Below are 56212 nucleotides of genomic sequence, written 5' to 3'. Positions count from 1 at the left end.
AACGTCAATGGCGGCGCCATCGCCATGGGCCATCCGCTCGGCGCCACCGGCGCGATGATCCTCGGCACGGTGCTGGACGAACTGGAGCGCCGTGACCTCAACACCGCGCTGGTGACGCTCTGCATCGGCGCCGGCATGGGCACCGCAACCATCATCGAACGCGTCTGATTTCGGCCGGAAGGAGAGAGACATGACCTACACAAACTTCACGGTCGACACCGACGCCGACGGCATTGCGCTGGTCACCTGGAACATGCCGGACCGTTCGATGAACGTCTTCACCGAAGAGGTGATGAACGAACTCGACAAGATCATCGACCAGGTCGTGGCCGACGCCGCCATCAAGGGCGCGGTCATCACCTCGGGCAAGGATAGCTTCTCCGGCGGCGCCGATCTGACCATGCTGCAGAAGATGCTGGCAGTCTTCGCCAAGGAGAAGAACAAGGATCCGGAGAAAGCGGCCAAGTTGCTGTTCGACAATGCCGGCCGCATGGGCGCGCTCTGGCGCAAGCTCGAGACGTCGGGCAAGCCCTGGGTTTCTGCCATCAACGGCACCTGCATGGGCGGCGCCTTCGAACTGTCGCTGGCCTGCCACGGCCGCGTGGCCGCTGACTCCGACAAGGTCAAGATGGCCTTGCCGGAAGTCAAGGTCGGCATCTTCCCCGGCGCCGGCGGCACCCAGCGCGTGCCGCGCCTGACCGACCAGCAGCAGGCGTTGCAGATGCTGACCACCGGCCAGAACCTGTCGGCGCAGAAGGCGAAAGCCATGGGCCTGATTCACGAGGTCGCCGAACCGGGTAAACTGATCGAAACCGCCAAGGCGATGATCAAGAACGGCCTGAAAGCCGTCCAGCCCTGGGACGAGAAGGGCTTCAAGCTGCCCGGCGGCCAGATCTATTCGCCCGCCGGCTTCAATCTGTGGCCGCCGGCCATCGCCATCCTGCGCCGCGAGACCTATGGCAATTATCCTGCTGCCGCTGCGATCCTGAAATGCGTCTATGAGGGCCTGCTGGTGCCGTTCGACACGGGCTTGAGGATCGAGCAGCGCTATTTCACCGAAATCATGCAGTCCAAGGAAGCAGCGGCCATGATCCGCTCGCTGTTCGTCTCGCTGCAGGAGTTGAACAAGGGCGCCCGTCGTCCGGCCGGCGTGCCGGAAACCAAGTTCAAGAAGATCGGCATTCTCGGCGCCGGCTTCATGGGCGCCGGCATCGCCTTCGTCACCGCCAAGGCCGGCATCCCGGTCGTACTGCTCGACCGCGACCTGCCGTCGGCCGAAAAGGGCAAGGCGCATTCCGACAGCCTGATCTCCGATCAGGTGAAGAAGGGCCGCGCCAAGCCCGAGGAGAAGGACAAGCTGCTGTCGCTGATCACGCCGACGGCAGACTATGCCGATCTCGCCGGCTGCGATCTGGTGGTCGAGGCGGTGTTCGAGGATTCAGCCGTCAAGAAGGCTGCGACCGAACAGGCCGAAGCCGTGCTGAAGTCGTCGGCGATCTTTGCCTCCAACACCTCGACCATCCCGATCACCGCGCTGGCCAAGAATTCGGCGCGGCCGAAGAATTTCGTCGGCATCCACTTCTTCTCGCCGGTCGACAGGATGATGCTGGTCGAGATCATTCTGGGCAAGAAGACCGGCGACAAGGCGCTTGCCACCGCGATCGACTTCGTGCGCGCCATCAAGAAGACACCGATCGTGGTCAACGACACGCGCGGCTTCTACGTCAACCGATGCGTGCTGCGCTACATGTCGGAAGCCTACAAGATGCTGATCGAGGGTGTTCCGGCGCCGATGATCGAGAACGCCGCCAAGGCCGCCGGCATGCCGGTCGGTCCGCTGGCGCTGACCGACGAGACGGCAATCGACCTAGCGCAGAAGATCATGAAGCAGACCATCAGGGACCTCGGCGACAAGGCGGTCGACCCCAAGCAGATGGCGCTGATCAACACGCTCGTCGACACCCATGGCCGCTTCGGTCGCAAGAATGGCAAGGGTTTTTACGACTATCCGGCCAAGCCCGCCAAGAAGAAGCTGTGGCCGGGCCTCAAGGATCTCTATCCGCAGCTGAAGGCCGAGAAGGTCGACTATGAGGAACTGCAGCAGCGCCTCCTGGTCACCATTGCGCTGGAAGCGGCGCGGGTGATGGAAGAGGGCATCGTCACCGACCCGCGCGAGGCCGATGTCGGCTCGATCCTCGCCTTCGGCTTCGCGCCCTTCACCGGCGGCGCACTGTCCTATATCGACGGCATCGGCGCCAAGGAGTTCGTCAGAATCGCCAAGGGCCTGCAGAAGAAATACGGCGCCGAGTTCAAGGCGCCCAAGCTGCTGCTCGACCTGGCAGAGAAGGGCGAGACGTTCTACCAGCGCTTCGATCCCTATGCGAAGGGCGAGGTGAAGAAGGCCGCCTGATCTAGCGCCCCATGTACGTCTGGGGGCGCCTGGCGCGCATGGTGGCCACGGCGTCGCGTCGTGGTCCCTATATGGTTGGCAGCGAAAGCCGCCTGGCTTTCCGCTGCCTGCCGACTGACATCGACTTCAACAGCCATCTCAACAATGCCCGCTATATGATGCTGGCCGATCTCGGCCGCATCGACATCTTCCTGCGCGTCGGCCTTATCGCGCTGGCGCGCAAGAAAGGCTGGGCGCCGATGATCGGCGGTTTGGAGTCGGTCTATGTGCGCGAGATCAGGCTGTGGCGTCGCTTCGAGGTGGCGTCCTCGATCGAAACCTGGGAGGGCACGCAGGTCATCGGCAAGCACCGCTTTGTCCTCGATAATGGCGAGACGGCCGCATTGATCATGACGACGGGTGGTGTCTACGATCGTCCCGGCCGCCGCTTTGTCGACATAGACGAGGTTGTGGCAGCACTTGGCCGTTCCGTTCAACCGCGGCCGCCGACAGAGGCCGAGCGGACTTTCATGACTTCTCACCAGGGATTGCGCAGCCTGGCCAAGGGGGTTTGAGGCCCTCATATCGTCTTCACCGCACACAGCTTTGTAGGCGATCGGCCTGCGCGTCGGTGGACAATCGGGTGGCCGCGCGTTAGAAGGAAAAGGTATTTTTTCCTGTTTTGAGGAGAGCGACTTGCTCTCGCATGACCGCGTTTGGGCCGCCATCGACGCTCTCGCCGAGCGTTATTCGCTGTCGGCCTCGGGCCTGGCCCGGCGCGCCGGCCTTGATTCGACTGCGTTCAACAAATCGAAGCGGCTGTCCTCGGATGGACGGCCGCGCTGGCCCTCGACCGAATCGCTGGCCAAGATCATCGAGGCGACGGGCGCCTCGCTCGACGAATTCACCGGGTTGGTCGAAGGCCGCGCCAATACTGGCGCCGCGACCGCACAGCGTTCAGCGGTGCCGCTGCTTGGCTTTGCCCAGGCCGGCGCCGGCGGCTTCTTCGACGATGCCGGCTATCCTTCCGGCCAGGGCTGGGATCTGGTCGAGCTTCCGGCGCGGGCGACGGAAACCTCCTATGCGCTGAAAGTGCAGGGCGATTCCATGCTGCCGCTCTACCGCAATGGCGATGTGCTGATCGTCGAGCCGGGCGCCACCACCCGCAAGGGCGACCGCGTCGTCGTCAAGACCAATGCCGGCGAGGTCATGGCCAAGGTGCTCGACCGTCAGACGACGAAATCGATCGTGCTGATCTCGCTCAATCCCGACCATCCGGACCGCGACATCGCCATGCGCGATGTCGAATGGGTGGCGCGGATCGTCTGGGCAAGCCAGTAGTGCGGCTCTTACAACTGGTTCTGGCCGTGCTGGCGGTCCCAGTCATGGTCGCTCTGATCGTCCTTGGCGGTCGCGTCCTGCAGCCCGAGCAGAGCAGCGTCGTCGTCGACCAGATCGACCAGGGCACTGACGCCGTGCCCGAGGAGCCGGCAACATCGGCCATCCCCCAGATACAACCCGCCGAGCCTCCGGTGCATTCGCCTCCGGTGCATTCGAGAGCGATCGATCCCGAGGCCATCGCGCCGCCGCCGCTTGCGCCAGACGAGCTCGAACGGGTCGAGCCGCGCGCCCCGCTGAGCGATCTGGCGCTGGCCGGACCGCCCAAACCGCGCCGGCCGAAAGCGGTCGACGACTGGGGCGGGACAAAACTGTTCCAGCCGGTCGCATCCGCCGCCGGCCTGATCGAGGCCAATGGTTATTCCGTGGCGGTCTCCGGCATCGACATCGTCAAGGAGGACGAGACCTGCACCGAGGACGGCAAGTCCTGGGCTTGCGGCGCTCGCGCGCGCACCGCGTTCCGGTCTTTCCTGCGCGGCCGGGCCGTGGCGTGCAAGGTGCCGTCAGAGGCAGACCGCGACCTGATCGCCGCCGAATGCCGCATCGGCAAGCAGGATGTCGGCCAGTGGCTGGTCGAAAACGGCTGGGCGCGCGCGGTCGCAGGCGGTCCCTATGTGGAAGCGGGCGAGAAGGCGCGCGACGCCAAAAAAGGTATCTTCGGCGCCGCGCCCGATCTCGGCGGCCTGCCACCGGCGCCAACGCCGGTTGCGGCACCGACAGCGTCGCAGCCGATCCTCGATGCTCCGGCGACAGACACGCCGCCGGCTGGGATGGAAGCTACGCCGCCAGCTGACCAGCCAGCGCCCGCTCAATGAGGGCGCGCGTCTCGGCAATGCCGTAAAGCGCCGCGAACGAGCCGAAGCGCGGGCCGCGTTCCTGGCCGATCAGCACCTGGTAGATCATCTGGAAGAAAGCGCCCGACACGCCGGGGCCGCCGTCCGGACTCTGCTTGGAATGATCCTGATAGCGTTCAATCTTGCGCGCGACGTTGAGCGAAGCGTTCTGGATCGCTTCGCCATCGGCTCCCACGGGCAGGGCGCCAAGCGCGTTGGCAAGAGCTTCCAGCGCGACGCGTTCGACGTCGTCGGCCGGCCGGAACGTCTTCGTCGGCTTCACGAAATCGTCGAAGTAGCGGATTGCAAAGCCGACCAGCTGGTCGAGTTCGGGATGCGTCGCTGGCGTCACGCCCGATGCATGGCGCGAGATGAAGCCCCACAGCACATCCTTGTTCTGCGCGTTGGAGGCGCTGACCAGGTTGAGCAGCAGCGAGAACGGCACCGGCAGGTCGATCGCCGGCGGCTTGCCGTCATGCATGTGCCAGACCGGATTGCCCAGCCTTTCCTTCCAGTCCTGGCGCGGATAGGCGCCGAGGAAGGTGTAGTACTCGTCGACGGCCCGCGGGATGACGTCGAAATAGAGTTTTTTCGCCTGCCTGGGGCGCTGATACATGTAAAGGCCGAGGCTTTCGGTCGGCGCATAGCGCAGCCACTCGTCGATGGTCAGTCCATTGCCCTTCGACTTCGAGATCTTCTGGCCGTTCTCGTCGAGGAACAGCTCGTAGACGAAATGCTCCGGCGCGCGTCCGCCGAGGATGTTGCAGATGCGGTCGTAGACCACCGCATTGGTCTGGTGGTCCTTGCCGAACATTTCGAAATCAACGCCGAGCGCTGCCCAGCGCATGCCGAAATCCGGCTTCCACTGCAGTTTCACCTTGCCGCCGGTCACCGAAAGCGTTGTCTCGGCGCCGTCATCGTCGAAGGTGATGGTGCCGGCCTTGGCGTCGACATGCTTCATCGGCACGTAGAGCACGCGGCCGCTCTTCGGCGAGATCGGCAGGAACGGGCTGTAGGTCGCCTGGCGCTCCGGCCCGAGCGTCGGCAGCATCACTTTCATGATCTGGTCGTAGCGTTCGGCGGCGCGCAGCAGCATCGCATCGAAGCGGCCGGCCTTGTAGTACTGCGTCGCGCTTGCGAACTCGTAATCGAAGCCGAACGTGTCGAGGAAGCGGCACAGCATCGCATTGTTGTGGTCGGCAAAGCTCGCATAGTCGCCGCCGAACGGATTGGGCACCGACGACAGCGGCATGTGCAGATAGGGCTCGAGCGCTGCGCGATCCGGCACATTGTCGGGGATCTTGCGCATGCCGTCCATGTCGTCGGAGAAGCACAGAAGCTTGGTCTTGACCTTGTTTTCGGTCAGCACGTGGAAGGCGTGGCGCACCATGGAGGTGCGCGCCACCTCGCCGAACGTGCCGATATGCGGCAAGCCCGACGGCCCGTAGCCGGTCTCGAACAGGACGGTCTCGGGAAAGTCGGCGCCTTTGTAGCGCTCGATGATCTTTTTGGCTTCCTCGAACGGCCACGCCTTGCTTTCGCCGGCTGCGGCAAGCATTTCGGGGTTGAGATCGGCGATGTTTGATCCCGTCATGTCAAAGTTCCAGTCATGGGCCGGCTGTGCGGCTGGTAAGATTTTTCAACCGGTCTCTAGAGCAATTCCAGGAAAAGTGTGAGCGGTTTTTCCGCGGGAATTGCGTCAAAAACCAAAGCGTGAGAGGCCGGAGCGTCAACGATAACAGCCGGTTTTCCTTGCAGCGACATCGTGGCGTCCCTACCTTCGACCCTCACCATCAAGGAGTTTTGAATGCCGTTGCCGTCCACGCATGAAGCCCTGATCTACCTGATGGTCATCACCTCGGCTTCCGACCGCGACATGACCGATATCGAACTGGCGCGCATCGGCGACGTCGTCCGCAGCTGGCCGGTGTTTGAGGATTTCAAGCAGGACAGGCTGATTGCCATAGCGCAGGACTGCCAGAAAATGCTGCACGAAAAGGATGGGCTGGAAGGCGTTCTCGAGCGTGTTGGCAAGGCATTGCCCGAGCGGTTGCACGACACTGCCTATGCCGCCGCCTTTGAGGTTGCCGCCGTCGATCTCGAAATGCGCATGGAGGAATTGCGGGTGCTGCAGCTCATCCGGCGCGAGCTCGATCTCGACACGCTGACCGCCGCAGCCATCGCGCGGGGCGCGAAAGCGCGGCTGCGGACATTGACCTGAAAGTCTCGCCGGTAGCCGCTAGAAAAAGCTGACCAGGACCGGATCAGAAAAAACTGACCGGGAAATAGCGCAGATAAAATTCGGCGAAGGTGCCCTTCACCGAGATCTCCTGCAGCGCGTAGTCCATGGCCGCTGCCAGCGCCGGATCGCCGGCCCTTGTGGCAATGGTCATGCCGGATCCCAGATATTCCGGGGCCAGGTACGGGCCACCGGCAAAGCGGCAGCAGCCTGCCGCGTCCGTGCCGCCCAGCCAGAAGGAAAAGCGCATACCGTCACCGAAGGCGGCATCGATCTTGCTGCTTTTCAAATCGCTGTAGAGGTCTTCCTGCCTGTCGAAGGGGACGATCTGCACGTTGCCGAAATAATCGCGCAGCATCTTTTCATGCGCCGAGCCGGCCAGCACGCCGACCCGCTTGCTGCGCAATTTGTCGAGGATAGGCTCGGTGAAAGCCTTGGCCTTCGGCATGATGAAGCGCGCCGGAAACTGCAGGTAGGAGCGCGAAAAACTGTATTTCGCCCGCGTTTCCGGCGTAGCCGCGATGCCGGCGATGATCGCCTCGCCTTCGCCCTTCTGCAACGCGTCGTCGAGTTCGGCCCAGGGCAGCGCCTGGATCTGGCATTTGTCGGCGATGTCGAGTTCGGCGCAAATCGCCCGCGCCAGGTCGATATGAAAGCCCGACAGCCGCCCGGCGCCATCGAGAAAGTTGAAAGGCGGAAAATCGGTTGTGGTGAGGAAACGAAGCCTCGGCAGTGCCGAGAGATCCGGTTTAGGCAGCCGTTCCTTGGCGTCCCAAAGCACCGGCACCTGCGGCTCCGCCGCCCGTGCAACGCCGGCAAAAGGCTGCGCTCCGACCAGCAGCGACAGCAAGGCGATGGCTATCCAGCGAGATGTCACGAAAGAACTCCGCCCGTCTTGGCCGTTGGCTTTTGATACGAAAACGGCGCAGGCACAATTGTTTTTGATTTCAAAGAGCAAATTTCGGGTTATGCTTTAGTGAGTTTGCAAATAGCCGCGCAGAGTCGGTCCGTGGTTGGCGGTCGCTGCGTTAGAAAAAATAAGCATGCGGCTTTGCAATCCGGGGTTGATGGTGAAGTGCGGGCCAGGCACGTAGCATCGGTCTCAAGAGCGGTAGGCAACATAGGGTAGATGTTGCGATGGGTCATTTCGATCGCACACTGGAATATATTGATCAGGTGCAGCGAGCCGGCACCGCGGCTGCGGTGTGCGAGCGCCTGCTCAGTGTCACCTCGAATTTCGGATTGACGGCTCTGATAGCGGCGACGGTGCCGCAGCCCGGCACGCCAAGCAGCCAGACGAAGGACCACGTGCTGCTCTGCGACTGGCCTGTTGATTGGCTGGAGCGTTACCTGGCGCGCAACTATGTCGACCACGATCCGGTCGTCAGCCATTTGAAGCAATTGCGGGCGCCATTCCAATGGCGCGAGGCCGTCAAGAGCATACCCGCCGACAAAAGCAGCGATGAGGTGATGCAAGACGCCCGCGCATTCAAGCTGCGTGACGGCCTCGCCTTCCCGCTGGTCACGCTTGAAGGCCAGATCGCGCTGGTTTCGCTGGGCGGTGAGGCGGTCGAGCTGTCCGACACCGAATTTGCAATGGTCTCGCTGGCGTCCACCTATGCCATCGGCCGCGCCATGCAGCTTCAAACGAGCAGCAAGGTTATCGATCATATCGAATTGACGCCGCGCGAGCGCGAGTGCCTGCAATGGGCGGCGGTCGGCAAATCCGAGTGGGAGATTTCGCAGATACTCGGCATCTCGGAGCATACCTCGGAGAAACACCTTCTCAACGCCAAGAGCAAACTGGGCGCCGCCAATCGCGTGCAGGCAGTCGCCGAGGCAATCCGACACGGCTATATCAGCTAATGCATGTCGCGCAAAAGTGACCTCGGTTTTGCGATAACGACATGCATCAAACAAAGACCCAAAGCGCGTCGTGCGACGCGCTTTAGGCCGGTTCTGGCGGCCCGCGCAATATCTTCAAAAAAGACCGCCCCTGTCGTCCTCGTGAGACGGCTAATGCTTTCTTAACGCCAAAAGCAGACTCGGCGTCGCCAACAGGGTGTACGCATCGCGGAGGCGATTAGGCGCGGCTATATTAGCCATGTCGGCTGTGGCAGCCTGGAAATCCTTGCCAACACCTTCGCGCAATTTTTTCGGGAAAGCCCGGCCGTATCTTCCTCTTAAGCCCAGGAGACGGCTATGTTATTTTCCCTTACCACTCAACAACTGATGGAGCGTCCCGACCTATGGGAGGCGGTCCATCGCCTGCGTTACAAGGTCTTCGTCGATGAGATGCGGTGGACCGATCTCGATCGCCCGGACGGCCTCGAAATCGATCAATTCGACCATGATGAGGCCGAACACCACCTTGTCATCCGCAATGGCGAGCTTGCCGGCTATCATCGGATGCTGCCGACCACACGGCCCCATCTCCTTAGCGATGTGATGCCGGAACTCTGCGAGGGAAAGCGCCCCTCGGGACCGAATGTCTGGGAACTCACCCGCTACGCGGTGGCGCCAGGCTTTCGCGATGGCAAGCGCGGCGTGTCTACGGTCGGCACCGAACTGATCGCCGGCTTCGTCGAATGGGGCCTTGCTCGCAATATCAATCAGGTCATTATCGAGGTCGAGCCGGTGTGGGTGCTGCGGACGCTGCAGTTGCACTTCCTGGCGACGCCGCTCGGTTACCAGCGCACCTACGGCAATCAGCAGGTCGTCGCCACGCTGCTGACCTTCAACGAGCATACGCTCGATGTCGTGCGTTCGCGCCGCAACCATCACGCCCCGGTGTTGGTCAGGGGCACCCCCGACATGCTCGGCATGCGGCAGGCGTCGTGAGACTGTCTTCACCCGACGCGCTTTAGACAATGGCCACAGAGCCCACCTCCGGTGGGCTCTGTATTTTCAAGCCTCTATTTCTCCGGGCCAGCCTTTACTTCTCGAGGAATGAAGGCCCTTCGCCGATGATCTTCTTGTCTTGCTTGCCGATGGCGTCGAGATCGCGCCCGTCATAGGGCAGAGACAACAGGATGCGCCGCATGACGGCCAGGCGCGCGCGCCGCTTGTCGTTCGCCCGCACGATGATCCAGGGCGCAAATTCCTTGTGCGTGCGCTCGACCATCTGGTCGCGGGCCTTGGTGTAATCGTCCCATTTGCTGATGCCGGCAATGTCGATCGGCGAGAACTTCCAGTTCTTCAGCGGAGACCAGCGGCGGTCGTGAAACCGCTCGAGCTGGGTTTCGCGGCCGATGTTGAGCCAGAATTTGAAGAAATAGATACCCTCGTTGGAGATCATCCGCTCGAAATGCGGCGTCTCGTCGAGGAACTTCTCGTGCTGTTCCGGCGTGCAGAAGCCCATCACCGGCTCGACGCCGCCGCGATTGTACCAGGAGCGGTCGAAGGTCACGAATTCGCCCGATGTCGGGAAATGGTCGACATAGCGCTGGTAGTACCATTGCCCGACTTCGGTCGGCGTCGGCTTGGTCAGCGCGACGTTGCGCGCGGTTCGAGGGTTGAGATACTGGCGCAGCACGAAGATGGTGCCGCCCTTGCCGGCGGCATCGCGTCCTTCGAACAGCGACACCACCCGCTTGCCGGTCGCCTGCAGCCATGCCTGCGCCTTGACCAGCTCGATCTGCAGCCGTTCAAGCGTCTCGTCATACTCCTCGCCCTTCATTTTCTTGTCGTAAGGATAGTCGCCGGCGGTCAGCTTGTGGTCCTCGATCCAATCCGGAAGCTCGGGATTTTCGATGTCGAACTCCCGCTCCTTGCCGCCGATCCTGATCTTCAGCGGACCTTTTGCCGGCTCTGCGGCAGGATTTTCCTTGGGTTTTTTCATCGAGACGAACCTTTCCAGCTTGCGGACTCATGCTATGGGGAGGCCACTACAGCGCCGCGCGTCCCGTTTGGACGCGCAAACGACGCTGTAGCATTTTTGATTTGCGCATGATCCTTTCCGAAAATCGATTCCGATTTTCGGGGTCATGCGGCAACCCGGTCCAGTGGAAGTTTCGGTCGACCGGTGCAGGGGCACGAGACGCGCGAATGGCCGACATCGGCGCAGAGCGGATAACCACGACGCAGGCTGTAGCCGCCCGGCTGTGGAACAGCCGCTGGCTGCTCGCTGCCGGCATCGTGGCGGTTGCGGCCGTCTATGGCTATGCCGGCATGTCCGTCTATGTCGCCCTGCTCGCCTGCGCTGTGTTGTTGGCCGCAGCCATGCTGCCGACCGGCGGCGCCAGCCGGTCCACCGAAAGCATTGCCGCGATCGAGGCGAGCGGGCTGCAGCGGCTTTCCGGCGAATATCTTGCGGCGGCCGTTGCCGATCCGCTGATCATCTTCGACCGCACCGCCACCATCGTTCATGCCAACGCCGCCGCTTTTGCCGCCTTTGGCGGGATAGCGCCCGGCCTGTCGCTGTCGTTGAAATTCCGCGCCCCTGAGATGCAGGCACTGCTGGACAGCGTGCTGTCGGGAACGGTCGCCTCGGATGCCGTCGACTACATCGAGAAACTGCCGGTCGAACGGGCCTACCGGGTCAGCGCGTCCTCGGTCGGCCACGCCACCGATCTCTTTGTGGTGGTGTTCAAGGACCAGAGCGAGACGCGCCGCATCGATCGCATGCGCGCCGACTTTATCGCCAATGCCAGCCATGAGTTGCGCACCCCTCTTGCCTCGATCTCGGGCTTCATCGAGACGTTGCGCGGCCCGGCCCGCAACGATCCGGCGGCGCGCGAGCAGTTTCTGCAGATCATGCAGAACCAGACCGGCCGCATGGCGCGCCTGATCGACGACCTGCTGTCGCTGTCGCGGCTGGAAATGAAGCCCTATCTGAAGCCTGGAACCGAGGTCGATCTGCGCCAGACCATCGACAGCGTCATCGACTCGCTCGGGCCACTCGCCAGGGAGAACAGCGTCGTCATCGAGCGCGACTATGCCGAAGGACCGCTCGAAGTGCCCGGAGACCGTGACGAGCTGTTCCAGGTGTTCGAGAACCTGTTGGAAAATGCCTGCAAATACGGTCAGCCGGGCGGACGCGTCACAGTGTCGATCGCCCGCAGCGAGGCCGGTCCCGAACCGGGCATCGACGTCACCATCAGGGACTACGGTCCAGGCATTCCCGAAGAGCACATTCCGCGCATCACCGAGCGCTTCTACCGCATCGATGTCGAGAGCAGCCGCACCCAGAAAGGCACCGGGCTTGGTCTGTCTATCGTCAAGCACATCTTGACGCGTCACAACGCCAGACTTTCGATCAAGTCGGAAGGTGGCATGGGCGCGGCGTTCACCGTCCATTTGCCGGCGGGCTGAGGCAGTACTATTTGATAACGGCCGGTTTCGTCTTTCTGTCATCCGGCTGGCGTATCAGCACAGGGTTCGAGGAAACGACTCACAAGGCCAAAGAGTCCAGGAAGGCATTTCGTCCATGCAGTCCGTACACATCGTCAGCGCCTACGACGAAGAGCTGAAATATCTGTCGAAGCGCATCGCTGCGATGGGCGGCCACGCCGAGCGCATGGTCGAGCAGGCGATTCAGGCGCTGGTCAATGCCGACCCCGGCCTCGCCCAGAAGGTCATCCATGACGACATCGTGCTCGACGAGGGCCAGCGCGAAATCGACGACAAGGCCATCGTCATCATCGCCAAGCGCCAGCCGATGGCGACGGATTTGCGCGAAATCGTCGGCGCGATCCGTATTTCCGCCGACCTCGAACGAATCGGCGACCTCGGCAAGAATGTCGCCAAGCGAGTGGTGAGCGTCATCGACGGCCGCCAGCCGACCAGCCTGTTTCGCGGTCTCGAGGCTCTCGCCGAGCTGGCGCTGATTCAACTCAAGGAAGTGCTCGACGTCTATGCCTCGCGCTCGGTCGACAGGATAGGCTTCGTGCGCGATCGCGACGACCAGATCGACGCCATGTACACCTCGCTGTTTCGCGAGCTGCTGACCTACATGATGGAAGATCCGCGCAACATCACGCCGTGCACGCATCTCTTGTTCTGCGCCAAGAACATCGAGCGTATCGGCGACCATGCCACCAACATCGCCGAGACCATCTATTACATCGTCACCGGCGACCAGATGCCGGCCGAGCGGCCGAAAGGCGACAAGACCGACAAGGTTGCCCTTCCGGCGCCGCTGCCGGTGAAGTGATCGCGCGCCCCTCGAACGCTTAATCATATTGCGCTAAACTATCGCAGCGTTAAGCTTCTCAGGTTCTGCTTCCGGAGGCTGCGATGGAATATGTCCGAGAGTTCAAGCCGGCGCCGGCATCGTCCGGCATCATCGCGTCGAGCGTCTACACCGCCGGCAAGCGCATTGCCGACATCCCGATCGAAGAGGCCGGCGAATGGGCGAGGAAATCGGGCCATGTCGTCTGGATAGGGCTGCTCGAACCCGACCGCGAGCTGTTGCTGCGCGTCAAGGCGCAGTTCCATCTGCATGAACTGGCGATCGAAGACGCAGAGCATCCGCACCAGCGGCCAAAGATCGAGCAATATGGCGATGCCCTGTTCATCGTCGCCCGCACCGCCCAGCTGATCGACGGCCGCGTCACCTTCGGCGAGACCCATCTGTTCGTCGGCTCAGGCTATATCGTCAGCGTCAGGCATGGTCCGTCGACCTCCTATGCCGCCGTGCGCCAGCACTGGGAAAGCTGCCCGCATTCGCTGGCCAAGGGGGAGGATTTCGTCCTCTATGCCATTCTCGACTTCATCGTCGACAATTACATGCCGGTGCTGGAACAGATCGAGGACGAGGTCGAGGCGATCGAAGACAAGATACTGCTGAAGCCGATGACCGGTCCCGACATAGAGCGGCTCTACATGCTGCGCCGCGATTTGTTGCGCCTGCGCAATGCCGCACTTCCCTTGGTCGAGGTCTGCCGCCGACTGACCAGCGCCGACCTGCCGCAGATCCATACCGCCATGCATCCGCTGTTTCGCGATGTCACCGACCACATCCGCACCGTCCAGGAAAAAATCGACAGTCTGCGCGAGGTTCTGGCCTTCGCCTTCGAAGCCAGTCTGCTGGTTGGCCAGAGCCAGGAAACGGCGAATACCAAGAAGCTGGCGTCATGGGCCGCCATACTGGCGGTGCCGACGGCGCTCGCCGGCATATACGGCATGAATTTCGATGACATGCCGGAACTGAAGATGGAATACGGCTACCCGGTAGTGCTGACCGCGATCGCCTGCATCTGCTTGTTTTTATACTGGCGGTTTCGCAAGAATGGATGGCTGTAGGGCAGTAGGCTAACAAGGGCAGTTCAGAGCACGTTACCCTGCTGCCTAATTCCTACTGCCTAGTCCCCAATCACCGGCTCCTGCGCCGCTCCGAAGCCGGCTGGAACGCAACCCTTGCGTGGTACTTGCAGTAAGGTCCGGTTTCGGCCGCCTCGTTGCCGCAGAAGTTGAAGTCTTCCGACAGCGGATCGCCATTCGGCCATTTGCAGGTGCGCTCGGTGAGGTCGGTGAGCTGCAGGTGCCGCGAGATCGGCACGACAACGTTCTCGACCGGGCGGATGTAGTGGCGAGCCACCGGCTCGGCGTCGAACTGCGCCTGCAGCGCGGTTGCCCCGATCGAGGTGGTGACGTGGCGCTGCGTGGTCGCGGCGCGCGACACCGACTTCTGGATCGAAGATCCCTGCGCCGTCTTCTTCTGGCGCGCCGGCGTTGCGGTCGAGCGTCCGCGGCCCGACAGCTTCAGCCGATGCACCTTGCCGATGACGGCGTTGCGGCTGACCCCGCCAAGTTGGGCGGCGATCTGGCTTGCGCTCAAGCCCTCCGACCACAGTTTTCTGAGAAGTTCGACCCGCTCGTCAGTCCAGTTCATGAGACCGCGCTCCTGCTAAGCGTGCGGCAGCCGGAATCCATTCCCGACCCGGCAACCTTTGCCGGGGCAGACACCACATATATTAGGTGATTAGGTCCGCCGCACGAAATCTAGTTATTTCCCGACTACAATTACCTCATGTGTTGACTCGGTGACAAGAGTCCCTGGTGCAACACGAATCGGTTTTTTCGGTTTTCCCCAACTTGCCCGGTCGCTTATGAGCCGGCGTCTCGTCGGGAGCTTGCCGCGCGCCTTTGCACGACGTTTTCGTTGACTTCATGGCCGAAAAACACGATAAGCCGCACAAGGCCGCCGCTTTGGCGGCTTTTTTGATTTTCCGGTACCGGAGAAGCATATAATGAGCGGTTCGGCGCTTTACGAGACCTTTGCTCGCGCACCCCTGGCCTTCGACCATGGCGAAGGCACCTGGCTGGTTACCGACAAGGGCGAGCGATATCTCGATTTTGCTGGCGGCATCGCGGTCAATTCGTTGGGCCACAGCCATCCGCATCTGGTCGCGGCGCTGACCGAACAGGCGGCCAAGCTCTGGCACGTCTCCAATCTTTACGAGATCCCGGCTCAGACCCGGTTGGGCCAGCGGCTGGTCGAGGCCACCTTCGCCGACAAGGTGTTCTTCACCAATTCCGGCGCCGAGGCGCTGGAATGCGCGATCAAGACGGCGCGGCGCTACCAGTTCGTCAAGGGCCATCCCGAGCGCTTCCACGTCATCACCTTCGAAGGCGCCTTCCATGGCCGCACGCTGGCGACCATCGCCGCCGGCGGCCAGTACAAATATCTCGAAGGTTTTGGGCCCAAGGTCGAAGGTTTCGACCAGGTCGGCTTTGACGACATCGACGCCGCCGAGAAGGCGATCACATCTGAGACCGCCGCGATCCTCATCGAGCCGGTGCAGGGCGAGGGCGGCATCCGCCCGGTGCCGACGCAATCGCTGAAGCGGCTGCGGCAGCTCTGCGACCAGCACGGGCTGCTGTTGATCTTCGACGAGGTCCAGTGCGGCATCGGCCGTACCGGCAAGTTGTTCGCGCATGAATGGACCGGCGTGACGCCCGACATCATGGCGATCGCCAAGGGCATTGGCGGCGGCTTCCCGATGGGCGCGTGCCTGGCCACCGACGAGGCTGTCGTCGGCATGACGGCAGGCGTGCATGGCACCACCTTCGGCGGCAATCCGCTGGCGATGGCCGTCGGCAATGCCGTACTCGACGTGGTGCTGGAAGACGGCTTCCTCGAAGACGTCCAGCGCAAGGCATTGCTGATGAAGCAGGGGCTGGCAGGGGTCGCGGACGAATTTCCCGATGTCATCGAAGGCATCCGGGGCACCGGCCTGATGCTCGGCCTGAAATGCGCCATGCCCAACACCAAGGTCAACATGGCGCTGCGCGACCAGCATCTGCTTGCGGTGCCGGCCGGCGATAACGTTATTCGCCTGCTGCCGCCGCTTACCGTCACCGACGCCGAGATCGGCGAGGCGCTCGATCGCATCCGTGCCGGCGCCAAAGGCCTGGCCGACGCCATCACCGCGGCCGCCGCGAAGTAACCCCGGAACCATTCCTGATGTCACTTCGCCATTTCACCGATCTTTCCGCCGTTTCCGAAGGCGATCTGCGGTTCATGCTGGACGATGCGGTGGTGCGCAAGGCGCGCCTCAAGGCCGGCGAGCGCACCAGGCCGCTCGAGGGCAAGGTGCTGGCGATGATCTTCGACAAGCCGTCGACGCGCACGCGCGTGTCCTTCGATGTCGGCATGCGCCAGCTCGGCGGCGAGACCATCATGCTTACCGGCACCGAAATGCAGCTCGGCCGCTCCGAGACCATCGCCGACACCGCCAAGGTGCTGTCGCGCTATGTCGACGCCATCATGATCCGCACGACCTCGCATGAACGGCTGCTCGAACTGACCGAGAACGCCACCATCCCGGTCATCAACGGGCTGACCGATGACACCCATCCCTGCCAGCTGATGGCCGACATCATGACCTTCGAGGAGCATCGCGGTCCGGTTGCCGGCAAGACCATCGCCTGGACCGGCGACGGCAACAATGTGCTGCATTCGCTGCTCGAAGCCTCGGCACGGTTCCGCTTCAACCTCAATGTCGCGGTGCCGGAAGGCAGCGAGCCGGCGCAGAAGCATATCGACTGGTCGAAGACCAATGGCGGCAAGCTGAGCTTTACCCGCTCGCCCGAGGAAGCCGTCGACCAGGCCGATTGCGTCGTCACCGATTGCTGGGTGTCGATGGGCCAGGAGCACCGCGCCCGCGGCCACAATGTCTTCTCGCCCTATCAGGTCAATGCGGCGCTGATGGCAAGGGCCAAGCCCGACGCCCTGTTCATGCACTGCCTGCCGGCGCATCGCGGCGAGGAGGTGACCGACGAGGTCATCGACGGCCCGCATTCGGTGGTCTTCGACGAGGCCGAGAACCGGCTCCACGCCCAGAAGGCCGTGCTCGCCTGGTGTCTTGGGGCTTGAAGTGTCTTGGTGCCTGACGTGCTTGGGCGCTTGATCTGGGGCGGCGTGATGCCTATCTGCGCCGCATCACGCAAATCAAGCGCGTTTGGACGCATGCACCCCTCCGGGCCGCATGGCCGCGCCCTGGAGCTTTGTCATGTTGGAAACGCATCAAGTGACTGAACATCACCCCAAACTCGGCGAGTTCGGCTATGCCGGCGACGATCACGTCGTGCCGTTCGAGGTCGGCCCGCTCGACGTGCGCGGCCGCACCGTGCAGCTCGGGCCGATGCTCGACGCCATCCTCAGCCGCCACGACTATCCCGAGCCGGTTGCCCGGCTGCTGGCGGAAGCCTGCGTGCTGACGGTGCTGCTCGGCACCTCGTTGAAGTTCGAGGGCAAGTTCATCCTGCAGACCCGCACCGACGGGCCGGTCGACATGCTGGTCGCGGATTTCTCCACGCCCTCGGCATTGCGAGCCTATGCCCGCTTCGACGCCGATCGGCTGGAAGCCCTGGTGGCCGCCGACGAGACCTCGCAGCAGACGCTGCTGGGTAGCGGTGTTTTGGCGCTGACCATCGACCAGGGCGCGCACACGCAGCGCTATCAGGGCATCGTCCAGCTTGACGGCGAGACGCTGGAAGACGCTGCGCGCACCTATTTCCGCCAGTCGGAACAGATCCCGACCGACCTCAGGCTTTCGGTGGCCAAGCTTCTGACGCCGGGTCCCGGCGGCGCGCGCGAACAGTGGCGCGCCGGCGGCATCCTGGCGCAGTTCCTGCCGCAGTCGCCCGAGCGCATGCGCGTGCCCGACATTTCGGGCGGCGACGGCGATCCGCGCGACGTCACGCAAGAGCCGGCCGACAATTCGTGGCGTGAGCTGGTGGCGCTGCTCGGCACCATCGAGCCGACCGAACTGATCGACCCGACCATCGGCGCCGAGCGGTTGCTCTACCGGTTGTTCCACGAACATGGCGTGCGCGTCTTCGGCGGCGTGCCGGTCACCGATCAGTGCTCGTGCTCGCGCGACAAGATCCGCGGCATCCTCGAAGGCTTCTCCGCGCAGGAGATCAAGGACTCGACCGAGGATGGCGGCATCCACGTCGCCTGCGAGTTCTGCTCGAAGCAGTATGACTTCGACCCGGCGGAGTTTGCGGCACAGTAAGGGTCAAACTCCGATTCCTCGCCCCACGAAGTGGGGAGAGGTGGCCCGGCGAAGCCGGGACGGAGAGGGGTCTTTGCTGCAGACGGGGATTCGCTGACGTTGCAGGTCTTGCGCCTGACCCTTACCGGATTCTGGCTTCGCGACGGTCGTCCCCCTCTCCGTCCCGGCTTCGCCGGGCCACCTCTCCCCCGCCTTGCGGGGGCGAGGAACCAAGCCCTCTCAATTCACCGTTCGCCGCGTCCCCGGCAGATCCAGCGAAAACGCGGGAATAGCGATGTCGAACGTCTCGCCCCTTTTGTTGCGCATCGTGTAGTGTCCGACCATGAAGCCCGACGGCGTCGAGAGCGGGCAGCCTGACGTGTATTGATAGCTGTCGCCGGGATTGAGTTCGGGCTGGTCGCCGACGACGCCGGCGCCGCGCACTTCCTCGACCCGGCCGCTGCCGTCGGTGATGTGCCAGTAGCGCGACATAAGCTGCACGAACTCGTCCGACTGGTTGTCGATCGTCACCTGATAGCCCCAGACATAACGGTTCTCCGACGGATCCGAGCGATCCTCCAGGTAGAACGGTCTGACCTGCACTTCGATGTTGCGCGTGACGGCGCGGTACATAGGCTGCTCCAAACGACACCAACGGACCTGTCGGCGCTCTTGCCGTACACCCGCATTAGGCCTCATGCGCAGGTGCCGAACAACAATGTCATTTAAGTGACACATGACAATGATGGTGTGCATGAACCGTGTCGGGCGACTCAGCGCTCTGTCGAACTGTTGAAAACGGCCATTCCTGGCCGCTTTTTTCCGGAGTGACCAGATCTGGATGGAACTGACAGTCATAGCAGCACTGCTTTCGACACTCCTGCTTCTCTCCAATCTCGCCGGCATTGTGCTCGCCTCGCTCAGCCTGAGGCGGCCGCGCCCGATTGCGCCGCCGGCCAGAAAGGCGCCGCCGGTTTCGATCGTGGTGCCATCGCGCGGGGTGGAGCCATTTACGCAGGAGACGCTGCAGCGCGCCTTCTCGCTCGGCTGGCCGCGCTACGAGCTGATCTTCTGCGTCGCTCATGCTGAAGACCCCGTGGTCAAGCTCATCAACGCCGCGATCGCCGGCCATCCCGAGATCCCGGCGCAGCTCCTCATCGGCGATGACCGGGTCAGCGCCAACCCGAAGCTCAACAACTGCGTCAAGGGCTGGCAGGCGGCGCAGCACAATTGGGTCATCCTGGCCGATTCCAACGTGCTGATGCCTGTCGACTACGTCCAGCATCTGATGGCGGCCTGGCGGCCGGACACCGGGCTTGTCTGCTCGACCCCGATCGACTCGCGGCCGGATGGTTTCTGGGCCGAGGTCGAATGCGCTTTCCTCAACACGCTGCAGGCGCGCTGGCAATATGCCGGCGAGGCGCTGGGCCTCGGCTTTGCCCAGGGCAAGAGCATGCTGTGGAACAAGCCAATGCTCGACGCCAATGGCGGCATCGAGGCGCTTGCTGCCGAGATCGCCGAGGATGCCGCCGCGACCAAGCTGGTCAATGGGCTCGGCCTGCGCGTCAATCTCGTTGCTTCGCCTTTCGAACAGCCGCTCGGCCAGCGCACGTTCGCCGAGATATGGTCGCGCCAGACGCGCTGGTCGCGGCTGCGCCGCGTCACCTTCCCGCTGTTCTACACGCCCGAAATCCTGACCGGCGTGGCGGTGCCGCTGCTGCTGGCGCTGGTGGCGGCGGCAAGCGCCGGCGTCAGCCTGCCCACCACGGCTTTGGGCGTCCTGGCCTTTGCCTATGCGCCGGAATGCCTGCTTGCCTGGGCCAAGGGCTGGTATCTGTCGCCGCGCATCGTCACCGCAATGATCGTGCGCGATGTGATGCTTCCCGCCATCTGGTCGCGCGGTTGGCTCGGCGGTGCGGTCGAATGGCGCGGCAATGCCATGACCATCCGCACCAAGGCGATGACGGAACTGGAAGAGGCCTCGTCGGGCGCCTGATCAACGCCCGGGCCTTTACCTTGCTTCCGAAGCAGGCCGCTACTTCGCCGCCTTCAGCGCCTGCGCAACGTCCTCAAGCAGATCGTCCGTATCCTCCAGACCAACCGACAGTCGGAGCGTTCCCGGTCCGATGCCGAGCTCGGCGCGTGCCTCGTCGCTGAGGTTCTTGTGCGTCGTCGTCGCCGGATGGGTGATCAGGCTCTTGGCGTCGCCGAGATTGTTGGAGATCAGCACGATGTCGAGCGCGTTCTGCAGGGCGAAGGCCGCCTGCTTGCCGCCCTTGACGTCGAGGCAGATCAGCGTCGAGCCGCCGGTCATCTGCTTCTTGACGATGTCGGCCTGCGGGTGGTCGGCGCGGCCGGGATAGATGACGCGCACGATCTGCGGCTGCCCGGCCAGGAAGTCGGCGATCTTGCCGGCACTTTCCGTCTGCTGGCGCACCCGCACCGGCAGCGTCTCCAGGCCCTTCAGCAGCGTCCAGGCGTTGAACGGCGACAGGCTCGGGCCGGTGTGGCGGAAATAGTCGTGCAGATTCTCGTCGATCCACTTCTTGTCCGACAGGATGATGCCGCCGAGACACCGTCCCTGGCCGTCAATGTGTTTGGTCGCGGAGTAGACGACGATGTGGGCGCCGAGCTGCAACGGTTTCTGCTGCAAAGGCGTGGCAAAGACATTGTCGACGATCAGCCTGGCGCCGATCGAGGTGGCGAGCGAGGCAACGGCGGCGATGTCGACCACTTCAAGCGTCGGGTTGGTCGGGCTTTCCAGGAAGAACAGCTTCGTGTTCGGCCTGACCGCCTTTTCCCAATTGGCGATGTCGGTGCCGTCGACCAGGGTCGCCTCGATGCCGTATTTCGGCGCCAGCGTTTCGACCACCCAGCGGCAGGAGCCGAACAGCGCGCGCGCAGCCACGATATGATCGCCGGCCTTTGCGCTGCACAAAAGGGCAGCCGTCACCGCGGCCATGCCGGAGGCGGTCGCGCGGGCGTCTTCGGCGCCTTCCAGCGCGCACATGCGCTTTTCGAACATGTCGACGGTCGGGTTGGCGTAGCGCGAATAGATGAAGCCCGGCTCCTCGCCCTTGAAACGGGCTTCGGCGGCCTGTGCCGTCTCATAGACATAGCCTTGGGTGAGGTACATCGCTTCCGACGTTTCGCCGAACTGGGAACGCAGTGTTCCCCCATGCACGAGTGCGGTCTGAGGCTTCCAGTTACGCTTCTTGGTGCTCATCGTTTTTGTTCCAGACACAAAAAAACCGGCCGCGAAAGTCGCAACCGGTCCATACGGCCTTGCGGCCCGACGGTCCTTTAGCGACTTGTTTAACGTGGCTGCAAGCCGACCGGCCAAATCACCACGGGATAACGACCCTTTAGACCTCAGCCATGCTTGCGTCAATTGCCGGCTTCATTAAGAGGTTTGTACCAAGGCAGGTTCCGCAAAAGTGCCCTGCGGTTTTGCGGCAAGAAACCTGCCTCATGTCACCGGCCTTGGAGTGGAGCCAGCCTTTGCGGCAGACAGGCATTCTTCCCGATCAGGACATTTCCGCGCTGTTCCAGTCCGGCGCGCTGAAGTCACCGCGCGCGCTCGACGCCGATCAGGTCCAGCCGGCCAGCCTCGATCTCAGGCTCGGCGACAAGGCTTTTCGCGTGCGCGCGTCCTTCCTGCCAGGCCCCAACCACAAGGTGTCGGAAAAGCTCGACCGGCTGAAGCTGCACGAGATCAATCTCAGCGATGGCGCGGTGCTGGAAACCGGCTGCGTCTACATCGTGCCGCTGCTCGAAAGCCTGGCGCTGCCTGCAAACGTGTCCGCCTCGGCCAATCCGAAGAGTTCGACCGGGCGGCTCGATATCTTCACCCGGGTGATGACCGACCGCGGCCACGAGTTCGACAAGATCGCCGCCGGCTATCACGGCCCGCTCTATCTCGAAGTCAGCCCGCGCACCTTTCCGATCGTCGTGCGCGCCGGCTCGCGGCTGTCGCAGATCCGCTTCCGCACCGGCAATGCTTTGCTGTCGGAGGCAGAGCTGAACGAATTGCACCGGGCCGAAATGCTGGTGGCCACCGAGCCGCCCAACATTTCCGGCGGCGGCATTGCGCTGTCCATCGACCTCGATGGCGATCAGAACGGCCTGGTCGGCTATCGCGGCAAGCATCACACCGGCCTGGTCGACGTCGACAAGCGCGCCGCGCAGGATGCCGTCGATTTCTGGGAGCCGCTCTACAAGAGCGGCGCCGGCGAACTGGTGCTCGATCCCGACGAATTCTACATTCTGGTCAGCCGTGAGGCGGTGCACGTGCCGCCGCTCTACGCCGCCGAGATGACGCCCTTCGATCCGCTGGTCGGCGAATTCCGCGTCCACTATGCCGGCTTCTTCGACCCGGGTTTTGGCCATTCAGCCGCCGGCGGCACGGGCAGCCGGGCGGTGCTCGAAGTGCGCAGCCACGAAGTGCCGTTTATCCTCGACCATGGCCAGATCGTCGGCCGGCTGGTCTACGAACACATGCTGAAGCGGCCGCAGGCGCTCTACGGGACCGATCTCGGTTCCAACTACCAGGCGCAAGGCCTGAAACTCTCCAAGCATTTCCGCACCGCCGGCTGACCTCGATCACCGGCGGGCAAAATACTTGCCTGCATTGGCTCACCATGCTTGGCTGCCTTTCGGTGACCGGCAAGAGACCGGCGCGCAAGGGGAACCAAAAATGCAGATTTCAAGATGGATCATGTCGGCAGCGAGCGCTGCCATGCTGGTGATGGCGGCCGGCTCGCTGGCGCAGGCGCAGGAGAAATTGAAGATCGGCACCGAGGGCGCCTATCCGCCCTTCAACACCATTACGTCTGACGGCAAGGTCGAAGGCTTCGACATCGACATTGCCAATGCGCTGTGCGCGCAAATGAAGGTCGAGTGCGAGATCGTCACCCAGGACTGGGACGGCATCATCCCGGCGCTGCAGGCGAAGAAGTTCGACGCCATCATCGCGTCGATGAGCATCACCGAGGAGCGCAAGAAACAGGTCGCCTTCACCAACAAATACTACACCACGCCGCTGGCGCTGGTGGCGCCGAAGGACAGCGACCTCACCTCCACCGAACCGGCAGCCCTCGCCGGCAAGACGGTGGGCGCGCAGGCCTCGACCACCCAGGCCGACTACGCCCAGAACGCCTACGGCAAGGCCGGTGCGGAGGCAAAACTTTACCCGACCCAGGAAGAGGCGATCACCGACCTGCAGAATGGCCGCCTCGATGCGGTGATTTCGGACAAGTTCGTGCTGATGGACTGGCTGAAGAAGGCGAGCGACGGCTGCTGCAAGCTGGTCGGCGACGTTAAGGGCACCGAGACGCAGGCCGGCATTGCCGTGCGCCTGGAAGACACGGCGCTACGCGACAAGCTCAACGCGGCGATCGACGCGATTGTTGCCGACGGCACGTACAAGAAGATCCAGGCGAAGTATTTCGATTTTGATATTTATTGAGCTTGGAGAGCGCCTCTTCCTTCCCCCCTTGTGGGGGAAGGTGGCCTCGCGAAGCGAGGTCGGATGAGGGGTGTTCCAGCGGAGTGAGACGTTGGCGTTCCTTGGAACACCCCTCATCCGTCTCGGCGCTAACGCGCCGATCCACCTTCTCCCACAAGGGGAGAAGGTAAGGGCGCTACAACGCCTTCACCGCCACCTTCACCGGCTGCTCGATCTCCAGCGGGTTGCGCAGCGGCAATCCAAAATCCCCGGCTTCGATCTCGAAGACGTCGCCGGCCTGCGTCCTGATCCCATCGGCAAACGACAGCGTCGCCGTGCCGAACATGTGCACATGCACGTCGCCCGGCTGGCGGAAGGCCGAATATTTGAAGTGGTGGTGCTCGAGATTGGCGATGGTGTGCGACATGTTCGCTTCGCCCGACAGGAACGGCTTTTCCCATAGCAGATTGCCATCACGCAGGATTCGCGACGAACCCCTGATGTCGGCCGGCAGGTCGCCGATCAGGATCTCCGGCCCAAACGAGGCGTTGCGCAGCTTGGAATGCGCCAGGAACAGGTAATTCACCCGCTCGGTGACGTGGTCGGAAAACTCGTTGGACAGCGTGAAGCCGACGCGGAACGGCGCGCCGTCGTCGCCGATGACATAGATGCCGGCGATCTCCGGCTCTTCGCCGGCGTCCTGCGCAAAGGCTGGCGACATCAGCGCCGCTCCCGGCGCCACCGCCATGGTGCCATTGCCCTTGTAGAACCATTCCGGCTGCACGCCGGTCTGGCCCTTGGCCGGCTTGCCGCCTTCCAGTCCCATGCGGAACATCTTCATGGAATCCGTGAGCTGTTCCTCACCGCCATCGCTGAGCTTCTTGTGCATGGAATCGCGCGTTGCAGCCGAGCCGAGATGGGTCAGGCCGGTGCCGGTCAGATGCAGATGCGCGGGATCGGGATGGTTGATCGGAGACACCAGCCGGCCCTTCTTGTAGGCGGCGTCGAGGTCCACGGCCTCACCGTATCCCTTGCGCTCGATCAGTGCGGCGAGACCGGTGCCGGTGCGCGCGGCCTCCATCGCCAGCGAATAGACGCTGCGGGCGCCGTTGATGATCCGGGTCTTGCCGCCATTGCGGGCGACGACGCGGATCGTCTCAGCGTCGTCGAGGATCTGGGAGATCAGCATGATGAACCCTCTCTCAATTGTCTTGGCTCGGTTGCCGCTTTGACAAACCTTACCGGCGCGGCGCGGACCTATCCGTGCCACGGGTTAAAACTCTTCGTCCGGATTGCGCTCGCGATCCTGGTCCTTCAGGGGACTTCTTGCACTGCCCGGCAGCGCCGCGATGTGACCCGTATGCCGTCCTGGTTCCGCTCCCGGTCTAACCTTTGTTTTTGTTGTAGACGTCGAAGACCACTGCGCCGAGCAGCACCAGGCCTTTGACCACCTGCTGCCAGTCGACATTGACGCCCATGATCGACATGCCGTTGTTCATCACACCCATGATGAAGCCGCCGACCACCGCGCCGATCACCTGGCCAACGCCGCCCATCGCCGAAGCGCCGCCGATGAAGACGGCCGCGATGACGTCGAGCTCTGACCCGAGACCTGCCGCCGGCACTGCCTGGCCAAGGCGAGCTGCAATGATCAGGCCGCCCAGCGCCGACAGCACGCCCATATTGATGAACACCATCAGGGTCAGCCGCTCGGTCTTGATGCCCGACAGTTGCGCCGCCTTGGCATTGCCGCCCATGGCGTAGATGCGGCGGCCGATCGTCATGCGTTTTGTGACGAAGACGAACAGCGCGATCAGTGCGCCCATCACCATGAGTACAATCGGCAGGCCCCTGTAGCTGGCAAATTGGTAGACCAGGAACAGCGCCAGCGCGCTGGTCACCAGGGTCTTGATGACGAACAGCGTGAAAGGCTCGGCTTGGTAGCCGTGCGCTTCGCGGGTACGCCGTGCCTTGAGCCCGAAATAGGCATAGGCGAGCACGGCGACCAGGCCCAGCACGATCGTCGTCATGTGCAGGGTCATGCCGCTACCTACAATGGTCTTGCCGGCCGCATTTACCGTCGGTGGGATCAGCGTCAAGGGGCCGATGACATCCGGGATGAAGCCTGAACTAAGCGCCTTGAAGCCGGCTGGAAGCGGCCCCACCGAAGACCCGCCACCCAGCAGCGCCTGGCAGATGCCGCGGAAGATCAGCATTCCCGCCAGCGTGACGATGAAGCTCGGTATTCGGTGATAGGCAATCCAGTAGCCCTGTGCCGCGCCGATGAGGCCGCCGACGATCAGGCAGACGATCGAAACCACCAGCGGATTGCTGAATGGTCCAAGGGGCCAGATGACCATCATCATAGCCGCCAGCGCGCCGATGAAGCCGGCGACGGAGCCGACGCTGAGGTCGATATGGCCGGAGACGATGACCAGAAGCATGCCCAGCGCCATCACGATGATGAACGAGTTCTGCTGCACCAGGTTGCTCAGGTTCACCGGCTTGAACAGCGTGCCGGAGGTGGTGAACTGGAAGAACACCATGATGGCGATCAGCGCCAGGATCAGGCCGTAGTCGCGCAAATTGGTGATCAGCGCCGAGACGGCAACGCGCGGCCCCTGTTGCACATCTTCGGCGACGCCGCTTTTCGGCGCGGGACCGCTTTCGGTGGTCATGATGGCTTTCCTTCTCCCCGAACGATGGCGCGCATGATCTTTTCCTGGCTGGCGTCGCTCGCCGCCATTTCTCCAACCATGCGCCCTTCATTCATGACGTAGATGCGGTCGGTGATGCCGAGCAGTTCAGGCATCTCCGACGAGATGACGATGATCGCCTTACCTTCGGAGGCGAGGCGGGCGATGATGGTGTAGATTTCGTACTTGGCACCGACGTCGATGCCGCGCGTCGGCTCATCGAGGATGAGCACTTCCGGATTGGCGAACAGCCATTTCGACAGCACCACCTTCTGCTGGTTGCCGCCCGACAGATTGCCGGTCATCTGATAGACGCTGGACGAGCGGATGTTGGTCTTGGCCTTGTAGTCGTTGGCGACGGCGAGTTCCCGCAAATCGTCGATGACGGCGTGGCGCGACACGCCGCCAAGGTTGGCCAGCGTGATGTTGTGCTTGATATGATCGATCAGGTTGAGACCATAGGTCTTGCGGTCCTCGGTGACATAGGCAATGCCATGGTCAACCGCCCTGCTGACCGAGGAGACATCGATCGGCTTGCCCTTGAGCAGCACTTCACCGGTGATACGGCGGCCATAGGAGCGGCCGAACAGGCTCATCGCGAATTCGGTGCGTCCGGCACCCATCAACCCGGCAATACCCACCACCTCGCCCTTGCGGACGTTGATATCGATGCCCTTGATCACTTGCCGCTCGGCATGGATCGGATGATAGACAGACCAGTTCTTCACCTGCAGCACAACCTCGCCGATCTTTGGCTCACGTGGCGGGTAACGATCGTCGAGCGAGCGCCCGACCATCGAGGTGATGATGCGGTCTTCCGAAATGTCTTTCTTGGAAAGTGTTTCGATGGTGCGCCCGTCGCGGATGACCGTGACCTTGTCGGCGACCCGGTTCACTTCGTTGAGCTTGTGCGAGATCAGGATAGAGGTCATGCCTTGCCGCTTGAACTCGAGCAGCAGGTCGAGCAGCGCCTGGCTGTCCTTTTCGGACAGGCTCGCCGTCGGCTCGTCCAGGATCAGCAGCTTGACTTCCTTGCTCAGCGCCTTGGCGATCTCGACCAGCTGCTGCTTGCCGACGCCGATATTGGTGATCAGCGTCTTGGGGTCCTCCTTGAGGCCCACCTTCTTCAGCAGGGCGCTGGTGCGTGTCTCGTTGGCATTCCAGTCGATGACGCCGAATTTGGCGTGTTCATTGCCAAGGAAAATGTTTTCGGCGATCGACAGCATCGGCACCAGCGCAAGTTCCTGGTGGATGATGACGATGCCCTTGTGTTCGCTGTCGTGAATGCCCTTGAAATGGCATTCCTCGCCACGGTAGACGATCGCGCCGTCATAGGTGCCGGATGCATAAACGCCGGAGAGAACCTTCATCAGCGTCGATTTGCCGGCGCCGTTCTCGCCGACAACGGCATGGATCTCGCCTTCCTCGACGCTGAGGTTGACGTTCGACAGCGCCTTCACGCCGGGGAACGTCTTGGTGATGTCGCGCATCTCCAAAATCGTCGAGGCCATGGGAACTACCGCTCCTTGAGAGGTCGGCAAACACTGCCGGCGAGGTCGGCAACAATACCGGGCTCGCTGGTGAACGAAAAGGGGCCCTGCGGTGCGCAGGACCCCTGATTTTACAACCGAATTTACTTCAGCTCGTCGGCCTTGATGTAGCCGGAGTCGACCACCAGCGCCTGGTAGTTCGACTTGTCGACATCATGCGGCGTCAAAAGGATCGAAGGAACGACCTTGACGTCGTTGTTGTAGGTCTTTTCATCGAGGCCTTCCGGCTTGCCGCCCGAGAGCACCTTGTCGACGAGTTCGACAGTGGCCTTGGCCAGTTCACGGGTGTCCTTGAACACGGTCGAGTACTGCTCGCCGGAGATGATCAGCTTGACCGAGGCGGTCTCGGCGTCCTGGCCGGTCACGATCGGCCAGGGCTGGGCGTCCGTGCCATAGCCGACAGCGCGCAGCGAGGCGGTGATGCCGCGCGACAGGCCGTCATAGGGCGACAGAACGCCATCGACGCGGCTGCCGTCCGAGTAGTTGGCCGACAGGAGGTTGTCCATGCGGGCCTGGGCGGTGGCGGCGAGCCAACGCAGCGTACCGACCTTGTCCATGCCGGTCTGGCCGGACTTGATCTTGATCGAGCCGTCATCGATCAGCGGCTGCAGGACGGAGATGGCGCCATTGTAGAAGAAGAAGGCGTTGTTGTCGTCCGGCGAGCCGCCGAACAGTTCGACGTTCCACGGCTTGGTGTTCGGGAAGCGCTCCTTGAGACCCTTGACCAGCGAGTTCGCCTGGATCACGCCGACGCCGAAATTGTCGAAGGTGGTGTAGTAGTCGACATTGGCGGTCTTCTTGATCAGGCGGTCATAAGCGACGACGACGACGCCGGCGTCAGCGGCCTTCTGCAGCGCATCCGACAGCGTGGTGCCGTCGATCGAGGCGATGATCAGCGCCTTCGGGCCTTTGGTGATTTCATTTTCAAGCTGGCTGAGCTGGTTGGGGATGTCGTCCTGCGCGTACTGCAGGTCGACCGTGTAGCCGAGAGCCTCGAGCTGGGACTTGACGGCGTCGCCGTCATTGATCCAGCGCTGCGAGGTCTTGGTCGGCATCAGCACGCCGACGAGACCCTTGTCGGCTGCATGCGCCGAGTAGGTCATGGCAGCGATGCCGAGGGCCGCGACGGCGGCCAGTGTCTTGATGATTTTCACTTAACTCTCCCTGGTTGATGGACGCGGCACCCCGGGGCTTCGCGGGCCGCGCAGTCGAACGGAAGCGAAACGCGCCACCGCCGGCATGTCGATCTCTGGTATTCCTCCCAATAATCTCGAGAGACTGATTTCGATCGATACGATTTTGCTCGTCAAACGACCGTCAAGTCTCAAGACGCGCTCAGGGTGTGTCCCTTTGCCATAACTGTCAAATGCGATCTTTGATAGTTGCTATATCGAAACTGATATATATTAGGAGCGGATAAAGGCCTGGTCGGATTGCCGGCCGATCACGCGCGGGAGCAGGAGAAAATCATGGCGGCGCTGCGCAATTCCTCAGGAATTTCAAGTGGTTACGACGAGGTCCCGGGCGGCAGCGAAACCCTTTTGCGCAGCGGCCTCAGCCTGCGCCATATGCGCATGATCGTCGCCCTCGACGACCACGGCCGTGTGAGTGCCGCGGCGCAGGTGATGAACATCTCGCAGCCGGCGGCGTCACGCATGATCGCCGAGATGGAAGCCGTGCTCGACGTCAAGCTGTGCGAAAGGCTGCCGCGCGGCATCACGCTGACCCCTTACGGCAAGGCGCTGGCCAGGCGCGCGCGCTCCATCCTGCTCGAGATGCGCGAGGCCGACCGCGAGATTTCAGAACTCAAGGCCGGCAAGGGCGGCTCGGTGTTCCTCGGCGCGGTGACGGCTCCGGCGATCGAATTGGCGGTGCCGGCGATCCGCGAAATCCGCCGCCTCTATCCGCGCATCGAGATCACCATGCAGGTCGAAACCTCCAACGTCTTGGCGCGCGAGCTGATCGCCACACGTCATGATTTCATCATCGCCCGCATCCCCGACGACCTCAATCCGCGGCTGTTCGAATCGCGCGTCATCGGCGTCGAGAAGGCCTGCTTGATCGTGCGCCGCGGCCATCCGCTGAGCAATGGCAAGGCGGTGCGGCTCGAGGACACCGCCGCCTATGACTGGGTCTTCCAGTCGGGCGGTTCGCCGCTGCGCCAGGCCATGGAAAGCAACTTTTTGAACCGCAATATCGCGCTGCCGGACCGCATTCTCAACACCTCCTCGCTCCTGCTTACCCTTGTCATGGTGGCACAATCCGACGCCATCGCTCCGGTGTCGATCCAGGTGGCGAAATTCATCCAGAACCCCGACGGTCTCGCCGGCGCCATCGACGTCGTCCAGACCGAGTTCGACATCGAGGTCCGCCCCTACAGCCTGATCACGGTCAAGAACCGCGCCCTGTCCCCGGCCGCCAAGATGCTGCACGATTTCATTTTGCGGGAGGTGGGATAGCGGCCGGGAACTCCCTCCTTGCGCGGAACGGGACTATAGCCGGACCTGGTGCGGCCACACGGATGGCGGCATTGGCGTGGTCCGCCAATGTGGTCCTTTGCGGCCCCAAGAAAATTGGACAACGGGTCACGCGCCCAGCCCTGCGCCGCAGGTTGGAGCGGGTGGAGGGGATCTCGCTCGCGCCAGTGTGACAGACTGATCGGAAGATTGATGAGCGCTGCCTAATGTTAACCATCTTGATGCTAGCGTTGGCGTCGCGAAACAAACGCGAGGCCACAGGATGCACACTGAACTGCCGCTTGCAAAGCTTGGATGGACGTTGAAGACCATGGCGATTGGGCTCTTCGCCGCCACCCTGATGACGGCGCTGCCCGCGAACGCGGAGACGGTGAGCGGCAATCCCGGTGGCCAGATCGTGACCTTCGCTTTGCACATCGCCAAACTGCGCGCCGCCGACGAGCCAGTGCACTTTGACGGGGAGTGCGACAGCGCTTGCACGCTCTATCTGTCTCTGCCCGTCGAGCAGCTCTGCGTTACCCCGCGTGCTTCCTTCGGCTTCCATCTGCCGTACGGCGTCGGCGCTCATCAGAACGCCGTCGCTGCCAACTACCTTCTCTCGCAATATCCCGATTGGGTGCGGCAGTGGATCGACGAGCACGGCGGCCTGTCGCACACCCTGATGCGGATGGAAGCCGATGAGGTTGCAGAGCACCTTCCCATATGCGCCGAGGTGCAGGCATGAACAATGTCGCAATGCGCAGGCCTGCGGCAGGCGCCGGCAAACTCCGTCTAAATCATTGATTCTTGCTGGAGCGGGTAGCGGGAATCGAACCCGCGCGTTCAGCTTGGGAAGCTGACAAGCTACCATTACATCATACCCGCTTCGGCCTCTCGATATCATGCGAGCCGCCGTCCGGGCAATCGCCAAAACTGGCCGGCGCGTGCCATGTTGCAATGCATCGGCATTTCTGCTCCTGATCTGGCCGGGAAATGGGGGGATTTCATGAGAATATTACTTGCTGCCGCCTTGGTGTGCGGTTTCGTCACTACGGCTCAGGCTGGCATGTCGGTTTCTGTCGACTGGGGGCCAACCAAGAAGTGCTTCGACAGCAAGTCACCACCGATGACGCTTGCCGGTGTTCCGGCGGGCACCGTCAAACTGGACATTCGCATGTCTGATCTGGACGCGCCGGATTTTTCGCATGGCGGCGGCAAGGTGGCTTATTCCGGAGCTTCATTGCCTTATGGGGCGTTTTCATACCGGGGGCCGTGCCCTCCGTCGCCACACACGTACCAGTTCACCGTCAAGGCACTCGATGCCGCTGGCAAAACGATCGGCACGGCAAAGGCAAGGAAGCGATTCCCCTGAGGCAGCGGACGAGGTCTGCGTTTCGTTGCCAGCATCAGTGGCGCACTGGTAGCTCCATGCGCACGCGCGCGCCGCGCCAGGAACCGTCCAGAATCCGGATCGTCCCGTCATGCAGGCCGGCGATCTGGCGGGCGAGGTTGAGGCCGAGGCCGGCGCCGCGCGATTGCGGCTGCAGGCGGTAGAACGGCTCGAAGATGTTCTCGTGCTCCGCCGCTGGAATGCCGGGACCTTCATCGCGCACTTCAAGGCCGCCCGTCGCGTCGGCCGCGATGGTGATCATGCCGGCGCCGCCGCCATGGTCGATGGCGTTGCGCACCAGATTGGCCAGCGCGCGTTCGATCTGCAGCGCATTGGCCTCGACCTCGACCTTGCAGGGCGGCGGCTCAAAAGCGAGATCGTAGCCGGCCTCGATGGCGAGCGGGGCGAAGTCGGCGGCGACGCGGCTGGCCAACTCGGCGAGATCGACGATCCGGCGCTCGTCTGCGGGGCGTTCGAGCATCTGATGGTCGAGCAACTGTTGCGCCAGATGCGACAGGCGCTCGATATCCCTGAGCATTCGCTCGCTTTGCGGCTCCTTCGTCAACAGTTCGGCGCGCGTGCGCAAAATCGCGATCGGCGTGCGCAGCTCGTGCGCGGCGTCGGTAAGGAAACGGTTGTGGCGGTCATAGCCCTGGGCCAGCCGCGTCAGCGTCTGGTTGAAGGCCCGGACCAGCGGCGCGATCTCCTGCGGCACCAGGGCAACGGCGAGCTGCGTTGCCCTGGTGCCGATGTCGATTGCCGCCGCCTGCCGGGCGGTGTCGACAAGGCCGGCAAAAGACCGGCGAATGACCGCGGGCGTTGTCACCAGCGTGGCGATGCCCATGACGACGACGATCGGCAGCACCAATGTGGCGATGATCAGCGCCAGCGCCGGCAAAGCGCGCTGCCAGTTGCGGCTGCCGTCGGGATTGTGGGCGACGTCGACCGTCGCCGAGATGTTGATCTCAAGCCCGTCGGTCTGCTCGCGCGAGGAGCGCGTCGAGGTGACGATCTGCACCGGCCCTGCCTTGCTGGCGACGTTCTCGACATAGGCTTCAGGGCGAATATCGTCGCGGGAAAGATCGAGCGATGCGTGCTCGACCGAATCCAACAGCGCACCCGGCGTGGCGGCATAGACCTCCGGTATGTCGCCGGAGCGGACACTCTGGCCGGTCTTGTCGCGGATGATGTACCAGACATGCGGAAAGCTCTCGCGAAACTGCCGCAGCGCTTCCGTTTCGCGCACCACCAGCCGGCCATCGGGCTCGCGCTCGACGGCATTCCTGAGCGCCGTCGCGGCGGCTTCATTGTCGGCCAGCAATGTCGGGTTGGCGATCCACAGAGCTGCGGCGCACAGCGCTATGAAAACGGCGAGCATCGCCGCCTGCAGCAGGATCAGCCGCCGCACCAGCAGCCATTGCAGCGAGCGTGCGCGCGGCTCTCTCATGGCACCGCCCGCAAGAGATAGCCGATGTTGCGGATCGCCCGGATTTCGATGCCGGCGGCGACGTCGTCGAGCTTGCGGCGCAGCCGCGAAATATGCGCGTCGAGTGCATTGGAGCCGATCTCGTCATCCAGCGCATAGACGGCTTCTTCCAGCGCGCTGCGCATGATGGCTCGGCCGGGCCGGCGGATCAGCGTCTCGAGCACCAGGCGTTCGCGCCTGGGCAGTTCCAGCGCCTGGTCCTCGACCAGCGCTTCGCGATGGCGGAAATCATAGGTCAGGCGGCCGACCACCGCCTGCTCGGCCCTGACCGTAAACTGGCGCCGCTGCAGCGCGCGCAGCCGTGCCACCAATTCCTCGATGGCGAAGGGCTTGACCATATAGTCGTCGGCGCCGGCATTGAGCCCGCTGACGCGGTCGTCGAGACCGCTCATCGCCGTCAGCGCGATCACCGGTGCATCGACATGCAAAGCTCGCAGGCGCGGGATGAGGCTGAGGCCGTCGCCGTCGGGCAGGCGGCGGTCGAGCACAACGGCGTCGAATGTCCCCAGCCTTGCCATGGCCTCGGCGTCGGCCAGCGTCGACACGTGATCGACGACAAGATCCTGGCGCTCCAGCGCGGTTTTCAGCACCGACGCCATCTCCGGCTCGTCCTCGATCAAAAGGATGCGCATGCCTGATGTCCTTCACTCATGCCGGGATGCCATTGCTGGCGCCTGCGGCAGGCGATCATGGCGGTAGACAGTTCCCGCCCCCGCCACAAGAGCCAGCCAAGCAATCCCTCTCACTCACATTCCAGCTTCGGCTGGCGGAAATTGGTGATGAACCAGCGGCCGCCCGATGAGCGGGCATAGAAGGTGTAGAAACACTCCTGGCGTTCGATATAGCCCGGCGTCTCGGTCGTCTCATATTTGGTGCCGTGCTTGGTGCGGCGGACCTCGCCGCTGGTCGAGCCGGCAACGACATTGGTCGAGATCTTGCGCCACTGATAGGCGCGCTCGCCCGAGCCGAGATCGACGATTGCCGTCGGCGGACCATAGTCGAGCACCACCGTTTCGACCGGCTGTCCGATATAGTTTTTCATGATGTCGGACGCGCAGGCGGAGATCGTCAGCAATGCCGCCGCGAGCAAGACTTTCGGGACCCATTTGCGGCCCGTTATCGACATGGACATGAGTGTGGTTCCTGCGCTGAAAGACGAGCTGCAGCTAGGCCTTGAAAATTGCTTCGACATTACGCGGCCAGCCTTGAATGGCTCCGCAAAGGTCGACGGAGAAAAGCAGTTTCCCGCGGTGGAGATCGGTGGGGGCCGCCACGGAAAACTGCTCTCCGTCAGCCAGGTCTTTTTCCTGACGCGTGTCGTTATCCCGGAACCGTGGCGCACGTCCGGGCGACATGCATCAGAACCGGTAGTTGAGACCGGCCTTCAGCTCCTGGCTGCCTATACCGGTCTTCGCTGTGCCGAAGGCCGATCTCGTCTCCACATTGGGCGTGCGGATGTAGTTGTATTCGATCTTGGCGGAAAGGCCGCCGGCGAAAGCCTGCTCGACGCCGCCGCCGACGAGATAGCCGAGCTTGCGGCTGTCGGTGTCGCGCACGCCGCCGCCCTTTTCGAATGTCGTCATGGCGACGCCGGCGGTGCCGAAAACCAGCGTCTGGTCGAAAGCGAGGCCGGCCTTGGCCTTGGCGGCGGCGCGCCATTTCTCCTTGATCTTGCCGCCTTCCACCCCGTGCTCGGCGCCGCCGAGATAGGAGCCTTCGAGCTCGGCGCCGAACACGGCCGGTCCAGTCTGGATGTTGTAGCCGGCCTGGACGCCGCCGCTCCAGCCATTGCGGCCGGCAAACGGGTTCGGCATTTTGGTGAAGGCCGTCCCGCCATGGACGCCGACATAGGCGCCGCTCCACTGGAAGGCCGGCGGATCGGCATAGGCAGGCGTGAGATCGGCGGCCATCGCCGGTGCGCCAACGCAGATGGCAACGCTCGCCGCCGCCATGAGAATTCTGGTTCGAGTAAACACTGCAACACTCCAACGCATGCGCAACGAGACACCGCTGCGCGGATTGACCGTGGAGCCGGCCCTTGGGATGGCCGCGCTCCGGCTAGATGTCTCTCGCGGGCAACAGAAATCCGTGCCGGCAAGGCGCTGCCTTGCGGTTGAAAATGTCGGCACGGCGTTTCGCTCTAAAAGACGCTGCCTATCTGGCAGGCGAAAATTGCGCGCACATTGCGCGGATCGCAGTGGTGAAGATTTTTCTATTTATTTTCAGTAATTTATAGCTGACATGTTTACCAATCTTTTACGATTGCGCCGGTCCGGCTGCCTTGATACGGGCGCAGCAAGTGCGTATTCGTGGCCTGCAACCCGAATCCGGGGCACACGAATTTGGAGGCAGGCTCTTGTCCGCAGTGACGCGCTTTCTCGGTGACTCGCCCGTCCGGGTGATCGTCAAGCTGCTGGTCGTGTCGTTCCTCGTCGGCCTGGTGATGAACGCGTTTGGCTGGACGCCTATGGACGTCTTCTACCGCATCCAGGCCTTCTTCATCGATCTGTGGAATCTCGGCTTCAACGCCGTCTATCGCTTCTTCGGCTATGTCGTGCTCGGCGCGGCGATCGTCGTGCCGGTCTTCATCCTGCTCAGGGTCGCCAACTTTCGGAAGTGAGGCGGAGCATGATCCCGAAAAGTGGAGACCGGTTTTCGGAAAAGATCATGCTCAAACTAAAGATTTCTCACGCGAAGCCTGCGGCCACCTCGAACAGGATGGCGTGGCGTGCTGCCAGGGATGCCACGTCCGTCGAATAGCCGCCGCCGATGACGCCGCAGACCGGAACGCCCAGCGCGCGGAAATGGCCGATCACCATCGCGTCGCGGGCGCGCAAGCCGGCATCGCTGAGCGACAGCCGGCCGAGCCGGTCCTCATCATGGATGTCGACGCCGGCATTGTAGAAGACGATGTCCCAGCGCGCCTTGGCCGAGAGCTCCGGCAGGATGCCGCCCAGCCGCTCGAGATAGGCAGCATCGCCGGTGCCGTCCGGCAGCGCGATGTCGAGATCGGAGGCGATCTTGCGCACGGGATAATTGCGCTCGCCATGCATGGAGAATGTGAAGGCGCGTGGTCTTTCAGAATGTCAGCTGTGCCGTCACCCTGGTGCACGTCGAGATCGACGACCAGGATGTTTTGGGCGGCACCTTCGGCGAGCAGCACCAGCGAAGCGACGGCGACGTCGTTGAAGGTGCAGAACCCCGCGCCTTGCGCGCGCCGCGCATGATGGCTGCCGCCGGCGGTGTTGCAGGCAATGCCGTCGACAAGCGCCAGCCGTGCCGCCAGAACCGTGCCGCCGGCGGCGAGTTGTGCCCTCAGCGAAACACGTGGCCCCACCGGAAAGCCGATCTCGCGCTCGATCTTTTCAGGCACCGCACAAGCGATGACCTGATCGACATAATCAGCCGCATGGGCAAGCTTCAGCCAGGAGGCCGGCGCCGGCTCGGGCATCGACAGCGCCTCGGCCTGGATCAGACCCCTGATGTGCAAGGCCTGCATCAGCAGCGGATATTTGCTCATCGGAAAGCGATGATTGACGGCGAAGCCAGCGTCGTAATCGGGGTGGTGGACGATCTGCAGGGGCATGCACTGGATCCGACGAACTCGCCAGACCGGGATTTCGGTTGGCCGTCACGGCAAAGGTGATTGCGCGGTGGCTGGAAAATGGGGCACATCGGCTATTCGATCAAGCCGCAATCAGCAAGGCAGCAATCCACTGGACACGGGTGCAACACCAGCCGGCGCGAAGCCCTTCGCCGTCACCAACCGTTCGGTGCTTGCTATCGCCGTGCCGATGACGCTCGCCTATCTGACGACGCCCCTGCTCGGCATCGTCGACACGGCAGTGGTCGGGCAGTTTGGCGACGCCGCCCTGCTCGGCGGCCTGGCGGCCGGTGCACTGGTCTTCGACGTCGTCTTCAACACCTTCAATTTCCTGCGCTCCGGCACCACCGGCCTCGTCGCCCAGGCTTTCGGAGCCGGCGACGAACTGGAAGAGCAGGCGGTGTTCTGGCGCGCCGTGCTGATCGCGGTCGCCGCCGGCATCGCGCTTGTCGCCCTTGCCCCGCTGATCGCCGTCGCCGGCCAGAAATTCATCGGCGGCGAACCGCGCGTCAGCGAGGCGATGGGCGTCTATATCAGGATCAGGATGCTCGCCGCGCCCTTCGCGCTGATCAACTACGCCATCCTCGGCTATGTGCTGGGGCGCGGCGAGGGCGGGCTTGGGCTGATGCTGCAGGCGGTGCTCAACGGCATCAACATCGTGCTCTGCATCCTGCTCGGCCTGAAGCTCGGCTGGGGCGTCGCCGGCGTCGCCTGGGCGACCGTCACTGGCGAATTGCTGGCCATGTTGCTGGGCCTCGCCATCATCGTCTGGCGGTTCCGGGCCGCACCCAGCCTGCCGCGGCATCGCTTGCTCGACATGGCCGCCTTCCTGCGCATGCTGTCGCTCAACCGCGACATCATGATCCGCTCGTTCTCGCTGCTTGCCGCCTTCGCGCTGTTCACCCGCCAGGGCGCGCAGTTCGGCACGCTGATGCTGGCCGCCAATGCCGTGCTGATGAACTTCTTCCTTGTCGCCGGCTATTTCCTCGACGGTTTTGCCACCGCGGCGGAACAACTGGCGGGACGCGCCATTGGCGCGCGCGCCGAAACCTCGTTCCACCGGGCGGTGCGCCTGACCCTGTTCTGGGGTTTCGGCCTGGCGGGAACCGCGACGCTGATCTTCTGGCTCGGTGGCGCCGGCCTGGTCGCCCTGATCACCACGTCGCAGGACGTTCGCGACGTCGCGGATGTCTATCTGCCATGGGCGGCGCTGACGCCGCTCAGCGGTGTGCTGGCCTTCCAGATGGACGGCGTCTTCATAGGTGCGACCTGGTCGCGCGACATGCGCAACATGATGCTCTTGTCTTTCCTGGCCTTCAGCGCCGCATTGTTTACCTTGGCGCCGTCGCTGGGCAATCACGGCCTGTGGGCGGCGCTGCACGTCTTCCTGCTGGTGCGCGGCTTCAGCCTGCTGGCGATTTTGCGGGTGAGAATGCGCACGGCATTTTAGAGCGGCCTGGCAGCCCACTGATCGAGCTTGGCGTCGCGCAGTTCGCGCAACGACTTCAGCCTTTCCTTGTCTGCGAAGCGCACCATTCCGGCAAGGATGCGGCCGGGCAGGGCGGGGCCGGCATAGATCATGCCGGTATACAGCTGGACGAGGTCGGCTCCGGCGCGGATTTTCTCCAGCGCGGTCTCAGCGGAATCGACGCCGCCGACGCCGATGATGGCGTGCTCCGGCCCGAGCAGCTTGCGCATCTTGGCCAGCACGATGGTCGAACGCTCGAACAGCGGTTTGCCCGAGAGACCACCGGTTTCGCCCGCTACGGTCGTGCTGCGCAATCCTGTTCGCGCCAGCGTCGTGTTGGAGACGATGACGCCGTCGATCTGCTTTTCGCTCACTTCGGCGGCGATGTCCTCCAGTTCGGCTTCGACCAGATCCGGCGCGATCTTGAGGAAGATTGGCGGCTGCGCCGAGGCTGCTGCACGCGCCGACATGACCCGAGACAACAGCTCGCCGAGTTGTTCGCGCGCCTGCATGTTGCGCAGGCCCGGCGTGTTGGGCGACGAGACGTTGACGGTGAGATAGCTGGCGTATTTCGCAAAGCGGGAGACGCCCAATTCATAGTCACTGACACGATCGGCGCTGTCCTTGTTGGCGCCGATGTTGACGCCGACAATGCCGCCGCGTCCCTGGCGCGCGGCAAGGCGTTTTTCCGCCGCCTCGTGGCCCTCATTGTTGAAGCCCAGGCGGTTGATCACCGCGTCATCCGCGGTCAACCGGAAGATGCGCGGCTTCGGATTTCCGGCCTGCGGCAGCGGCGTCACCGTGCCAATTTCGGCAAAGCCGAAGCCAAGGCCAAGCAATGCGTCGGGCACTTCGGCGTTCTTGTCATAGCCGGCGGCCATGCCGAGCGGATTGGGAAAGGCGAGGCCGCACAGGTTGACCTTCAGCCTCTCGTCGCGCACCGTCCGCGCGCCGACCGGCAGGCCGCAGCGCAGCGCGGCGATCGACATGCCATGCGCCGTTTCCGGATCGAAGCTGAACAGCAGTTTCTGGCCGATGCGGTCGAGCACGCTCATTCGGCCTCCATTTGCGGGAACTGGTGTGCCCCGTCGGGGCCGAGCGGCAATGGTTTCACCCACAGCACGGCGCTCATGTCGAGCGCGCCGTAGAGATGCGGAAACAGCGCGCCGCCACGCGAGACCTCGTATTTCAGCGCATCACCAAGCCGCGCCCCGTCGATAGCGACCAGCACCAGATCCGTCTGGCCGGCGAAATGCTTTGCCGCCGTTTCCTTGGCCTGGCTGGCAGTGGAGAAATGGATGAAGCCGTCGGCGATGTCGATCGCAGCGCCGGTGAAGCGGCCGTTTTTCTCGGCCTCGCGCCAAAGCGCTTCGGGCGCGATCTTGTAGATAATCTGAGACATTGTTGCGCTATAATCTGGATGGCTCGTGCGGGGAAGGGCAACTCTTCCGCATTTACGGCGCAAAGCTGTGATAGGTTCTCGTACACTGGCTCGTGGAGGATGGAACATGCGTCTGCAGCACATATTGATCCCCGCCGCAGTGGTCTCGCTGGTCGCGGCATCGGCCTGGTCCGAGGAGACCGATCGCTACCGGCTGGAAAAATCGGCCAACGGTTACGTCCGCATGGACACTCAGACCGGCGCTATGTCGATCTGCGAGGAACGCTCCGGCCAGCTCGTCTGTAAAATGGCGGCCGACGAGCGCGCCGCCTTCCAGGATGAGGTCGACCGTTTGCAGGCCTCGATGAAGGCCATGGACGAGCGCGTCACCAAGTTGGAGAACTCGCTGTCCGCCCGGCTCGAATCGAAATTGCCGAGCGAGGAGGATTTCGACAAGACGATGACCTACATGGAGCGCATGCTGCGTGGCTTCATGGGCATCGTCAAGGAGATGGACAAGGATAGTGGCGACGGCACCAAGCTCAATTCGCAAAAGACCTGAACTGCCCCGGCGGGGAAATGCCCCGTCCGGCATTGCCGCTTGAAAACAGAACGCTTCGCCGCATAATCGTCCGGTCCCGTAGAAGCCGATAATCAACAACGGGATTTGGGGAGGAATATTTGCCGTCGGGCTACACCTTCGTCATCGCCGACGACCATCCGCTTTTCCGCGGCGCGCTGAAAGAGGCGCTTGCCGGCGTCGGCGATGTCGCCGCCATCCACGAGGCCGGCGATTTCGAAAGCGCCAAGGCGCTGGTCGTGGCCCATGAGGATGTCGACCTCGTGCTGCTCGACCTTTCGATGCCGGGCGCCAGCGGCCTGTCCGGCCTGATCTCGTTGCGCGGCATCCACCCGGCGGTGCCGCTGGTGGTGGTGTCGGCGCATGATGACCCGGTTACGATCAGGCGTGCGCTCGATCTCGGCGCGTCGGGCTTCATCTCCAAATCGGCCAGCATGGAGGAGATCCGCACGGCCGTGCAGACGGTGCTGGCCGGCGACATCGCCGCACCCGTCGGCATCGATCTCGGCGTCGAGCGCGACCCCGAAATATCGGACCTGATCAAGCGGCTGCAGGCGCTGACGCCGCAGCAGACGCGTGTGCTCGGCATGCTGGCCGAAGGCCTGCTCAACAAGCAGATCGCCTATGAGCTCAGCGTCTCCGAAGCGACGGTCAAGGCGCATGTCTCGGCGATCTTGCAAAAACTCGGCGTCGACAGCCGCACCCAGGCGGTGATCCAGCTGTCCAAGATCGGCAGCGACCCGCTGCAGCCGGTGAGCTGAGTCGGCTCCGGCGAGCAGTTTCGCATAGGGCGCCGCCCCTCTCCGTCTCGGCTTCGCCGAGCCACCTCTCCCCCGCTGCCGCGGGGGCGAGGAAACGCTAATTGCATAGGTCGCCGCCTCTCCAAGCTTGGGTTCCTCGCCCCCACAAAGTGGGGGAGAGGTGGCCGCGCAGCGGACGGAGAGGGGGCCAGCGCTGTCCTATACGATTGCCCTGGGCTGCTCGAGGTCCAAGGGATTGCGCGTTGTTGACGTAAACGCCTACGGCCTTAGCTCAACCGCACCGACAGTTCGACGTCGTCGCCGAAGGGCGTCGACATGTAGCCCGATGCCGGGGAACGCACATGCGCCAGATAGTCCGGGCTGAAATCGGCGTTGTCGGCGATCACCAGCGCGCCAGGCCTGAGCCGGCTTTCGACCAGGCTCAGTATCTCCGGGTAGATCGCCTTGGCACCGTCGAGCAGCAGGAGATCGATCATCTCGGGAAGGTCGGCGCTCAGCGTCAGCAGCGCATCGCCCTCGCGGACTTCCACCAGATCGATGAGGCCGCCCTCGGTCAGATTGGCCTTGGCCCGCATCACCTTGGACGGCTCGAACTCGGTGGTGATGAGACGGCCGCCGCCATTGTCCCTCAGCGCTGCCGCGAGATAGAGCGTCGAGATGCCGAAAGAGGTGCCGAATTCGATGATGACGCGGGCGCCGCTGCTGCGCGCCAGCATGTAGAGCAGCGTGCCTGTCTCCGGCGAAACCGTGAGCCAGAGGTCCTTCAGCCGTCCATAGAAGTCGACATATTCGGTCTTGCTGCGCAGCAGGCGTTCCCGCTCATCAGCCGAGAAGCTGGCCGCTGCTGGGCTCGTCGCTGCTTCCGCCTCCTTGAACAGACGGGCGAGCAAGGGGGTAAGCGAGGTGAGGGTGGTCATCGAAGTCTCCAGGCGAAAATTCACTGCGTTCTTGTGTCGTGCTGAAAATACGAATAATCCTTCAGGTTTCCAATTCGCATTGCCGGGCAGCACCATGACTGAGCGTCCAACTCCTTCTATTTCCTCGCGAAAACAGCCCAAGCAGGCGCGTGCGGTCGAGCTCATCTCGGCGATTTTGGAAGCTGCTGTTCAGGTTTTGGCGAGCGAAGGCGCGCAGCGTTTCACCACCACGCGCGTCGCCGAAAAGGCCGGCGTCAGCGTCGGCTCGCTCTACCAGTATTTCCCCAACAAGGCGGCCCTGCTGTTTCGGCTGCAAAGCGACGAATGGCAGCAGACGGGCGGCCTGCTGCGCACCATACTCGAGGACGGCGAGCGTCCGCCGCTCGAACGGCTGCGCAGGCTGGTCCACGCCTTCATCCGGTCGGAGTGCGAGGAGGCTGCCGTGCGCGGGGCGCTCAGCGACGCCGCTCCGCTTTATCGCGACGCACCCGAGGCGCATGAGGCAAGGGACGCTGGCGAGCGCACCATTCAGAACTTCCTGCGTGAAGCCTTGCCCGAAACTCCGGAAACCGTTCGTACGCTGGCCGGGGGTCTGATCGGCGCGACGCTGAGCGCGGTTGGAAAGGATTTTTCAGGAAGCCCCCGCACCGATGCGGAGATCGAGGCCTATGCCGAGGCCATGGCCGATATGTTCTGCGCCTACCTTATAAGCCTAGGCCATCGCTGAGACGGGCCGGCGCGGCTATTCCGCCGCCGACGCCAACGGCCTGACCCTGGCCATCATCGAGCGCAGCACCGCCGGCTTCAGCGGCTTGTTGATCACCGGCACGTCGAGGGCGGCGGCAGTGGCACGGACCTCCGTGGAGCGGTCGGCGGTGACCAGCACGGCCGGCAGGTCCCGGCCATGGATGTCCCGCAGTCTGGCGATCACATCAAGGCCGGTCCTGCCGTTCAGATGATAGTCGGCAAGCACGATGTCGGGGCGATGGATGTCGGCCCTGGTAAAATCCTCCGAACCGGAAAACGTGCCGACGCTGCAGCCCCAGCCTTCGAGCAAAAGCCGCATGCCGTCGAGGATGCGGGCGTCGTTGTCGATGCACATGACGCGCAATCCGGCCAGCGAGTTTGCGGTGCGCGGAGGCACTTTGGGCTCGACCTCGCGCCGCGGCGCCTCAACCGCTGCAACCGGCAGGATAACGGAAAAGCGGGTGCCTTTGCCGGGGTTGGAAAAGATCCGGATTTCGAGGCGGAGAACGCGGGCGATGCGGTCGACGATGGAGAGGCCGAGGCCGAGGCCTTCGGCCTCGCGCACGCCTTCGTCGAGCCGGGTGAACTCGTTGAAGACCGTGTTCAGCTTGTCGCCGGCAATGCCGATGCCGGTGTCGATCACCTGGATTTCGGCGAACTCGCCACGCCGCCGCACGCCGACGAGTATGCGGCCATGGCGCGTGTATTTGATGGCGTTGGAGACCAGGTTCTGGATCAGCCGGCGTAAGAGGTTGCGGTCCGTCATGACGCTGAGCGATGAGGCCATGATCGTCAGATCGAGTTTCTTTTCGGCGGCGAGCGGCTGGAAGTCGTTGCCAATCTGGCGCAGCAGCCCGTCCAGGCGGAAGGCGGAAACGTCAGGCTTCATCGCGCCGGCGTCGAGGCGGGAAATGTCGAGCACGGCGCCCAAAATGGTCTCGACCGATTCCAGCGAGGATTCGATGTTGACAGCGGCCTTGCCCGCCGGACCTTTGCCGGCCTTCTCGATCAGCGACGAACAGTAGAGACGGGCCGCGTTCAGCGGCTGCAGGATGTCGTGGCCTGCAGCGGCGAGAAAGCGCGTCTTGCCGAGGTTGGCCTCCTCGGCCAGCATCTGCGCCTGCGCCAGTTCCTCATTGACGCGCGTCAGTTCGATGGTGCGCGTCTTGACCCGCTGCTCCAGCGATTCATTGGCCCGCTTCAGCGCCAGATCCTGTTCGACCCGTCCCGAAATGTCGGCATAGGTGGCGACGATGCCACCGTCCGGCATCGGGTTGGAGCGCAATTCCAGGATGCGGCCGCTGGTCTTCAATTCCATCTGCCATGGGCTGACGAAACTGGTCAGACGGTTGAGCATCGCTACGCGCTGGTCGGCCGGAATATCGCCGCGCTCGGCCAGGTGGCGCAAGATACGGTCGAGCGAGACGCCGACCTGACCCATCTCGTCGGGCAGGTCGAACAGCGCCCGGTATTGGCGGTTCCAGCAGATCAGTCGGAAATCGCGGTCGAAGACGGTGATGCCCTGCTCCATCTGGTCGAGCGCGATCTGCAGCAGGTCGCGATTGTGCTGCAACGCCTCGGTGGCGTCGTCGAGCAGGCGGAAGGCGTCCTTGGACTCGCGGTCGTTGCGGCGAAACAAAAGCGACAGGATCAGCCGCGCCGACGAGGAGCCGACCGCGCTCGCCAGCAGCTGCTCGGAAAAGCGGATGACGTCCATGCTCGCCTGCTCATTGCCGTAGAGCGAGACGCCATTGGTCTTTTCGAAGGACTGGAAGGAGCGCTCGGTGCGCTCGACACCGAGATAGCGCGATATGGTGTCCTTCAGCACGTTGACGGTGATGGCGGTGCGGAAGCGGCGCAGGCTCGGCATCGGGCTGGCCTCGCGCGGCACGAAGATCGACGCCTGGATCCGTTCCAGCGGCACCGATGCGCGCGACAGCGAGCCAAGCACGAAGAACAGCGTGTTGACGGACAGGCTCCACAGCACGCCGTGGTTCAGCGGCTCGGCGACGGTGCCGAACAAAGCCTGCGGCCGTAGCGCCTCGAAGCCGAACAGGCCTTGCACGACGATGTCGGCGTCGGGTGCCGAGAGCGAAGGCAAAAGCAGTGTGTAACCCCAGACGAGGATGCCGGCGACCATGCCGAGTGCTGCACCGCGGCCATTGGCGCCGCGCCAGATCAGCCCGCCGATCAGCGCCGGCGCGAACTGGGCGATGGCCGCAAACGACATCAGGCCGATCGACGACAGCCGCGCCGAATTGGTGCTCTCGCGGTAGTAGAGGAAGGCGATGAACAAAAGGATGAAGATCGCGCCGCGCCTGACATTGAGGATCAGCGTCGACCAGTCCTCATTCTCCGAGGTTGTGGTCTTGAGCAGGCGGCGCACGAACAGCGGGATGACGAGATCGTTGGAGATCATGATCGACAGCGCCACGCTTTCGACGATCACCATGGCGGTCGCCGCCGACAGGCCGCCGATGAAGGCCGCCATGGCCAGCACGTCATGGCCGCTGAACAGTGGCAGCGACAGCACGTAGAGGTCGCTGCTGGTCCTTGAGCCGACCAGCGCCAGGCCGGCGAAGGCAATCGGCAGCACGAACAGGTTGATCGCCACCAGATAGAGCGGAAACACCCAGGTCGCGGTGCGCAGTTCGGCCTCGCCGCGGTTCTCCACGATGGTGACGTAGAACTGGCGCGGCAGCATGATGATGGCAAAGCCGCTCAGGCAGGTCAGCACCAGCCAGGTGGCGAGCGAGGTGTTGTAGCCCATGGCTTGCCGCACCTGGCCGTTTTCGGCCAGCTTGTCGATCATGTCGCCCGGCCCGCCGAAGATCAGGAAGGTGACCATCAGGCCGATCGCCAGGAAGGCGGCGAGCTTGACCACGGTTTCGACCGCCACCGCCAGCACCAGCCCGTCCTGATGCTCGGTGGCGTCGGCGTGGCGAGTGCCGAACAGTACCGCAAACAGTGCCAGAAGCATGGCCACGACCAGCGAGATGTCGCTGACGAACGGATCGAAGGATGGCGGCGATCCCGTATAGTGCTCGACCATCAGGCCGACCGAGCCGGAGATCGCTTTCAGCTGCAGGGCGATATACGGCACCGCGCCGATGGTGGCGATCAGCGTGGCGATCGCCGAGACGGCAAAGCTCTTGCCATAGCGGGCGCCGAGGAAGTCGGCGATCGAGGTGATCTTCTCGCTCTTGGCCAGCCGCACGATGCGGTTGAGCAAGGGAAAGCCGAACACGAACACCAATATCGGGCCGGTATAGATGCCCAAAAATTCGAGGCCGCGCTCGGAGGACAGGCCGACCGAGCCGAAGAAGGTCCAGGAGGTGCAGTAGATGGCGAGGCTGAGCGCGTAGATGAAGGGCCGGGCACGGCCAGGCCCGGAAGCCGTTGAACGCCGGTCGCCAAGACTGGCGATGACGAACAGCAGCGTCACATAGGCGACGGCAATGATGACGATGAACCAGCCCTGCACGGTCCGAAAATCCCTCCGTGGCCGCTTTTATCCTTTGGCCGTCACGACGCAATCACAGCTTGAAGCCCGAGTCCATCGCGGCTTTCGGCTGATATGTCCTTGATGACGTTGCGTAAACACAAAGCGGTGCTTGGGCTCCTTTTCCGGTTTTGCAACCGGGGGTTTTTGTTATTGTGGGTCGGGGCCGGCGCCGTAGGACGGCGGCAGCGCGGCCTGCCATGACAAGGAGGGTCGAATGCTGAAAGAATTCCAGGAATTCATTTCCAAGGGCAATGTGATGGACTTGGCAGTCGGCGTCATCATCGGCGCTGCCTTCGGCAAGATTGTCACTTCGCTGGTCGACGACGTCATCATGCCGATCGTCGGCGCGATCTTTGGCGGACTGGATTTCAACAACTATTTCCTGGGGCTTTCCTCGACCGTCAACGCGCCGACGCTGGATGCGGCCAAGGGCCAGGGCGCGGTCCTGGCCTATGGCAGCTTCATCACCGCGACGCTGAACTTCCTCATCCTCGCTTTCATCATCTTCCTGATGGTCAAGGCCGTGAACAATCTGCGCAAGCGGCTTGAGCGCGAGAAGCCCGCTGCCCCGGCCGCTCCGCCACCGGCTGACGTCGCCCTGCTCACCGAGATTCGCGACCTCCTCGCCAGGAAATAGCGCCGAGGCAGGTCCTTGGACCAAAACCCCGGTCGTTCGCGGCCGGGGTTTTCTGTTCTGGCATCTGCTAAGAGCGGTCGCTCGACTTTAGAACGGACCAGTCCATGACCCTGATCGATAGCTTGCGCGCCGAGGCCGTGGCTGCACCCGAAAGCGGCATTGTCGCCGTCGTCAATTACGGCCGTACGCGCGAGGGCATGATCCCGCTCTGGGCCGGTGAAGGCGATTTGCCGACGCCTGCCTTCATCTCCGAAGCCGCCGCCAAGGGGCTCGCCAATGGCGAGACCTTCTACACCTGGCAGAAGGGCATTCCGGAGCTCAGGCAAGCGCTTTCCCGCTACTATGCCAGGCATTTCGGCAAGACCTTCGCCGAAGAGGAATTCATCGCCACCGGTTCCGGCATGCACGCCATCCAGCTGGCGTTGGCAGCAGTCGCGGGCGGTGGCGACGAGGTCGTCTATCTGTCGCCTGCCTGGCCGAATTTCGCTGCCGCCGCCGGTGTCTCCGGCGCCACTCCCGTTGCGGTCACGCTCGACCAGTCCGGCAATGGCTGGTCCTGCGATGTCGACAAAATCGCTGCCGCGGTGACGCCGCGTACCAAGGCGCTGTTCGTCAACACGCCCTCCAATCCGACCGGCTGGACCGCCGACAGGGAAACGCTGCAGGCGATCCTGAACCTTGCCCGCGAAAAGGGGCTGTGGATCATCGCCGACGAGATCTATGCGCTGTTCCACTACGGCCATGGCCGCGCGCCGTCCTTCCTCGACATTTCGACCGCGGAAGACCGCATCCTGTTCGTCAACTCCTTTTCCAAGAATTGGGCGATGACCGGCTGGCGCATCGGCTGGATCAAGACCCATCCCGACCTGCAGCAGGTGTTCGAGAACCTGATCCAGTATTCGACCTCGGGTGTCGCCCAGTTCATGCAGCGCGGCGCGGTCGCCGCCCTCGACCACGGCGATGGCTTTATCGTCGAGCAGGTGGAGCGCGCGCACGCGGCGCGCGACCTGGTCTGCGACATAATCGGCGCCACCGGCAAGGCGCGCTTCACCGTGCCGCAAGGTGCGTTCTATCTGTTCTTCACGGTCGACGGCCTCACCGATCCGCGCCGGGCCGCCTTCGACATCGTCGACAAGGCCAATGTCGGCCTGGCCCCCGGCACCGCCTTCGGCCCCGGCGGTGAAGCGTTTTTGCGGCTGTGTTTCCACCGCCGCCTCGATCAACTCGAGGAAGCGGCACACCGGCTGGCGAAGTGGATGAAGACGGTTTGATCAGGCGGCGGCCCTTGGCCGTCCGCCATCAGCCGCCGGACTTGGGGACGAGGAGCGGAACGATCCGGTCGCTCTTGGCCACTGTGGGCCGCCCGGCAGAGCCGTAGGGAATGCCGAGCGCATCCCATGTCTCGACCAGCGCGTCCTGCAGTCCCGCAATCAGTGCATCGGTATGGAACGGCGTGGGCGTGATGCGCAGCCGCTCGGTGCCGCGCGGCACGGTCGGGTAGTTGATCGGCTGGATGTAGATGCCGTGCACGCCGAGCAGGCGGTCGCTGGCCATCTTGCAGAGTTCGGGGTCACCGACCAGCACTGGCACGATGTGGGTGGGCGACTCCATCACCGGCAGGCCGGCGGCGCTGAGGACTTCCTTGGTCCGCGACGCTTGGCGCTGCTGCGCATCGCGTTCGGCCTGTGAGCGCTTCAGGTGGCGGATCGAGGTGGTGGCGGCGGCGGCGATCGCCGGCGGCAGCGCCGTGGTGAAGATGAAGCCCGGCGCGTAGGAGCGCACCGCATCGATGATAGCGCTGTTGCCGGCGATATAACCGCCCAGCGTGCCGAACGCCTTGGCGAGCGTGCCTTCGATGATATCGATGCGGTCGGCCAGCCCTTCGCGCTCGGTGATGCCGCCGCCGCGCGGTCCGTACATGCCGACGGCGTGGACCTCGTCGACATAGGTCATGGCATTGTAGCGTTCTGCCAGTTCGACGATCTGTTTGATCGGCGCAATGTCTCCGTCCATCGAATAGACGCTCTCGAAGACGATCAGTTTGGCGCGCTCGCGACCCGCCGCCTGCAACAGGCTTTCGAGATGCGCGACGTCATTGTGGCGGAAAATCTTCTTTTCGGCGCCCGAGCGGCGCACGCCCTCGATCATCGAAGCGTGGTTCAACTCGTCCGAGATGATCAGGCAGTTGGGCAAAAGCCGCGCAATGGTCGAGATCGAGGCTTCGTTGGAGACGAAGCCGGAGGTGAAGACCAGGGCAGCTTCCTTGTCGTGCAGGTCGGCCAGTTCCACTTCGAGCTCGACCAGCGGGTTGCTGGTGCCGGAAATGTTGCGGGTGCCTCCGGCGCCCGAGCCCATCTTGCCGGCCGCGTTCTGAAACGCGGCGATGACATCGGGGTTCTGGCCCATGCCGAGATAGTCGTTGGAACACCAGACGGTGATTTCCTCGGCGCGGCCATTGGAACGCCAGATCGCGCGGGGAAATTTACCCACGATCCGCTCGAGATCGGCGAAGACACGGTAGCGCCGCTCGGCATGGAGCTGGTCGATCGCTTCCTCGAAGAACCGCTGATAGTTCATGTCGCCTTCCCAGTTTTGCGCCGGATCATAATCATTGGCCCATTCGTCGTCCACCGGGCCTGTTTGGTCAAAATGCCACGCCCCGCCACTGTTCCTAACGATCCTAGATCGTGCCCTATTCCCTTGATGTGCATCAACTTTGTTTCACTACGATGCCTTGGACCGCTGGGACTGTTACGGACTTAACATACCGGTCTTGTATAGCCCTGCGGCGGTCTTTCCAGTAAGGCGGCATTTGAGACAGTTTCCGATAAATCTTGAATAGCGAGGATACGGAATGACAGTTTTGGTGACAGGCGGCGCCGGCTATATCGGCAGCCACATGGTCTGGGAACTGCTGGATGCCGGCGAGAGTGTCGTCGTGCTCGACCGGCTTTCCACCGGCTTCGAATGGGCTGTGGCGCCGGAAGCCAAGCTGGTTGTCGGCGATGTCGCCGACCGGGAACTGGTCGGCCAGATCATCCGGGACAATCATGTCGACGCGATCATCCATTTCGCCGGTTCCATCGTGGTTCCCGAATCGGTTGCCGATCCGCTCGCCTATTACGAGAACAACACCTCCAAGACCCGCACGCTGATCGAAACCGCAGTACGAGAGGGCGTGCCCAATTTCATCTTCTCCTCCACGGCAGCGGTCTATGGCGGCGCAGGCCTTGAGCCGGTGCGCGAAGATGCCCGCCTGGCCCCGGAATCGCCCTATGGCCTGTCCAAGCTGATGAGCGAATGGATGCTGCGCGATGCGTCGCTTGCGCATCCCTTGCGCTACACGGCATTGCGCTATTTCAACGTCGCCGGCGCCGATCCCAAGGGCCGCACCGGCCAGTCGACCCCGGGCGCCACGCATCTGATCAAGGTCGCTTGCGAGACCGCGCTCGGCAAGCGCCCTTTCATGCAGGTGTTCGGCACAGACTATCCGACGCCGGACGGCACCTGCATGCGCGATTACATCCACGTCAGCGATCTCGCCGCGGCGCATCGCCTGGCGCTGGAGCGGCTGCGCGCCGGCGGCGACAGCCTCGTCGCCAATTGCGGCTACAGCCATGGCTATTCGGTGCTCGAGGTCATCGAAAGCGTGCGCCGCGCCTTCGGCCGGGATTTCGAGGTCAAGATGGGCGACCGGCGTCCCGGCGATGCAGCCGCCATCGTCGCCAACTCGGATCTTGCGCGCGCCGAACTCGGCTGGACCCCGCAACGCGACGATCTTGACCAGATCGTCGCCGATGCACTCGCCTGGGAGCGGATCTTGACCAGCAAGAACTCCGCCCGGGGCTGAGCCGGGCACTCCCAAGGGCTCGCAAGGCGCGCGGCGAAGCGCTATTGAAGGCGTTCGTCGCAGAGCGTGGAGGCGCTGCCACGAAGAGCTTTGGGGGGTGGCATGAGGATAACGGTGCTTGGAGCCGGCGTTGTCGGGACCGCGGCTGCCTATTATCTGGCCGCCGACGGCCACGAGGTCACGGTCATCGAGCGCCATCCGGCCCCGGCACGCGGCACCAGCCAGTCGAATGCCGGCCTGGTCTCGCCGGGCGACGCCACCGCCTGGGCCTCGCCGGCGGCGCTGAAGACTTTCCTGCGCGCGCTCTGGAACCACGATCTCGGCATCAAGGTCAGGCTGCGCTTCGATCCCTATTTCCTCGCCTGGAGCTTGCGCTTCCTGCGCCAGTGCACGGTGGCGCGCCTGCGCGCCAACAGCCGGGTCAAATTGCGCCTCGCGCTTTATTCGCGCGACTGCATCAACGCCATCTCCGCCGACACCGGCATCCATTACGACGAGCGCAAGAAGGGCATCCTCTATTTCTTTCGTTCCCAGCACAGCCTCGACACCGGCACCGACAATTACCGCTATCTCGCAGAGCATGGCCTGCCGATCGAGATCGTCGGCCGAGACCGGCTGGTCGAGCTGGAACCGGGACTCGCCGGGGTCAAGGAAAAGATCGCCGGCGGGGTCTATTCGCCGATCGACCAGACCGGCGATTCCAGGCTGTTTGTCGACAGTCTCGCCGCCTATGCCAGCGAAAAACTCGGCGTCAAATTCCTGTTCGACACCACGGTCGAAGGGCTCGACATCGACGGCGACCGGGTGCGCGCGGTGATGACCTCGGCGGGTCCGGTCACCGGCGACGCGGTGGTCATTTCGATGGGGCCGGAGAGCGGCCTGCTCGGCCGCCGATACGGCATCGACCTGCCGGTCTATCCGGTGAAGGGCTACACCGCGACCATTCCGCTCGAGGACGAGAACAAGGGTCCGACCATGGGCGGCGCCGATGAGGACCAGCTGATGGCCTATTCGCGCCTTGGCAACCGCTTGCGGCTGGCCTCGACCGCGGAATTCACCGGCTTCGACCGCACCCACAAGCCCAGCGACTTTGCCACCATGTTCAGGACCGGCAAGGATCTGTTTCCCGGCGCCTTCGACGAGAAGAAGGCCGTGCTCTGGGCGGGACTGCGGCCGATGATGCCGAACTCCGTGCCGGTCATCGGCCAGGCCAAATATCGCAACCTCTACCTCGACACCGGCCACGGGCATGTCGGCTGGACCATGGCCTGTGGTTCCGGCAAATTCCTGGCCGATCTCGTCGCCGGCCGCAAGCCGGAGATCGACCCGCAAGGGCTGGTCTACAGGGGCTGAGCGATGTCGGGACCGCAAGTCGCCATCGACCTTGGCCGCATCGAGCGCAACGCCCGCACCATCGTCGAACGCTGTGCGCTGTCCGGCATCAAGGTGTTCGGCGTCACCAAGGGCACCTGCGGCATGCCGCAAGTGGCGCGCGCCATGCTGCGCGGCGGCGTTTCAGGCATTGCCGAATCGCGCTTCGAAAACATCCGCCGGCTGCGCGACAGCGGTATCAATGCGCCCATCATGCTGCTGCGCAGCCCGCCCATGGCGCGCGTCGAGGAGGTGGTGCGCACCGTCGACATCAGCCTGCAGTCGGAGCTGACCACGATCCGCGAGATATCGCGCATCGCCGAGCGCATGGGCCGCGTCCACGACATCATGCTGATGATCGATCTGGGCGACCTCCGAGAGGGTATCTGGCCGAGCGACCTGATCCCGACCGTCGAGCAAATCCTGGCGTTCAAGGGCGTGCGCATTGCTGGCATCGGCACCAATCTCGGCTGCTTCGGCGCCATCATGCCGACGCAGGAAAATCTCGGCCAGCTTGTCGCCCATGCCTACAAGACCGAGCGCCTGTCCGGCAAAAGCCTCGACTTCATTTCCGGTGGCGCCTCGTCGTCGCTGACGCTGCTGCTTGAAGGCAAGCTTCCTGCCGGCATCAACAATCTCCGGGTCGGCGAGGCGATCCTGCAAGGCGGCATCGAGACCTTCCGCGACGTGCCGTGGCCGGAACTTGAGCCCGATGCCTGCCGGCTGACCAGCGACATCATCGAGGTCAAGCTCAAGCCGTCACGGCCGATCGGTGAATCCGGCTACGACGCTTTCGGCAATCAGCCGGTCTTCCCCGACGAGGGCGACCGGCTGCGCGCCATAGCCAATATCGGCCGCGAGGATGTGCTGGTCGAAGGGCTGACGCCGATCGCCAAGGGGGTGAGGGTGCTCGGCGCTTCCAGCGATCATCTGCTGCTCGACGTGCAGGACGCCGATCCACGCCCCGCCGTCGGTGACCGCGTCGCCTTCCGCATGAACTATGGCGCCATGCTTTTGGCGATGACCTCGGAATATGTCGAGAAGGCGCCGATGCACGACGTAGCGGATTTCTCCGGCCGCAAGATGGTGTCGATCTCGGCCGAACAAGAAGCCGCCGGCATCCTTGCGCGAGAGGGAACCGGCGCGCGGCTGGAGGCGATGAACTTCGATGTGGTGGAACTCGCCGATGTCGAGCGCCCGCCATCGGGCTTGATCCGGCTCGCTGCCGGCGCCGACCGCCGTATCGCCCACAAGGCACTGACCGCGACGGCGCGCGCGACGCATTCCTTCGGCCTGATCTGGATCGATTCCATCGCCGCGCTGATGCCCGAGGACGAAGACGCCACTGCTATGCCGGAAGCCTCGGTGCTGGCGCGCACGCTCGGCCTCGATCACAAGGCCGGCGCTTTGCAGCCGCAACTGTCGCCGGAAAATGTCGTCATCATCGGCCTGCGCCACGCCGATCCGGCCGAAGCGAGGGTGCTGAAGGATTCGCGCGTTTCGGCCTTCACGATGACCGACATCGACGCCATGGGCATGCGCGACCTGATGCATGAGGCGATCCGCATCGCGACGTCAGGCACGCAAGGCTTTCACGTCAGCTATTCGCCAACGGCCACCGAATTCGCGGGCTGGGCGGCAGGCTCCGGCGGGCTGACGGTGCGCGAGACGCACCAGGCGATGGAAGCGATCGCGCTCTCCGGCGGGCTACTGTCGATGGATGTTTCCGGGCTGACCGCGGAACTGGAGCCCAGGATCGCCACCGACGCCGTCAACTTCGTCATGTCGGCCTTCGGCAAGCGGATCCTCTGATCAGCTCCGCGCGTCGACGGCCGCGCGCCAGGCGCTGACATAGGCCGCCCAGATCGGGTCCGACTGCGGTTCTATTCTCTCGCCCTTGCCATGCACCGGCTTCTCCTGAGATGCCAGCAGTGCTGCGCCGATGCTGGTGCCTGTGGCCGCCTCGGAGGCAATGACGGTGCGCGCGGTCGCTGCGGCCAGCATGCCGACAAACAGGCGGTTGCGGGCAAATGGTCCTTCCACGGTGGTCGGACCGTCGGCGCCGATCAGCTCAAGACAGGTGGCCGTCATCAGCGCCAGATAGAACGAGATGGCGACGAAGCGCTCGCTTTTGCTGATGCCGTCGGCATCAAGCCATTCCGCGGCATGCTGCGGAAAAGGCCCCGATCCCTGCTGCGTCGACGGCAAAAGCAGCATTTTTCTTGTCAGAACAGCCAGCACATCGCTGCCGCTGCAATCCTGCGGTTTGTCCTTGGTCAGCAGGGAAAATTCACGACCACCCATGAAGCGCGCCGAGGGTACGGGAGCACCGAGCGCGCTGACATTGACCAGCGTGTCGCGCGCCGCGTCGAGCACAATCTCTCTGCCGCCGACCGCCATCGACACCACCCAGGTGCCGGTCGAGACCACCGAGAAGGGCGGCGCGTCGGACAGGAGATGCGGCAGCAGCGAGGCGTTGGAATCGTGGAGGCCGCAGAAGACTGGCGTCTGCGGATCGAGCCCTGTTCGTGCCGCAAGCGCCGGCAGCATCGCGCCGAGCCGGTCCCTGGCCGGCCGCACCGGCGCCATCAGCCTGCGCCATTTCACGCTGTCGACCATCGAGGAAAAATCCGCTTTCCACGGGTCCCACAGATCGGTGTGACAGCCGAGCGAGGTCACCTCATTGGCAGCGACGCCCGTCAGGCGCAGCGCCCAGTATTGCGGGTACATCAGCATCGCAGCGGCCTTGGCGAATTCGGCTGGAAAACGCTTTTGCTGCCAGAAGAACTGTGCGCCGAGATTGAGGCCGAGCGGCAGGCGCGGCGTGCCGGTTTCAGTGAAGGGCGGACGGAGCACGTCATACTCCGAAGCCAGCCTGTCGGGTCCATCGAATTCATAGTCGAGCACCGGCAGCACCAATTCGCCCGCGGCATCGACCAGCGCGCCCGTCGCGCCATGGGTGGTGATCGAAATCGCGTCTATGTGTTGTTCGCGGTTGAGGCTGGCCAGGCTGTTGAGGATGAATGTCCACAGCGCCTCGACATCGTGATGCGGGTACGGTGGCTGCCGCACCGGCGCATTGGCCATGCGGCGCAGCGCCACCTCGCTCAGCGTCGTGAGATCGACGAGCGCCACCTTGGCGTTGGTCTTGCCGATGTCGATGACGGCGATATGGCGAAGCGCACTCATGCCATATGGAACACGGTTTCCAACGGGATGGCCACCGGCTCGTTGTCCGGCTTCGTCTCCATGATGTCGGCCATATGGGCCCACCAGCGCTGCATCACCGGATGGCTCGGCAGGTCGGCCATGCCATGGTCGTCGCGCCGCCACAGCACGCCGAACAATATGTTGGTCTCTTCATCGAGATGGATGGAATAGTCGGAGACGCCGGCCTCTCTCAGCAGCGCCACCAGCGACGGCCAGATCTCGTCATGGCGCTCCCTGTACTCGGCCTTCATGCCGGGCTTCAGCTGCATCTTGAACGCATATTTCTCCGGCATCAGCGGCTACCCCGCAGCCGCCGCCAGACGATCGGCAGCGCGATGACAACGATCAACAGCAAGCCGATGAAGATCGACATCACGATGCCGGGCACGTTGAGCAGGCCGAGACCGAAGGTCACCAGCCCCATGATGAATGCGGCGAGCACGACGCCTAAAATGCTGCCCGAGCCGCCCAGGATCGAGACGCCGCCGAGCACCACCATGGTGATGACTTCGAGCTCATAGCCCTGTGCGATCGACGGCCGCGTCGAGCCGAGCCGCGAGGTGATCAGCACCGAGGCGATGCCCGCCATCAGTCCGGTCAGACAAAACAGGATGAATTTGGTGCGGCCGACGCGCACGCCGGAAAACTGCGCGGCGACTGGATTGTTACCGATGGCAAAGACACGGCGGCCGAAACTGGTGCGGTGCAGCAGCAACCAGTAGACGACGGCCGCTATGAGGAACAGCACCAGTTCGAACGACACCACCCACCAGACGTAGCCCTGGCCGAAGAAGGCGAAGCTTTCGGGATAGCCCTTGTAGGCCTGGTCGCCGAGGATGATGAAGGCGATGCCG

Annotated in this window: 52 protein-coding genes, 1 tRNA gene, 1 pseudogene and 1 riboswitch (2 of these 55 cut by a window edge); of the genes and pseudogenes, 30 read left to right on the top strand and 24 right to left on the bottom strand. The window is 63.4% G+C overall.

The features are described 5' to 3' along the window. The 5 genes from AC1DYC_RS18410 to AC1DYC_RS18390 all read left to right on the top strand — a co-directional run. A protein-coding gene (locus AC1DYC_RS18410; RefSeq protein ID WP_477279501.1) for an acetyl-CoA C-acetyltransferase crosses the window boundary here: on the top strand, nt 1–168 show its final stretch. 1041 nt of this gene lie to the left of the window's left edge; 168 of the gene's 1209 nt are visible here — the last part of the coding sequence; its start codon lies off the left edge, out of view; it ends in the stop codon at nt 166–168. Nucleotides 169–190: 22 nt separating this feature from the next. Next, nucleotides 191–2410 carry a 3-hydroxyacyl-CoA dehydrogenase NAD-binding domain-containing protein gene (locus AC1DYC_RS18405; protein WP_477408757.1) on the top strand — a complete coding sequence of 740 codons (2220 nt, stop codon included), beginning with the start codon at nt 191–193 and terminating at the stop codon, nt 2408–2410. An 11-nt stretch (nt 2411–2421) separates the two neighbouring features. Beyond that, nucleotides 2422–2964 carry a thioesterase family protein gene (locus AC1DYC_RS18400; protein WP_477408755.1) on the top strand — a complete coding sequence of 181 codons (543 nt, stop codon included), beginning with the start codon at nt 2422–2424 and terminating at the stop codon, nt 2962–2964. Between the two features lie 121 nt (nt 2965–3085). Next, on the top strand, nt 3086–3730 hold the full coding sequence (locus AC1DYC_RS18395) for a S24 family peptidase (RefSeq protein WP_477279505.1): 645 nt from the start codon (nt 3086–3088) through the stop codon (nt 3728–3730). Beyond that, the gene (locus AC1DYC_RS18390) at nt 3730–4602 is read left to right on the top strand and encodes a thermonuclease family protein (RefSeq protein ID WP_477409011.1); all 873 of its coding nucleotides are present in this window, start codon (nt 3730–3732) and stop codon (nt 4600–4602) included. The genes AC1DYC_RS18395 and AC1DYC_RS18390 overlap by 1 nt, the downstream gene beginning before the upstream one ends. Here AC1DYC_RS18390 and AC1DYC_RS18385 read toward each other — a convergent pair. Further along, nucleotides 4565–6214: a lysine--tRNA ligase gene (locus AC1DYC_RS18385; protein ID WP_477408753.1), complete on the bottom strand. Its 1650-nt coding sequence runs from the start codon at nt 6212–6214 to the stop codon at nt 4565–4567. The genes AC1DYC_RS18390 and AC1DYC_RS18385 overlap by 38 nt on opposite strands. 213 nt (nt 6215–6427) lie before the next feature. Here AC1DYC_RS18385 and AC1DYC_RS18380 point away from each other — a divergent pair, with 213 nt between their 5' ends. Further along, the gene (locus AC1DYC_RS18380) at nt 6428–6841 is read left to right on the top strand and encodes a tellurite resistance TerB family protein (RefSeq protein ID WP_477408751.1); all 414 of its coding nucleotides are present in this window, start codon (nt 6428–6430) and stop codon (nt 6839–6841) included. Nucleotides 6842–6884: 43 nt separating this feature from the next. Here AC1DYC_RS18380 and AC1DYC_RS18375 read toward each other — a convergent pair whose 3' ends face one another. Then, nucleotides 6885–7706, bottom strand: coding sequence for a transporter substrate-binding domain-containing protein (locus AC1DYC_RS18375; RefSeq protein WP_477409009.1), 822 nt, complete (start codon nt 7704–7706; stop codon nt 6885–6887). 290 nt (nt 7707–7996) lie between these two features. Between AC1DYC_RS18375 and AC1DYC_RS18370 the strand changes: the two genes are divergently transcribed. Both AC1DYC_RS18370 and AC1DYC_RS18365 read left to right on the top strand, forming a co-directional pair. After that, the gene (locus AC1DYC_RS18370; protein ID WP_112560498.1) at nt 7997–8725 is read left to right on the top strand and encodes a helix-turn-helix transcriptional regulator; all 729 of its coding nucleotides are present in this window, start codon (nt 7997–7999) and stop codon (nt 8723–8725) included. A 336-nt stretch (nt 8726–9061) separates the two neighbouring features. Further along, entirely contained in the window at nt 9062–9700 is a 639-nt protein-coding gene (locus AC1DYC_RS18365) for an acyl-homoserine-lactone synthase (RefSeq protein ID WP_112560497.1), read from the top strand. A 94-nt stretch (nt 9701–9794) separates the two neighbouring features. Here AC1DYC_RS18365 and ppk2 read toward each other — a convergent pair whose 3' ends face one another. After that, a complete protein-coding gene (ppk2, locus tag AC1DYC_RS18360; RefSeq protein WP_477408749.1) occupies nt 9795–10700 on the bottom strand; it encodes a polyphosphate kinase 2 in 906 nt (301 codons plus the stop codon). A 206-nt stretch (nt 10701–10906) separates the two neighbouring features. Here ppk2 and AC1DYC_RS18355 point away from each other — a divergent pair, with 206 nt between their 5' ends. The 3 genes from AC1DYC_RS18355 to AC1DYC_RS18345 all read left to right on the top strand — a co-directional run bounded on the left by AC1DYC_RS18355 (nt 10907) and on the right by AC1DYC_RS18345 (nt 14104). After that, on the top strand, nt 10907–12172 hold the full coding sequence (locus AC1DYC_RS18355) for an ATP-binding protein (RefSeq protein ID WP_477408747.1): 1266 nt from the start codon (nt 10907–10909) through the stop codon (nt 12170–12172). A gap of 115 nt (nt 12173–12287) precedes the next feature. Further along, nucleotides 12288–13013 (top strand): phosphate signaling complex protein PhoU, encoded by a 726-nt coding sequence (phoU, locus tag AC1DYC_RS18350; protein ID WP_477300669.1) that lies wholly within the window; start codon nt 12288–12290, stop codon nt 13011–13013. Between the two features lie 83 nt (nt 13014–13096). Beyond that, nucleotides 13097–14104, top strand: a complete 1008-nt coding sequence (locus AC1DYC_RS18345; protein ID WP_477408745.1) for a magnesium and cobalt transport protein CorA — start codon at nt 13097–13099, stop codon at nt 14102–14104. Nucleotides 14105–14174: 70 nt separating this feature from the next. On the opposite strand, the gene AC1DYC_RS18340 is transcribed toward AC1DYC_RS18345, so the two are convergent. Then, nucleotides 14175–14693 carry a GcrA family cell cycle regulator gene (locus AC1DYC_RS18340; RefSeq protein WP_181056251.1) on the bottom strand — a complete coding sequence of 173 codons (519 nt, stop codon included), beginning with the start codon at nt 14691–14693 and terminating at the stop codon, nt 14175–14177. A 358-nt stretch (nt 14694–15051) separates the two neighbouring features. Between AC1DYC_RS18340 and AC1DYC_RS18335 the strand changes: the two genes are divergently transcribed. The 3 genes from AC1DYC_RS18335 to AC1DYC_RS18325 all read left to right on the top strand — a co-directional run bounded on the left by AC1DYC_RS18335 (nt 15052) and on the right by AC1DYC_RS18325 (nt 18324). Beyond that, nucleotides 15052–16251 (top strand): acetylornithine transaminase, encoded by a 1200-nt coding sequence (locus AC1DYC_RS18335; protein WP_477408743.1) that lies wholly within the window; start codon nt 15052–15054, stop codon nt 16249–16251. Between the two features lie 17 nt (nt 16252–16268). Then, nucleotides 16269–17180, top strand: coding sequence for an ornithine carbamoyltransferase (argF, locus tag AC1DYC_RS18330; RefSeq protein WP_192258864.1), 912 nt, complete (start codon nt 16269–16271; stop codon nt 17178–17180). A 112-nt stretch (nt 17181–17292) separates the two neighbouring features. Then, complete coding sequence (locus tag AC1DYC_RS18325) at nt 17293–18324, top strand: Hsp33 family molecular chaperone (RefSeq protein ID WP_477408741.1); 1032 nt, start codon at nt 17293–17295, stop codon at nt 18322–18324. 219 nt (nt 18325–18543) lie between these two features. Here the strand turns inward: AC1DYC_RS18325 and apaG are convergent, their stop codons facing one another. Next, entirely contained in the window at nt 18544–18936 is a 393-nt protein-coding gene (apaG, locus tag AC1DYC_RS18320; protein WP_112565540.1) for a Co2+/Mg2+ efflux protein ApaG, read from the bottom strand. Between the two features lie 208 nt (nt 18937–19144). Here apaG and AC1DYC_RS18315 point away from each other — a divergent pair, with 208 nt between their 5' ends. After that, nucleotides 19145–20299: a ceramide glucosyltransferase gene (locus tag AC1DYC_RS18315; protein ID WP_477408739.1), complete on the top strand. Its 1155-nt coding sequence runs from the start codon at nt 19145–19147 to the stop codon at nt 20297–20299. A 39-nt stretch (nt 20300–20338) separates the two neighbouring features. Here the strand turns inward: AC1DYC_RS18315 and AC1DYC_RS18310 are convergent, their stop codons facing one another. Further along, nucleotides 20339–21529 (bottom strand): O-succinylhomoserine sulfhydrylase, encoded by a 1191-nt coding sequence (locus tag AC1DYC_RS18310; RefSeq protein ID WP_477408737.1) that lies wholly within the window; start codon nt 21527–21529, stop codon nt 20339–20341. A 57-nt stretch (nt 21530–21586) separates the two neighbouring features. Further along, a riboswitch (SAM riboswitch) is annotated at nt 21587–21664 on the bottom strand. 110 nt (nt 21665–21774) lie between these two features. Here AC1DYC_RS18310 and AC1DYC_RS18305 point away from each other — a divergent pair. Next, on the top strand, nt 21775–22899 hold the full coding sequence (locus tag AC1DYC_RS18305; RefSeq protein ID WP_477408735.1) for a 2'-deoxycytidine 5'-triphosphate deaminase: 1125 nt from the start codon (nt 21775–21777) through the stop codon (nt 22897–22899). A gap of 100 nt (nt 22900–22999) precedes the next feature. Then, on the top strand, nt 23000–23770 hold the full coding sequence (locus AC1DYC_RS18300) for an ABC transporter substrate-binding protein (RefSeq protein ID WP_477306858.1): 771 nt from the start codon (nt 23000–23002) through the stop codon (nt 23768–23770). A 175-nt stretch (nt 23771–23945) separates the two neighbouring features. Here AC1DYC_RS18300 and araD1 read toward each other — a convergent pair whose 3' ends face one another. The 4 genes from araD1 to chvE form a co-directional block, all read right to left on the bottom strand. Further along, nucleotides 23946–24938 carry an AraD1 family protein gene (gene araD1, locus AC1DYC_RS18295; protein WP_477408733.1) on the bottom strand — a complete coding sequence of 331 codons (993 nt, stop codon included), beginning with the start codon at nt 24936–24938 and terminating at the stop codon, nt 23946–23948. 196 nt (nt 24939–25134) lie between these two features. Next, nucleotides 25135–26427, bottom strand: coding sequence for a multiple monosaccharide ABC transporter permease (mmsB, locus tag AC1DYC_RS18290; protein WP_477408731.1), 1293 nt, complete (start codon nt 26425–26427; stop codon nt 25135–25137). After that, nucleotides 26424–27956, bottom strand: a complete 1533-nt coding sequence (gene mmsA / locus AC1DYC_RS18285; protein WP_477408729.1) for a multiple monosaccharide ABC transporter ATP-binding protein — start codon at nt 27954–27956, stop codon at nt 26424–26426. The genes mmsB and mmsA overlap by 4 nt, the downstream gene beginning before the upstream one ends. Nucleotides 27957–28078: 122 nt before the next feature. Then, nucleotides 28079–29149, bottom strand: coding sequence for a multiple monosaccharide ABC transporter substrate-binding protein (chvE, locus tag AC1DYC_RS18280; protein ID WP_192258872.1), 1071 nt, complete (start codon nt 29147–29149; stop codon nt 28079–28081). 315 nt (nt 29150–29464) lie between these two features. Between chvE and AC1DYC_RS18275 the strand changes: the two genes are divergently transcribed. Together AC1DYC_RS18275 and AC1DYC_RS18270 are read left to right on the top strand one after the other, a co-directional pair. Next, the gene (locus tag AC1DYC_RS18275) at nt 29465–30454 is read left to right on the top strand and encodes a LysR family transcriptional regulator (RefSeq protein ID WP_477408727.1); all 990 of its coding nucleotides are present in this window, start codon (nt 29465–29467) and stop codon (nt 30452–30454) included. 280 nt (nt 30455–30734) lie between these two features. Continuing rightward, entirely contained in the window at nt 30735–31196 is a 462-nt protein-coding gene (locus tag AC1DYC_RS18270) for a hypothetical protein (protein WP_477408725.1), read from the top strand. Between the two features lie 66 nt (nt 31197–31262). Here the strand turns inward: AC1DYC_RS18270 and AC1DYC_RS18265 are convergent. Beyond that, nucleotides 31263–31336, bottom strand: a tRNA-Gly gene (locus tag AC1DYC_RS18265). Between the two features lie 64 nt (nt 31337–31400). Between AC1DYC_RS18265 and AC1DYC_RS18260 the strand changes: the two genes are divergently transcribed. Further along, nucleotides 31401–31823 carry a phospholipid-binding protein gene (locus tag AC1DYC_RS18260; protein WP_477408723.1) on the top strand — a complete coding sequence of 141 codons (423 nt, stop codon included), beginning with the start codon at nt 31401–31403 and terminating at the stop codon, nt 31821–31823. Between the two features lie 34 nt (nt 31824–31857). Here the strand turns inward: AC1DYC_RS18260 and AC1DYC_RS18255 are convergent, their stop codons facing one another. The 4 genes from AC1DYC_RS18255 to AC1DYC_RS18240 form a co-directional block, all read right to left on the bottom strand. After that, nucleotides 31858–33288: a sensor histidine kinase gene (locus AC1DYC_RS18255; RefSeq protein WP_477408721.1), complete on the bottom strand. Its 1431-nt coding sequence runs from the start codon at nt 33286–33288 to the stop codon at nt 31858–31860. Next, a complete protein-coding gene (locus AC1DYC_RS18250; protein ID WP_477408719.1) occupies nt 33285–33959 on the bottom strand; it encodes a response regulator transcription factor in 675 nt (224 codons plus the stop codon). The genes AC1DYC_RS18255 and AC1DYC_RS18250 overlap by 4 nt, the downstream gene beginning before the upstream one ends. Before the next feature lie 110 nt (nt 33960–34069). Then, nucleotides 34070–34453 (bottom strand): hypothetical protein, encoded by a 384-nt coding sequence (locus tag AC1DYC_RS18245; protein WP_477409007.1) that lies wholly within the window; start codon nt 34451–34453, stop codon nt 34070–34072. Nucleotides 34454–34685: 232 nt separating this feature from the next. Then, nucleotides 34686–35279: an outer membrane protein gene (locus AC1DYC_RS18240; RefSeq protein ID WP_477408717.1), complete on the bottom strand. Its 594-nt coding sequence runs from the start codon at nt 35277–35279 to the stop codon at nt 34686–34688. Nucleotides 35280–35683: 404 nt separating this feature from the next. Here AC1DYC_RS18240 and AC1DYC_RS18235 point away from each other — a divergent pair, with 404 nt between their 5' ends. Beyond that, nucleotides 35684–35947, top strand: a complete 264-nt coding sequence (locus tag AC1DYC_RS18235; protein WP_477408715.1) for a DUF6460 domain-containing protein — start codon at nt 35684–35686, stop codon at nt 35945–35947. Between the two features lie 67 nt (nt 35948–36014). Here the strand turns inward: AC1DYC_RS18235 and AC1DYC_RS18230 are convergent. Further along, nucleotides 36015–36913, bottom strand: a pseudogene (locus tag AC1DYC_RS18230) (histone deacetylase family protein). A gap of 130 nt (nt 36914–37043) precedes the next feature. On the opposite strand from AC1DYC_RS18230, the gene AC1DYC_RS18225 reads away from it, so the two are divergent. Next, on the top strand, nt 37044–38381 hold the full coding sequence (locus AC1DYC_RS18225; RefSeq protein WP_477409005.1) for an MATE family efflux transporter: 1338 nt from the start codon (nt 37044–37046) through the stop codon (nt 38379–38381). Here AC1DYC_RS18225 and AC1DYC_RS18220 read toward each other — a convergent pair. Both AC1DYC_RS18220 and AC1DYC_RS18215 read right to left on the bottom strand, forming a co-directional pair. Then, complete coding sequence (locus AC1DYC_RS18220) at nt 38378–39454, bottom strand: quinone-dependent dihydroorotate dehydrogenase (RefSeq protein ID WP_477408713.1); 1077 nt, start codon at nt 39452–39454, stop codon at nt 38378–38380. The two genes, AC1DYC_RS18225 and AC1DYC_RS18220, sit on opposite strands and share 4 nt — an antisense overlap. After that, the gene (locus AC1DYC_RS18215) at nt 39451–39801 is read right to left on the bottom strand and encodes a DUF952 domain-containing protein (RefSeq protein ID WP_477408711.1); all 351 of its coding nucleotides are present in this window, start codon (nt 39799–39801) and stop codon (nt 39451–39453) included. Before AC1DYC_RS18215 ends, AC1DYC_RS18220 begins: the two co-directional genes overlap by 4 nt. Nucleotides 39802–39907: 106 nt before the next feature. Between AC1DYC_RS18215 and AC1DYC_RS18210 the strand changes: the two genes are divergently transcribed. Continuing rightward, entirely contained in the window at nt 39908–40342 is a 435-nt protein-coding gene (locus AC1DYC_RS18210; protein WP_477408709.1) for a hypothetical protein, read from the top strand. A 119-nt stretch (nt 40343–40461) separates the two neighbouring features. Beyond that, nucleotides 40462–41121 carry a response regulator gene (locus AC1DYC_RS18205; RefSeq protein ID WP_477408707.1) on the top strand — a complete coding sequence of 220 codons (660 nt, stop codon included), beginning with the start codon at nt 40462–40464 and terminating at the stop codon, nt 41119–41121. Between the two features lie 266 nt (nt 41122–41387). Here the strand turns inward: AC1DYC_RS18205 and AC1DYC_RS18200 are convergent, their stop codons facing one another. Further along, on the bottom strand, nt 41388–42038 hold the full coding sequence (locus tag AC1DYC_RS18200) for an O-methyltransferase (RefSeq protein WP_477408705.1): 651 nt from the start codon (nt 42036–42038) through the stop codon (nt 41388–41390). Nucleotides 42039–42132: 94 nt separating this feature from the next. Here AC1DYC_RS18200 and AC1DYC_RS18195 point away from each other — a divergent pair, with 94 nt between their 5' ends. Further along, nucleotides 42133–42765, top strand: coding sequence for a TetR/AcrR family transcriptional regulator (locus AC1DYC_RS18195; protein ID WP_477409003.1), 633 nt, complete (start codon nt 42133–42135; stop codon nt 42763–42765). A 15-nt stretch (nt 42766–42780) separates the two neighbouring features. Here AC1DYC_RS18195 and AC1DYC_RS18190 read toward each other — a convergent pair whose 3' ends face one another. Beyond that, complete coding sequence (locus AC1DYC_RS18190; protein ID WP_477408703.1) at nt 42781–46269, bottom strand: sensor histidine kinase; 3489 nt, start codon at nt 46267–46269, stop codon at nt 42781–42783. Nucleotides 46270–46504: 235 nt separating this feature from the next. Between AC1DYC_RS18190 and mscL the strand changes: the two genes are divergently transcribed. Beyond that, nucleotides 46505–46927, top strand: a complete 423-nt coding sequence (mscL, locus tag AC1DYC_RS18185; protein ID WP_477408701.1) for a large conductance mechanosensitive channel protein MscL — start codon at nt 46505–46507, stop codon at nt 46925–46927. Nucleotides 46928–47031: 104 nt separating this feature from the next. Beyond that, nucleotides 47032–48198, top strand: coding sequence for a pyridoxal phosphate-dependent aminotransferase (locus AC1DYC_RS18180; protein ID WP_477408699.1), 1167 nt, complete (start codon nt 47032–47034; stop codon nt 48196–48198). 28 nt (nt 48199–48226) lie between these two features. On the opposite strand, the gene hemA is transcribed toward AC1DYC_RS18180, so the two are convergent. Beyond that, nucleotides 48227–49504 carry a 5-aminolevulinate synthase gene (gene hemA / locus AC1DYC_RS18175; protein ID WP_477408697.1) on the bottom strand — a complete coding sequence of 426 codons (1278 nt, stop codon included), beginning with the start codon at nt 49502–49504 and terminating at the stop codon, nt 48227–48229. A 277-nt stretch (nt 49505–49781) separates the two neighbouring features. Here hemA and galE point away from each other — a divergent pair, with 277 nt between their 5' ends. The 3 genes from galE (at nt 49782) to AC1DYC_RS18160 (ending at nt 53960) form a co-directional block, all read left to right on the top strand. Beyond that, nucleotides 49782–50777: a UDP-glucose 4-epimerase GalE gene (galE, locus tag AC1DYC_RS18170; protein ID WP_477306821.1), complete on the top strand. Its 996-nt coding sequence runs from the start codon at nt 49782–49784 to the stop codon at nt 50775–50777. A gap of 102 nt (nt 50778–50879) precedes the next feature. Beyond that, nucleotides 50880–52130, top strand: a complete 1251-nt coding sequence (locus AC1DYC_RS18165) for a D-amino acid dehydrogenase (protein WP_477408695.1) — start codon at nt 50880–50882, stop codon at nt 52128–52130. A 3-nt stretch (nt 52131–52133) separates the two neighbouring features. Further along, complete coding sequence (locus tag AC1DYC_RS18160) at nt 52134–53960, top strand: alanine racemase (RefSeq protein WP_477408693.1); 1827 nt, start codon at nt 52134–52136, stop codon at nt 53958–53960. On the opposite strand, the gene AC1DYC_RS18155 is transcribed toward AC1DYC_RS18160, so the two are convergent. The 3 genes in view from AC1DYC_RS18155 to AC1DYC_RS18145 are tightly spaced (each overlapping or abutting the next) and all read right to left on the bottom strand, a layout consistent with a single transcriptional unit that may run on beyond the window. Then, nucleotides 53961–55337 carry an FGGY-family carbohydrate kinase gene (locus AC1DYC_RS18155; protein ID WP_477408691.1) on the bottom strand — a complete coding sequence of 459 codons (1377 nt, stop codon included), beginning with the start codon at nt 55335–55337 and terminating at the stop codon, nt 53961–53963. After that, the gene (gene rhaM, locus AC1DYC_RS18150; RefSeq protein WP_477408689.1) at nt 55334–55651 is read right to left on the bottom strand and encodes an L-rhamnose mutarotase; all 318 of its coding nucleotides are present in this window, start codon (nt 55649–55651) and stop codon (nt 55334–55336) included. The genes AC1DYC_RS18155 and rhaM overlap by 4 nt, the downstream gene beginning before the upstream one ends. After that, a protein-coding gene (locus AC1DYC_RS18145) for an ABC transporter permease (RefSeq protein WP_477408687.1) crosses the window boundary here: on the bottom strand, nt 55651–56212 show its 3' portion. It continues 434 nt past the right edge of the window; 562 of the gene's 996 nt are visible here — the last part of the coding sequence; its start codon lies off the right edge, out of view — the gene reads right to left on this strand; it ends in the stop codon at nt 55651–55653. The genes rhaM and AC1DYC_RS18145 overlap by 1 nt, the downstream gene beginning before the upstream one ends.

The sequence above is a fragment of the Mesorhizobium sp. P2_E7 genome (assembly GCF_056403855.1).
This window is presented reverse-complemented; position numbering and strand designations above follow the sequence as displayed.

Bases quoted from the DNA above. Each gene is read 5' to 3' on its own strand.
- apaG (WP_112565540.1), bottom strand. From the start codon at position 18,936: ATGTACCGCGCCGTCACGCGCAACATCGAAGTGCAGGTCAGACCGTTC.
- AC1DYC_RS18180 (WP_477408699.1), top strand. From the start codon at position 47,032: ATGACCCTGATCGATAGCTTGCGCGCCGAGGCCGTGGCTGCACCCGAA.
- AC1DYC_RS18300 (WP_477306858.1), top strand. From the start codon at position 23,000: ATGCAGATTTCAAGATGGATCATGTCGGCAGCGAGCGCTGCCATGCTG.
- AC1DYC_RS18400 (WP_477408755.1), top strand. From the start codon at position 2,422: ATGTACGTCTGGGGGCGCCTGGCGCGCATGGTGGCCACGGCGTCGCGT.
- AC1DYC_RS18405 (WP_477408757.1), top strand. From the start codon at position 191: ATGACCTACACAAACTTCACGGTCGACACCGACGCCGACGGCATTGCG.
- AC1DYC_RS18325 (WP_477408741.1), top strand. From the start codon at position 17,293: ATGGCCGCGCCCTGGAGCTTTGTCATGTTGGAAACGCATCAAGTGACT.
- rhaM (WP_477408689.1), bottom strand. From the start codon at position 55,651: ATGCCGGAGAAATATGCGTTCAAGATGCAGCTGAAGCCCGGCATGAAG.
- AC1DYC_RS18385 (WP_477408753.1), bottom strand. From the start codon at position 6,214: ATGACGGGATCAAACATCGCCGATCTCAACCCCGAAATGCTTGCCGCA.
- AC1DYC_RS18310 (WP_477408737.1), bottom strand. From the start codon at position 21,529: ATGAGCACCAAGAAGCGTAACTGGAAGCCTCAGACCGCACTCGTGCAT.
- ppk2 (WP_477408749.1), bottom strand. From the start codon at position 10,700: ATGAAAAAACCCAAGGAAAATCCTGCCGCAGAGCCGGCAAAAGGTCCG.
- AC1DYC_RS18260 (WP_477408723.1), top strand. From the start codon at position 31,401: ATGTTGCAATGCATCGGCATTTCTGCTCCTGATCTGGCCGGGAAATGG.
- AC1DYC_RS18270 (WP_477408725.1), top strand. From the start codon at position 30,735: ATGCACACTGAACTGCCGCTTGCAAAGCTTGGATGGACGTTGAAGACC.
- AC1DYC_RS18315 (WP_477408739.1), top strand. From the start codon at position 19,145: ATGGAACTGACAGTCATAGCAGCACTGCTTTCGACACTCCTGCTTCTC.
- AC1DYC_RS18370 (WP_112560498.1), top strand. From the start codon at position 7,997: ATGGGTCATTTCGATCGCACACTGGAATATATTGATCAGGTGCAGCGA.
- AC1DYC_RS18195 (WP_477409003.1), top strand. From the start codon at position 42,133: ATGACTGAGCGTCCAACTCCTTCTATTTCCTCGCGAAAACAGCCCAAG.
- AC1DYC_RS18200 (WP_477408705.1), bottom strand. From the start codon at position 42,038: ATGACCACCCTCACCTCGCTTACCCCCTTGCTCGCCCGTCTGTTCAAG.
- AC1DYC_RS18345 (WP_477408745.1), top strand. From the start codon at position 13,097: ATGGAATATGTCCGAGAGTTCAAGCCGGCGCCGGCATCGTCCGGCATC.
- araD1 (WP_477408733.1), bottom strand. From the start codon at position 24,938: ATGCTGATCTCCCAGATCCTCGACGACGCTGAGACGATCCGCGTCGTC.
- AC1DYC_RS18240 (WP_477408717.1), bottom strand. From the start codon at position 35,279: ATGGCGGCGGCGAGCGTTGCCATCTGCGTTGGCGCACCGGCGATGGCC.
- AC1DYC_RS18365 (WP_112560497.1), top strand. From the start codon at position 9,062: ATGTTATTTTCCCTTACCACTCAACAACTGATGGAGCGTCCCGACCTA.
- phoU (WP_477300669.1), top strand. From the start codon at position 12,288: ATGCAGTCCGTACACATCGTCAGCGCCTACGACGAAGAGCTGAAATAT.
- AC1DYC_RS18245 (WP_477409007.1), bottom strand. From the start codon at position 34,453: ATGTCGATAACGGGCCGCAAATGGGTCCCGAAAGTCTTGCTCGCGGCG.
- AC1DYC_RS18355 (WP_477408747.1), top strand. From the start codon at position 10,907: ATGGCCGACATCGGCGCAGAGCGGATAACCACGACGCAGGCTGTAGCC.
- AC1DYC_RS18255 (WP_477408721.1), bottom strand. From the start codon at position 33,288: ATGAGAGAGCCGCGCGCACGCTCGCTGCAATGGCTGCTGGTGCGGCGG.
- AC1DYC_RS18335 (WP_477408743.1), top strand. From the start codon at position 15,052: ATGAGCGGTTCGGCGCTTTACGAGACCTTTGCTCGCGCACCCCTGGCC.
- AC1DYC_RS18220 (WP_477408713.1), bottom strand. From the start codon at position 39,454: ATGAGCGTGCTCGACCGCATCGGCCAGAAACTGCTGTTCAGCTTCGAT.
- AC1DYC_RS18155 (WP_477408691.1), bottom strand. From the start codon at position 55,337: ATGAGTGCGCTTCGCCATATCGCCGTCATCGACATCGGCAAGACCAAC.
- AC1DYC_RS18305 (WP_477408735.1), top strand. From the start codon at position 21,775: ATGTCACCGGCCTTGGAGTGGAGCCAGCCTTTGCGGCAGACAGGCATT.
- AC1DYC_RS18160 (WP_477408693.1), top strand. From the start codon at position 52,134: ATGTCGGGACCGCAAGTCGCCATCGACCTTGGCCGCATCGAGCGCAAC.
- mmsA (WP_477408729.1), bottom strand. From the start codon at position 27,956: ATGGCCTCGACGATTTTGGAGATGCGCGACATCACCAAGACGTTCCCC.
- argF (WP_192258864.1), top strand. From the start codon at position 16,269: ATGTCACTTCGCCATTTCACCGATCTTTCCGCCGTTTCCGAAGGCGAT.
- galE (WP_477306821.1), top strand. From the start codon at position 49,782: ATGACAGTTTTGGTGACAGGCGGCGCCGGCTATATCGGCAGCCACATG.
- AC1DYC_RS18275 (WP_477408727.1), top strand. From the start codon at position 29,465: ATGGCGGCGCTGCGCAATTCCTCAGGAATTTCAAGTGGTTACGACGAG.
- AC1DYC_RS18250 (WP_477408719.1), bottom strand. From the start codon at position 33,959: ATGCGCATCCTTTTGATCGAGGACGAGCCGGAGATGGCGTCGGTGCTG.
- AC1DYC_RS18340 (WP_181056251.1), bottom strand. From the start codon at position 14,693: ATGAACTGGACTGACGAGCGGGTCGAACTTCTCAGAAAACTGTGGTCG.
- hemA (WP_477408697.1), bottom strand. From the start codon at position 49,504: ATGAACTATCAGCGGTTCTTCGAGGAAGCGATCGACCAGCTCCATGCC.
- mscL (WP_477408701.1), top strand. From the start codon at position 46,505: ATGCTGAAAGAATTCCAGGAATTCATTTCCAAGGGCAATGTGATGGAC.
- AC1DYC_RS18165 (WP_477408695.1), top strand. From the start codon at position 50,880: ATGAGGATAACGGTGCTTGGAGCCGGCGTTGTCGGGACCGCGGCTGCC.
- AC1DYC_RS18210 (WP_477408709.1), top strand. From the start codon at position 39,908: ATGCGTCTGCAGCACATATTGATCCCCGCCGCAGTGGTCTCGCTGGTC.
- mmsB (WP_477408731.1), bottom strand. From the start codon at position 26,427: ATGACCACCGAAAGCGGTCCCGCGCCGAAAAGCGGCGTCGCCGAAGAT.
- AC1DYC_RS18380 (WP_477408751.1), top strand. From the start codon at position 6,428: ATGCCGTTGCCGTCCACGCATGAAGCCCTGATCTACCTGATGGTCATC.
- AC1DYC_RS18215 (WP_477408711.1), bottom strand. From the start codon at position 39,801: ATGTCTCAGATTATCTACAAGATCGCGCCCGAAGCGCTTTGGCGCGAG.